General features: G+C 67.8%; 46 protein-coding genes, 1 tRNA gene, 1 rRNA gene and 1 riboswitch (1 of these 49 running past the window's edge). Of the genes, 30 read left to right on the forward strand and 18 right to left on the reverse strand.

Annotated elements, in window-relative coordinates:
• The 4 genes from rrf to ABIC21_RS03765 all read left to right on the forward strand — a co-directional run.
• A 5S ribosomal RNA gene (gene rrf, locus ABIC21_RS03750) occupies positions 1 to 87 on the forward strand; the annotation flags it as partial.
• Between the two features lie 463 nt (positions 88 to 550).
• Complete coding sequence (locus ABIC21_RS03755; RefSeq protein ID WP_024367639.1) at positions 551 to 838, forward strand: HU family DNA-binding protein; 288 nt, start codon at positions 551 to 553, stop codon at positions 836 to 838.
• A 144-nt stretch (positions 839 to 982) separates the two neighbouring features.
• On the forward strand, positions 983 to 3,145 hold the full coding sequence (locus ABIC21_RS03760) for a bifunctional copper resistance protein CopD/cytochrome c oxidase assembly protein (RefSeq protein ID WP_502935953.1): 2,163 nt from the start codon (positions 983 to 985) through the stop codon (positions 3,143 to 3,145).
• Positions 3,142 to 5,103: an NHL domain-containing thioredoxin family protein gene (locus ABIC21_RS03765; protein WP_354349076.1), complete on the forward strand. Its 1,962-nt coding sequence runs from the start codon at positions 3,142 to 3,144 to the stop codon at positions 5,101 to 5,103. Before ABIC21_RS03760 ends, ABIC21_RS03765 begins: the two co-directional genes overlap by 4 nt.
• Before the next feature lie 96 nt (positions 5,104 to 5,199).
• Here the strand turns inward: ABIC21_RS03765 and ABIC21_RS03770 are convergent, their stop codons facing one another.
• The 3 genes from ABIC21_RS03770 to ABIC21_RS03780 all read right to left on the reverse strand — a co-directional run bounded on the left by ABIC21_RS03770 (position 5,200) and on the right by ABIC21_RS03780 (position 8,710).
• Positions 5,200 to 6,192, reverse strand: a complete 993-nt coding sequence (locus ABIC21_RS03770) for a hypothetical protein (RefSeq protein WP_354349077.1) — start codon at positions 6,190 to 6,192, stop codon at positions 5,200 to 5,202.
• A 73-nt stretch (positions 6,193 to 6,265) separates the two neighbouring features.
• Positions 6,266 to 7,945 carry a helicase HerA-like domain-containing protein gene (locus tag ABIC21_RS03775; RefSeq protein ID WP_354349078.1) on the reverse strand — a complete coding sequence of 560 codons (1,680 nt, stop codon included), beginning with the start codon at positions 7,943 to 7,945 and terminating at the stop codon, positions 6,266 to 6,268.
• Between the two features lie 63 nt (positions 7,946 to 8,008).
• A complete protein-coding gene (locus ABIC21_RS03780; RefSeq protein WP_354349079.1) occupies positions 8,009 to 8,710 on the reverse strand; it encodes a type 1 glutamine amidotransferase domain-containing protein in 702 nt (233 codons plus the stop codon).
• Between the two features lie 354 nt (positions 8,711 to 9,064).
• On the opposite strand from ABIC21_RS03780, the gene ABIC21_RS03785 reads away from it, so the two are divergent.
• From ABIC21_RS03785 to ABIC21_RS03825, 9 genes are all read left to right on the forward strand, one after another.
• The gene (locus ABIC21_RS03785) at positions 9,065 to 10,054 is read left to right on the forward strand and encodes an LLM class flavin-dependent oxidoreductase (RefSeq protein ID WP_354349080.1); all 990 of its coding nucleotides are present in this window, start codon (positions 9,065 to 9,067) and stop codon (positions 10,052 to 10,054) included.
• A 193-nt stretch (positions 10,055 to 10,247) separates the two neighbouring features.
• Positions 10,248 to 11,570 (forward strand): right-handed parallel beta-helix repeat-containing protein, encoded by a 1,323-nt coding sequence (locus tag ABIC21_RS03790; protein ID WP_354349081.1) that lies wholly within the window; start codon positions 10,248 to 10,250, stop codon positions 11,568 to 11,570.
• A gap of 108 nt (positions 11,571 to 11,678) precedes the next feature.
• The gene (locus ABIC21_RS03795; protein ID WP_354349082.1) at positions 11,679 to 12,710 is read left to right on the forward strand and encodes a LacI family DNA-binding transcriptional regulator; all 1,032 of its coding nucleotides are present in this window, start codon (positions 11,679 to 11,681) and stop codon (positions 12,708 to 12,710) included.
• An 88-nt stretch (positions 12,711 to 12,798) separates the two neighbouring features.
• Positions 12,799 to 14,100 carry an ABC transporter substrate-binding protein gene (locus tag ABIC21_RS03800; RefSeq protein ID WP_354349083.1) on the forward strand — a complete coding sequence of 434 codons (1,302 nt, stop codon included), beginning with the start codon at positions 12,799 to 12,801 and terminating at the stop codon, positions 14,098 to 14,100.
• Between the two features lie 13 nt (positions 14,101 to 14,113).
• Positions 14,114 to 15,091 carry a carbohydrate ABC transporter permease gene (locus ABIC21_RS03805; protein ID WP_354349084.1) on the forward strand — a complete coding sequence of 326 codons (978 nt, stop codon included), beginning with the start codon at positions 14,114 to 14,116 and terminating at the stop codon, positions 15,089 to 15,091.
• 1 nt (position 15,092) lies between these two features.
• A complete protein-coding gene (locus ABIC21_RS03810; RefSeq protein WP_354349085.1) occupies positions 15,093 to 16,055 on the forward strand; it encodes a carbohydrate ABC transporter permease in 963 nt (320 codons plus the stop codon).
• Positions 16,056 to 16,058: 3 nt separating this feature from the next.
• Positions 16,059 to 17,153, forward strand: a complete 1,095-nt coding sequence (locus tag ABIC21_RS03815; RefSeq protein ID WP_354349086.1) for a glycoside hydrolase family 130 protein — start codon at positions 16,059 to 16,061, stop codon at positions 17,151 to 17,153.
• A gap of 46 nt (positions 17,154 to 17,199) precedes the next feature.
• The gene (locus tag ABIC21_RS03820) at positions 17,200 to 19,299 is read left to right on the forward strand and encodes a hypothetical protein (protein WP_354349087.1); all 2,100 of its coding nucleotides are present in this window, start codon (positions 17,200 to 17,202) and stop codon (positions 19,297 to 19,299) included.
• A 160-nt stretch (positions 19,300 to 19,459) separates the two neighbouring features.
• Positions 19,460 to 22,087: a trehalase-like domain-containing protein gene (locus ABIC21_RS03825; RefSeq protein WP_354349088.1), complete on the forward strand. Its 2,628-nt coding sequence runs from the start codon at positions 19,460 to 19,462 to the stop codon at positions 22,085 to 22,087.
• Between the two features lie 27 nt (positions 22,088 to 22,114).
• Here the strand turns inward: ABIC21_RS03825 and ABIC21_RS03830 are convergent, their stop codons facing one another.
• The 5 genes from ABIC21_RS03830 to ABIC21_RS03850 all read right to left on the reverse strand — a co-directional run bounded on the left by ABIC21_RS03830 (position 22,115) and on the right by ABIC21_RS03850 (position 26,888).
• The gene (locus ABIC21_RS03830) at positions 22,115 to 23,164 is read right to left on the reverse strand and encodes a GmrSD restriction endonuclease domain-containing protein (protein WP_354349089.1); all 1,050 of its coding nucleotides are present in this window, start codon (positions 23,162 to 23,164) and stop codon (positions 22,115 to 22,117) included.
• A gap of 87 nt (positions 23,165 to 23,251) precedes the next feature.
• Positions 23,252 to 24,385 (reverse strand): FAD-dependent oxidoreductase, encoded by a 1,134-nt coding sequence (locus tag ABIC21_RS03835; RefSeq protein WP_354349090.1) that lies wholly within the window; start codon positions 24,383 to 24,385, stop codon positions 23,252 to 23,254.
• A gap of 54 nt (positions 24,386 to 24,439) precedes the next feature.
• Positions 24,440 to 25,366, reverse strand: coding sequence for an AEC family transporter (locus ABIC21_RS03840; RefSeq protein WP_354349091.1), 927 nt, complete (start codon positions 25,364 to 25,366; stop codon positions 24,440 to 24,442).
• A gap of 117 nt (positions 25,367 to 25,483) precedes the next feature.
• Entirely contained in the window at positions 25,484 to 25,912 is a 429-nt protein-coding gene (gene panD, locus ABIC21_RS03845) for an aspartate 1-decarboxylase (RefSeq protein WP_197410622.1), read from the reverse strand.
• A gap of 64 nt (positions 25,913 to 25,976) precedes the next feature.
• Positions 25,977 to 26,888, reverse strand: a complete 912-nt coding sequence (locus tag ABIC21_RS03850) for a LysR substrate-binding domain-containing protein (protein WP_354349092.1) — start codon at positions 26,886 to 26,888, stop codon at positions 25,977 to 25,979.
• Between the two features lie 144 nt (positions 26,889 to 27,032).
• Between ABIC21_RS03850 and ABIC21_RS03855 the strand changes: the two genes are divergently transcribed.
• On the forward strand, positions 27,033 to 28,496 hold the full coding sequence (locus tag ABIC21_RS03855) for an amino acid permease (protein WP_354349093.1): 1,464 nt from the start codon (positions 27,033 to 27,035) through the stop codon (positions 28,494 to 28,496).
• A 344-nt stretch (positions 28,497 to 28,840) separates the two neighbouring features.
• Positions 28,841 to 32,374, forward strand: coding sequence for a bifunctional proline dehydrogenase/L-glutamate gamma-semialdehyde dehydrogenase (locus tag ABIC21_RS03860; RefSeq protein ID WP_354349094.1), 3,534 nt, complete (start codon positions 28,841 to 28,843; stop codon positions 32,372 to 32,374).
• Between the two features lie 112 nt (positions 32,375 to 32,486).
• Here the strand turns inward: ABIC21_RS03860 and ABIC21_RS03865 are convergent, their stop codons facing one another.
• On the reverse strand, positions 32,487 to 32,840 hold the full coding sequence (locus ABIC21_RS03865) for a hypothetical protein (RefSeq protein WP_354349095.1): 354 nt from the start codon (positions 32,838 to 32,840) through the stop codon (positions 32,487 to 32,489).
• A 206-nt stretch (positions 32,841 to 33,046) separates the two neighbouring features.
• On the reverse strand, positions 33,047 to 33,901 hold the full coding sequence (locus ABIC21_RS03870; protein WP_354349096.1) for a LysR substrate-binding domain-containing protein: 855 nt from the start codon (positions 33,899 to 33,901) through the stop codon (positions 33,047 to 33,049).
• Positions 33,902 to 34,040: 139 nt separating this feature from the next.
• Between ABIC21_RS03870 and ABIC21_RS03875 the strand changes: the two genes are divergently transcribed.
• The gene (locus tag ABIC21_RS03875) at positions 34,041 to 35,387 is read left to right on the forward strand and encodes an MFS transporter (protein WP_354349097.1); all 1,347 of its coding nucleotides are present in this window, start codon (positions 34,041 to 34,043) and stop codon (positions 35,385 to 35,387) included.
• A 75-nt stretch (positions 35,388 to 35,462) separates the two neighbouring features.
• On the opposite strand, the gene ABIC21_RS03880 is transcribed toward ABIC21_RS03875, so the two are convergent.
• The 3 genes from ABIC21_RS03880 to ABIC21_RS03890 all read right to left on the reverse strand — a co-directional run bounded on the left by ABIC21_RS03880 (position 35,463) and on the right by ABIC21_RS03890 (position 36,946).
• Positions 35,463 to 36,611 carry a N(5)-(carboxyethyl)ornithine synthase gene (locus tag ABIC21_RS03880; RefSeq protein ID WP_354349098.1) on the reverse strand — a complete coding sequence of 383 codons (1,149 nt, stop codon included), beginning with the start codon at positions 36,609 to 36,611 and terminating at the stop codon, positions 35,463 to 35,465.
• 8 nt (positions 36,612 to 36,619) lie between these two features.
• Positions 36,620 to 36,769: a hypothetical protein gene (locus ABIC21_RS03885; RefSeq protein ID WP_192815748.1), complete on the reverse strand. Its 150-nt coding sequence runs from the start codon at positions 36,767 to 36,769 to the stop codon at positions 36,620 to 36,622.
• Positions 36,770 to 36,872: 103 nt separating this feature from the next.
• Positions 36,873 to 36,946 (reverse strand) — tRNA-Gly (locus ABIC21_RS03890).
• 399 nt (positions 36,947 to 37,345) lie between these two features.
• Between ABIC21_RS03890 and ABIC21_RS03895 the strand changes: the two genes are divergently transcribed.
• From ABIC21_RS03895 to ABIC21_RS03905, 3 genes are all read left to right on the forward strand, one after another.
• Positions 37,346 to 37,789: an SRPBCC family protein gene (locus tag ABIC21_RS03895; RefSeq protein WP_354349099.1), complete on the forward strand. Its 444-nt coding sequence runs from the start codon at positions 37,346 to 37,348 to the stop codon at positions 37,787 to 37,789.
• Between the two features lie 64 nt (positions 37,790 to 37,853).
• Entirely contained in the window at positions 37,854 to 38,429 is a 576-nt protein-coding gene (dcd, locus tag ABIC21_RS03900) for a dCTP deaminase (protein WP_354349100.1), read from the forward strand.
• A 1,707-nt stretch (positions 38,430 to 40,136) separates the two neighbouring features.
• Complete coding sequence (locus ABIC21_RS03905) at positions 40,137 to 42,017, forward strand: PKD domain-containing protein (protein ID WP_354349101.1); 1,881 nt, start codon at positions 40,137 to 40,139, stop codon at positions 42,015 to 42,017.
• 170 nt (positions 42,018 to 42,187) lie between these two features.
• Here the strand turns inward: ABIC21_RS03905 and ABIC21_RS03910 are convergent, their stop codons facing one another.
• Genes ABIC21_RS03910 through ABIC21_RS03920 form a run of 3 tightly spaced genes read right to left on the reverse strand, consistent with a single transcriptional unit; the run spans position 42,188 to position 45,314 of the window.
• Positions 42,188 to 43,384 carry a cation:proton antiporter gene (locus tag ABIC21_RS03910; protein ID WP_354349102.1) on the reverse strand — a complete coding sequence of 399 codons (1,197 nt, stop codon included), beginning with the start codon at positions 43,382 to 43,384 and terminating at the stop codon, positions 42,188 to 42,190.
• A 4-nt stretch (positions 43,385 to 43,388) separates the two neighbouring features.
• The gene (locus ABIC21_RS03915; RefSeq protein ID WP_354349103.1) at positions 43,389 to 43,871 is read right to left on the reverse strand and encodes a cation:proton antiporter regulatory subunit; all 483 of its coding nucleotides are present in this window, start codon (positions 43,869 to 43,871) and stop codon (positions 43,389 to 43,391) included.
• A 39-nt stretch (positions 43,872 to 43,910) separates the two neighbouring features.
• Entirely contained in the window at positions 43,911 to 45,314 is a 1,404-nt protein-coding gene (locus ABIC21_RS03920) for an MFS transporter (protein ID WP_354349104.1), read from the reverse strand.
• 152 nt (positions 45,315 to 45,466) lie between these two features.
• On the opposite strand from ABIC21_RS03920, the gene ABIC21_RS03925 reads away from it, so the two are divergent.
• Genes ABIC21_RS03925 through mnhG form a run of 6 tightly spaced genes read left to right on the forward strand, consistent with a single transcriptional unit; the run spans position 45,467 to position 51,889 of the window.
• Entirely contained in the window at positions 45,467 to 48,484 is a 3,018-nt protein-coding gene (locus tag ABIC21_RS03925) for a Na+/H+ antiporter subunit A (RefSeq protein ID WP_354349105.1), read from the forward strand.
• Complete coding sequence (locus ABIC21_RS03930; RefSeq protein ID WP_354349106.1) at positions 48,481 to 49,056, forward strand: Na(+)/H(+) antiporter subunit C; 576 nt, start codon at positions 48,481 to 48,483, stop codon at positions 49,054 to 49,056. The genes ABIC21_RS03925 and ABIC21_RS03930 overlap by 4 nt, the downstream gene beginning before the upstream one ends.
• Positions 49,053 to 50,666, forward strand: coding sequence for a Na+/H+ antiporter subunit D (locus ABIC21_RS03935; RefSeq protein ID WP_354349107.1), 1,614 nt, complete (start codon positions 49,053 to 49,055; stop codon positions 50,664 to 50,666). The genes ABIC21_RS03930 and ABIC21_RS03935 overlap by 4 nt, the downstream gene beginning before the upstream one ends.
• Positions 50,663 to 51,208, forward strand: a complete 546-nt coding sequence (locus ABIC21_RS03940) for a Na+/H+ antiporter subunit E (protein WP_354349108.1) — start codon at positions 50,663 to 50,665, stop codon at positions 51,206 to 51,208. Before ABIC21_RS03935 ends, ABIC21_RS03940 begins: the two co-directional genes overlap by 4 nt.
• Positions 51,205 to 51,483 carry an MrpF/PhaF family protein gene (locus ABIC21_RS03945; RefSeq protein WP_354349109.1) on the forward strand — a complete coding sequence of 93 codons (279 nt, stop codon included), beginning with the start codon at positions 51,205 to 51,207 and terminating at the stop codon, positions 51,481 to 51,483. The genes ABIC21_RS03940 and ABIC21_RS03945 overlap by 4 nt, the downstream gene beginning before the upstream one ends.
• Positions 51,473 to 51,889 (forward strand): monovalent cation/H(+) antiporter subunit G, encoded by a 417-nt coding sequence (mnhG, locus tag ABIC21_RS03950; RefSeq protein WP_354349110.1) that lies wholly within the window; start codon positions 51,473 to 51,475, stop codon positions 51,887 to 51,889. Before ABIC21_RS03945 ends, mnhG begins: the two co-directional genes overlap by 11 nt.
• Before the next feature lie 3 nt (positions 51,890 to 51,892).
• Here the strand turns inward: mnhG and ABIC21_RS03955 are convergent, their stop codons facing one another.
• A complete protein-coding gene (locus ABIC21_RS03955; protein ID WP_354349111.1) occupies positions 51,893 to 52,156 on the reverse strand; it encodes a DUF4235 domain-containing protein in 264 nt (87 codons plus the stop codon).
• A 171-nt stretch (positions 52,157 to 52,327) separates the two neighbouring features.
• Between ABIC21_RS03955 and ABIC21_RS03960 the strand changes: the two genes are divergently transcribed.
• Positions 52,328 to 53,086, forward strand: coding sequence for a DUF4386 family protein (locus ABIC21_RS03960; protein WP_354349112.1), 759 nt, complete (start codon positions 52,328 to 52,330; stop codon positions 53,084 to 53,086).
• Here the strand turns inward: ABIC21_RS03960 and ABIC21_RS03965 are convergent.
• A complete protein-coding gene (locus ABIC21_RS03965) occupies positions 53,078 to 53,632 on the reverse strand; it encodes a heme-degrading domain-containing protein (protein WP_354349113.1) in 555 nt (184 codons plus the stop codon). The two genes, ABIC21_RS03960 and ABIC21_RS03965, sit on opposite strands and share 9 nt — an antisense overlap.
• Before the next feature lie 194 nt (positions 53,633 to 53,826).
• A riboswitch (TPP riboswitch) is annotated at positions 53,827 to 53,970 on the forward strand.
• 65 nt (positions 53,971 to 54,035) lie between these two features.
• Between ABIC21_RS03965 and ABIC21_RS03970 the strand changes: the two genes are divergently transcribed.
• From ABIC21_RS03970 to ABIC21_RS03985, 4 genes are all read left to right on the forward strand, one after another.
• Entirely contained in the window at positions 54,036 to 54,695 is a 660-nt protein-coding gene (locus ABIC21_RS03970) for an ECF transporter S component (protein ID WP_354349114.1), read from the forward strand.
• Between the two features lie 16 nt (positions 54,696 to 54,711).
• Entirely contained in the window at positions 54,712 to 56,385 is a 1,674-nt protein-coding gene (locus ABIC21_RS03975) for an ABC transporter ATP-binding protein (RefSeq protein WP_354349115.1), read from the forward strand.
• Positions 56,382 to 57,185 carry an energy-coupling factor transporter transmembrane component T family protein gene (locus ABIC21_RS03980; RefSeq protein ID WP_354349116.1) on the forward strand — a complete coding sequence of 268 codons (804 nt, stop codon included), beginning with the start codon at positions 56,382 to 56,384 and terminating at the stop codon, positions 57,183 to 57,185. Before ABIC21_RS03975 ends, ABIC21_RS03980 begins: the two co-directional genes overlap by 4 nt.
• A 96-nt stretch (positions 57,186 to 57,281) precedes the next feature.
• Positions 57,282 to 57,512, forward strand: the start of a protein-coding gene (locus ABIC21_RS03985) for a UDP-N-acetylglucosamine 1-carboxyvinyltransferase (RefSeq protein ID WP_354349117.1). It continues 1,293 nt past the right edge of the window; 231 of the gene's 1,524 nt are visible here — the first part of the coding sequence; it begins with the start codon at positions 57,282 to 57,284; its stop codon lies beyond the right edge, outside the window.

Here is a 57,512-nt window from a genome sequence, read left to right on the forward strand (position 1 = left end):
GGTCCCATTCCGAACCCGGAAGCTAAGACCCACAGCGCCGATGGTACTGCACCCGGGAGGGTGTGGGAGAGTAGGTCACCGCCGGAACATCATTACACGGTCGAGAGCCCCAACCACCAGGTTGGGGCTCTCCCGCATTTAACCCCAAAACCACAACCGGCACCCACCCTCAGCTCCTGGTTCAGGGTCCAGGTCCTCGACCTCCGGCTCCGGCGCCGCAGGAGCAAAGCGGCGTCAGCGGGGACGGGTGAGGTCACCCGCAGCGGCGGGAGGCCGCCGTCGTCGGGCGCCAAGGGGGCCGGGGGCGTCGCCCCGGAACGTGCAGGATCTGAGGGAGCATCGGGGCGGGTCCTGCGCCAGCTGAGGGAGCGTCCGCTGATGGCGAAATAATGCCTCGAAAGGCGCCGATTCCCGGGTTTTTCCTCAAAAAAGGCCGAAAACACGCGGAATTTGCCACCTCGGCGGCGGCAAGCTGGTAAGTTTTCGGACAGTGGCTTGTGCGCATGCCGTGTGCAGGCTCCAGAAATCATGACCGTCCAGGAGGACATAAATGGCTAAGAACCGTAGTGAACTTGTTGCAGAGGTAGCAGGCAAGGCCGGCACCAGCCAGGCAGCCGTCAACTCCGTGCTGGATGCACTGTTCGAGGTCTTCGAGACCTCTGTCGCCGCCGGCGAAAAGATCACCATCCCGGGCTGGCTCGCAGTTGAGCGCACCGACCGTGCAGCTCGCACCGGCCGCAACCCGCAGACGGGCGAGACCATCCAGATCGCCGCGGGCCACAGCGTCAAGCTGACCGCCGGCTCGAAGCTGAAGGCTGCGGTCTCCAAGAAGAAGTAGTCTTCTGTGAACGCTTGAAGGAGCGGCGACCCTCTGGGTCGCCGCTCCTTTTTGGTTAACCACCAGGCCCGGCGCCCGTGCCCGGGCAGGTGATGGGCAGCGCCCGATTCGGCGGGCAGGCGGGGCGTAGCGGACAATGGAACTGTGCCTTCCGCAGCAAATCTCCGTGCCACCACCGCCGCTCCCACCCCGACCGGGGGCGGGCGGGGCGCCGCTGCGGGTTCCGGCGCAGTCTCCCGGGCCTGGCTGTTCGCCGGCCTTGCCGCGCTGTTCCTCGGGCTTGTCGCCGCGCTGGTGTTCTCCGGCGCCGCGGCCGCCCGCGAGGTCTCCGACCCGGGCGCCCTGGTCCGCTGGGGCCTGCCGGTCAGCAAGGCTGTGCACAACATCGCGCTGGCCACAGTGATCGGCGGCTTGCTCTTCGCCGTCGGTATCCTGCCCCGCTCCCTCGCCGGCTCCCGGTCCAAGGACAGGGACGCCCCGGAACATCCCGCCTTCACCCGGACGCTGGCGGTCACCGCCGCCGCCGGGGCCGCCTGGACGCTGTCTGCGATTGCCGTGCTGGTGCTGAGCTACTCGGACATCGCCGGCCAGGCGATCTCCGGGGATCCGGAGTTCACCCGCTCCTTGGTCTATTTCATGACCGACATCGAGACCGGCCGCGCGTGGCTTGCCGTTGTTATCATCGCCGCCGTGGTCACCACCGCCCTCTTTGGCGTCCGCTCCCGGGGGGCCCTGGCGGCCACCCTGGTGCTCTCCCTCATCGGACTCGTCCCCTCAGCGCTGATCGGACACTCCGCCAGCTCCGCAGACCACGAAGGCGCCATCAACTCGCTCGGCCTGCACCTGGTCGGGGTGTCGGCCTGGGTGGGCGGCATCATCACGCTGGCCCTGCTCTCCGGCACGCTGGGAGGCGCCATGTCCGGTGCGAAGTCCGGCGGCCGCCCGGATATCACCGAGCCGACGTTCCGGCGCTTCTCCGCCTTGGCTGGCTTCGCCTTCGTCCTCGTCTTCGCCTCCGGCGTGATCAACTCCAGCATCCGCCTCACTTCCTGGAACGACCTCTTCGGCTCGGCCTACGGGCAGCTGATCCTGGCCAAAGCCGCAGCGACCCTCGTCCTCGGCGGCATCGGCCTGATGCATCGGAGCTGGGTCATCCCCCAGCTGGGCAGCCAGGGAGGGGGGCTGTCCGCCCGCCGCGTGCTGTGGCAGCTCGTCGTTGCGGAGCTGCTGATCATGGGGGCGACGTCGGGAATCGCCGTCGCGCTCGGCCGCTCGGCGCCGCCGCAGGGCGAGGCCCTGGCGCCGGACGCCTCGCCGGCTTTCATCGTCTCAGGCTACGAACTGCCGCCGGAGCTCACCCCGGAGCGCTGGCTGACCGAATGGCGCCCCGACTGGCTCTGGGTCGCCGTCGCGGCCTTTGGCTTGGTGGCTTACATCCTCGGAATGCGAAAGGTCCTCCGGCGCGGGGACTCCTGGTCCTGGTTCCGGGCCGTCAACTGGGTGATCGGGCTAGGGGTTCTCACATACGTGACCTCAGGTCCTCCGGCGGTCTACGGCCGGGTGCTGTTCTCGGCGCACATGGTGGACCACATGGCGCTGACCATGGTGGCCCCCATTTTCCTGGTCCTTGGCGCCCCGGTGACGCTGGCCCTGCGTGCGCTCACGGCGCGCCGCGACAGCTCCCGCGGCCCGCGGGAATGGCTGCTGATCCTGATCCACTCGAAGTTCTCCCAGCTGGTGACGCATCCGCTGTTCGCCGCCGCCAACTTCGCCGGCTCGATCGTGCTGTTCTACTACTCGGACGCGTTCGGGTACGCGATGCGGGACCACGTGGGCCACGAACTGATGAACCTGCACTTCGCCCTCACCGGCTACATCTTCGTGCTCACCATGATCGGCACCGACCCGCTGCCCCGGCGCGCGCCGTACCCCATGCGGCTGCTGCTCCTGCTGGCCACCATGGGTTTCCACGCCTTCTTCGGCGTCGCGATCATGGGCGGCACCGGACTGCTGGCCGCGGACTACTTCGGCAACCTCGGCCGGGCCTGGGGCCCGTCAGCCCTGCTGGACCAGCAAATGGGCGGCGCTGTGGCCTGGGGCATCGGGGAAGTGCCCACTCTGCTGGTGGCGATCGGCGTCGCCGTCCAGTGGTCCCGTTCCGATGCGCGGGAGTCCAGGCGCACCGACCGGGCGGCGGACAGGAATAACGACGCCGATCTCACTGCTTACAACGATATGTTTGCCAAGCTGGCCGAGCGCGATGCCCGGCTGGCCGAACGCAACTCAAAGCTGGAAGGACGCTCATGACCGAAACCGTACGCACCCACCTCCGGGTCCGGGCCTCCGAGCTGGTGGGCCGCAACTGGCTCAACACCGGCGGGAAATCACTGGACCTGGAATCCCTGCGCGGCAAGATCGTGCTGCTCGACTTCTGGACGTTCTGCTGCATCAACTGCCTGCACGTGCTGGACGAACTCCGTCCGCTCGAACAGCAGTACTCCGACGTCCTCGTCACGGTCGGCGTGCACTCCCCGAAGTTCGAGCATGAGGCGGATCCCGTGGCCCTGGCCGCCGCCGTCGAACGCTACGAGATCCGCCACCCGGTCCTGGACGACCCCGAGCTGGACACCTGGAAGGCCTACACGGCGCGGGCCTGGCCCACGCTGGTGGTCATCGACCCCGAGGGCTACATCGTGGCGCACCTCTCCGGTGAAGGCCACGCCGATGGCCTCGCCGTGCTCATCCCGGAGCTGATCGCCGAGCACGAGGCCAAGGGCACGCTGCACCGGGGCGACGGGCCGTATGTGGCGCCGGAGCCGACGTCGGGCACGCTGCGGTTCCCCGGCAAGGCCCTGTTCCTCCCCGACGGCCGCGGCGTCGGAAGCTCTTCGGGCGCGGGTTCCTGGCTGGTCACCGACACCGGACACCACCGCCTCGTGGAGCTCTCCACCGACTTCCAGACCGTGCTGGCCACCTACGGCTCCGGCGACAAGGGCCACGCCGACGGAAATGCCGCCACGGCCCGCTTCAACGAACCCCAGGGCCTGGTCCTGCTCCCGGAGGACGTCGCCGCCGAGACCGGCTACGACGTCGTGATTGCCGATTCCGTGAACCACCGCCTGCGCGGGCTGTCCCTCGCGGGCGGCACCGTCAGCACACTGGCTGGCAACGGCGTGCAGCGGCTCCTCGAGACGGGACCGGCCCGGGTGGACGAGGAAGGCGCCGCCTACGGTGCCCGGCTGGAAGCGGATCCGCTGCAGGTGTCCCTCAGCTCGCCCTGGGACGTTGTCTGGTCCACCAAACTCCATGCCGTCGTCGTCGCCATGGCCGGCGTGCACCAGATCTTCAGCTTCGACCCGCGCTCCGGCGCCGTGTCCATCATCGCCGGCAACGGCCTCGAGGGCCTGCTCGACGGCCCGGCCGAGGAAGCCTGGTTCGCCCAGTCCTCCGGCCTCGCCGAGGACGCCGACGGCAACATCTGGGTGGCGGACTCCGAAACCTCGGCGCTGCGCAAGCTCGTGATCGGCGACGGCGGGGCCGTCACCGTTGAGTCCGCAGTCGGCAAGGGCCTGTTCGACTTCGGCTTCCGCGACGGGAAGGCCTCCGAAGCCCGTCTGCAGCACCCGCTGGGCGTCACCGTGCTGCCGGACGGCTCGGTGGCGATCGCAGACACCTACAACGGTGCCGTCCGCCGCTATGATCCTGCCTCGGGCACGGTTTCCACCCTGGCGCGCGGGCTGTCCGAGCCCTCCGACGTGATTGTGGACCACACCCAGGTCGCCGGCGCCGAGCCGCTGCTGGTGGTGGTCGAGGCGAACAAGCACCAGCTGGTGTACGTTCCGATCCCCAAGGAAGCGCAGCAGGTGGATGAGGGCGCGGCCCAGACCCACCGGCCCAAGAGCCCCGTGGCTCCCGGGCTGCTGGAGCTGTCGGTCCGCTTCACCGCGCCGACGGGCCAGAAACTGGACGACCGCTGGGGCGACCCGACCCAGCTGAAGATCTCCTCGACCCCGCCGGAACTGCTGCTGGCCGGCGGCGGAACATCGGTGGGACTGCAACGCACCCTGGAACTCTCCGCCGACGTGCCGGAGGGCGTACTGCACATCACCGCCCGCGCCGCTGCCTGCGACGGCCCGGAGGACGCCGACGGCGAGATCCCGGACCACGCCGCCTGCCACCTGTACCAGCAGGACTGGGGCATCCCGGTGCTGGTGCAGGCCGACGGCGACACCGAGCTGGTGCTGGACCTGCGCGGAATGGACTGACATCCGCCGCAGCGGCCAGGTTTTGGCTGCTGTCCGTGACCGTCGCGGCACGGACAGCAGCCTTTCGGCTTTCACCCGGCACCCGGATCCGCGCGGCTAGTAGCTCAGGAGCGGGGTGACCTTGATGGTGTCGGCGTCGATGTCCAGGCGCGTGGTGAAGCTGAAATCGTGGACGGTGTCGAGGTCGGTCACGGCCCCGGTGAACAGATCCACCTGCTCGGCCTGGATCCGTGCTTTACCGTTCAAGGGCGCCACCACCCAGCGTCCGCCGAAGGGTTCGATGCTGACGGCGGGGTACTCGGTGATGCTCCAGTCGATGGTGCCGTCGATGACCCGGTTGTAGGTGGTGTGGTAGAACGGGCAGTCCGGCTGGAGCATCTGCTGCTTGTCGGCCGTGTCGGCGCAGATGTCCAGGAACTCGTTCACCTTGCTGCCCACCGCGTTTTTCAGCCCGTCGGTGGCTTCTGTCATCAGGTTCAGCGGTGGCACGGGGACGTCCCTGCCGGACACCGTGGCCTTGGTGGGTGCGGCGGAGAAGTACTCTCCGGCCAGGGAGGCCTCGTACTCGCCGGGGTAGAAGACGGCGAAGGAGTTACGGCCATTGGGCATGTTCACGGGAACGCCGTTGAGGGTGGCCTCGCTGGCATTGACCACCGTGACGTCCAGGACCGGAAGGGCACCTGGAACAAGCGCCCATTTGTGGAAAAACAGCCAATCCGTGCCGGATCTCTCCACCAGGAACTCGGTCCGCAGCTCGCTGCCGTCTAGCGTGTAGTCGATCGGCACCATGACCTGGTTGTTGCCGCGGTCCTCGGCATCGCCGTATTTGATGCTGTTGATCCGCGCGGTGGCGGTCTGCAGCGCCGTGCCGTCCAGCATGGCGGCGTTGCTCTGGGGAACGGAAGCGCGCAGTAGGCCTAGGGCTTTCCCGCCTTCGCCCTTCTGCAGGGCATCGAGATATTCGCGGACAGGCTGCTGCGGGCTCGCCAGGGAGTTGTTTACGACATTGATCGCGACGATGGCTCCGGCAACGGCAAGCATGAGGACCAGCAGCCACGCGGCTGCGATCCTGACCAACGCCTGACTCATTTGCACTTACCTTACGTTACCTGCACCCCACAGGATTTCCCTTGTCACAAGCGACCCTCGTGACTAGGTCCGCCTAGCGGCGGCGCCTGGGCGCGGTGCCGAAGACACCGCGCAGCAGTTCACGGCCGAGCTGGGTTCCGAGCGAGCGGGCCATGCTCTTGAGTCCGCCGCCGAGGGCGCCGCCCAGGGCCCCGGCGAGGTCTCCGGCCATGCCGCCGTCGTCCGCCGTCCGCCGTTGCGGCTGCCGGGGTTCCTCCCTGGGCTCCTGCCGGGAGGGTGCCGGAGCCGGCCGGCTGCTGGGGCGGCCCAGGATTTCCTCCTCGATCCGGCGTGCCTCGGCGTCGACGTCGGAAGTGCCGCCGGGGGCCGGGGCGGGGGCCGCCGCGCCGCCGTCCGCCGCGGCCTCCCCCGCGATCTTCTCGTAGGCGGAGACGTTGTCGACGGCGGTGCCGTACTTGGGCAGCAGCGCCGAGTCGGCCACCGTGCTGGAGATCAGGGTGTCGACGCTGGGCCCCATGACGGATTCCGGCGCGCGCAGGCGCGTGAGCGCCACCGGCGTCGGGGCGCCCTTCTCGTTCATGACGGTGATGACCGCCTCGCCGATCCCGGCGGAGGTGAGGGTTTCCTCAAGATCGTAGTCGCTCATCGGGAACGTGGAGACGGTGGCTTTGAGCGCCTTGGCGTCCTCCGGCGTGTAGGCGCGGAGGGCGTGCTGCACGCGGTTGGCGAGCTGCCCCAGGACTTCCGCGGGGACATCCTTGGGGGTCTGGGTGACGAAGAAGATGCCGACACCCTTGGACCGGATCAGCCGCACAGTGGTGGTGATGGCGTCGAGGAACGCCTTCGAGGCGCCGTTGAACAGCAGATGGGCCTCGTCCAGGAAGAACACCAGTTTGGGCTTGTCCAGGTCACCGGCCTCGGGCAGGTCGTCGAACAGGTCGGCCAGCAGCCACATCAGGAAGGTCGAGAACAGCATCGGTTTGGTCTGCAGGGTGGGCAGCTCCAGGCAGGTGATGACGCCGCGTCCGTCCGGGGCGGTGCGCATCAGTTCGGCAGTGTCGAACTCGGGTTCGCCGAAGAACTTCTCCATGCCCTGCGCCTCGAGCGTGATGAGTTCCCGGAGGATCACACCGGCCGTCGCCTTCGACAGTCCGCCCAGTTCCTCAAGCTCGTCCTTGCCTTCCGCGGAGGTGAGGAACTGGATGACGGCGCGCAGGTCTTTCAGATCGATGAGTTCGAGGTTGTTCTTGTCCGCGAAGTGGAAGACCAGCTGCAGGCTCGATTCCTGCGTGTCGTTGAGCTCCATGATCCGGGAGAGCAGGATGGGGCCGAAGGACGTGATGGTGGCGCGGACCGGGATGCCGTTGCCGTCGCCGCCCAGGGCCAGGAACTCCACAGGGAACGTCTTGCCGGACCAGGGCTGGCCAATCCCGGCCGTGCGTGCCATCAGCTTTTCGCTGCCCGTGGCGGCCGAGGCCAGCCCGGACAAGTCGCCCTTGATATCCGCCAGGAACACCGGAACCCCGGCGGCGGAGAGCTGCTCGGCCATCATGTGCAGGGTGACGGTCTTGCCCGTGCCGGTTGCCCCGGCCACCAGCCCGTGGCGGTTCATCATGGACAGCGGCAGCCGGACGGGGGCTTCCTTGTGGACTTCGCCGTCGATGATCGCTGCGCCCAGCTCAATGGTGGGGCCCTCGAGGGTGTACCCCTTTTGGATGGTGGCGACTTTATCTGCGGTGGATTTGATGGCCATGCGGACAGCTTAGCCGGGTCCGGCGACCCGGACCCGGCTTCGGCGGGAGTTGTTTTGGTGCTTCTATTCGGCGAGGGCCTTGAGGACTTCCTTCGCCACGTCCTCGCTGGACTGCGGGTTCTGGCCGCTGATCAGATTGCCGTCGCGCACCACGTGGGAGCTCCAGGCTGCGGCGTTCTCGACGACCGCGCCCTTGTCCTTCAGCGCGTCCTCCACGAACCACGGCGTGTTGGGGCCGGTGCCGCCGCTGAGTTCCTCCTCGTTGGTGAAAACGGTGAGGCGGCGTCCCGCGAAGGCGAACGTCCCGGCGTTGTCCGTTGCGCTCAGCAGGCCGGCTGGGCCGTGGCAGAAGGGTGCGATGATCCTGCCGGCGGAGTTCGCCGCAGTCAGGATCCTGCCGAGATCGGCGTCCTGGTAGAGATCGGTCATCGGGCCGTGGCCGCCGGGCAGGACGATCGCGTCGTAGCCGGAGGGGTCGACGTCGGCCAGCTCGCGCGGCGCGGACAGTTCGGCGTCGATCTCTGCGAGGTACCTGCGGAAGCTGTCGGCGCGGTCCTGGCCGCCGGCGGACTCGGCCGCCAGGCTCACCTCGTCCACCGTGGGCTTTGTGCCGCCGGGCGTGGCGATGTGGACAGTGTGTCCGGCGCTGCGGAGGGTCTGGTGCGAAACCACGAGTTCCTCGGCCCAGTATCCGGTGGGGTGTTCGCTGCCGTCACGCATGGTGAGGGAATCGGCGGCGGATACGACCATCAGAATGCTAGCCATGTCAGGCTCCTGTTCTGCCGGCCAGTCGGCCGGCGGTGATGTACGGGATTAAGCGGGCTGTTTCGAGTTCGGCGTCTGTCTCGTCTTCCAGCACGACGCTGGCAGCAGCCAGGCCAGGGCCACCTGTGAGTCTGTCGGGGCTCATAGGGGCGGCAACTCCATCAGCCGGCTGCGTATTCCAGCCAGCGACCCGCCCGGCGGGTTTCCCGGCCCGGAGCAGGGCAGCTGCTACATGGGCAGCGCCACAGCTGAGGCAGAAATAACCCGGAGCCCGGCGTCGTTGTCGACAGTGTGCCCGAGCCGGAATCCGGCGCGGCACCCGAGACTTCCACGCTACGAAAGGCCGGCTTTTCCGTGACTGTTCCGCTTTCCATCCTTGACCTGGCAACCATCGGCAAGGGCCAGACGGCGGCTGAGAGCCTCGCGGGGAGCGTCGCGATGGCGCAGCTTGCCGAGAAGCTGGGGTACCGGCGGGTCTGGTACGCCGAGCACCACAACATGTCGGCTATCGCCTCATCGGCCACGAGTGTGCTGATCGCCCATGTCGCAGCGCAGACCGGGACCATCCGCCTCGGCGCCGGCGGGGTGATGCTGCCCAACCACTCGCCGCTGACAATCGCCGAGCAGTTCGGCACCCTCGAAACCCTGCACCCGGGACGGATCGACCTTGGCCTGGGCCGCGCGCCCGGCAGCGACCAGAATACGCTGCGGGCCCTTCGCCGCGACCCAATGTCCTCGGACAGTTTCCCGCAGGATGTGCTGGAACTCCAGGGCTACCTGACCGGCCCCACCCGCATTCAAGGTGTGGAAGCCACCCCGGGCAAGGGCACCAATGTGCCGCTGTACATCCTGGGATCCTCGCTGTTCGGCGCCAGGCTCGCCGCGCAGCTGGGCCTGCCGTACGCCTTCGCCTCGCACTTCGCGCCGAACGCGCTGCAGGACGCCGTCGCCATCTACCGCCGCGACTTCCAGCCGTCCGCGCAGCTGGACGCCCCGCACGTGATCGCGGGCGTCAACGTGATCGCCGCGGATTCCGCGGCCGAGGCGCAGGAAATGTTCCAGGCCACCAAACGCGCCCGCGTCTCGCTGTTCTTCGGCAACGGCCGCGTGTTCAGCGACGACGAGGCGGACATGATCCTGGACTCGCCGCAGGGCCAGCACGTGGCCCAGATGATGAAGTACTCCGCCGTCGGCACCCCGGACGCGGTGCTGGAGTACCTGGACGAATTCGCAGCGCACGCCGACGCCGACGAGCTCATCGTCGCCCACCAGAGCACCGGCACCGAGGCCCGGCTGCGCTCCGTCGAACTGCTGGCAGAGGTCGCCGGGCTCGTCCGCGTCTAGCCGATCCAGCATCGCGCGGATCCGATTGGCCGGCAGCAGCCGAACCCGCCCCGGACCCGTCCCGTGCGGCGGTGGGTGTGCCGTTGACTTCACCGGGGCCCGCACCTAGCGTTAAGGCCCTCAGGGTGTCGGCCTGGTCCGCCAGCAGGTGTCAGCACCCGCAGTAGCACAGCCCAAAAATGCAGGTGTGTGTATGAAGATCAAAGCCACTGCCGCCGCGACGCTGATGACTCTCCTGGTGCTGGCCGGACTGCTCCAGGGCGCGTCATCGCCGGCATCAGCGGCCGGGACGGCCTACTACGTCAGTGATGCCGGGGACGACAGCAATGACGGGCTCTCGCCTGCGTCCGCGTGGAAGTCGCTGGAGAAGGTCAACGGCACCGTTCTGGAACCCGGTGACTCCGTCAGCTTTCGCAGGGGTGACACCTGGACCGGAGGTCTTATTGTCAACCAGAGCGGAACGGCGAGGTCGGCCATAACCATAAACGGCTACGGCAACGGAAGTCCTCCGACGATCGTGGTGGGGCAATTGGGAAGCTGCCTCAGGGTAAACGGCAGGTTCGTCGCCGTCGACGGCTTGCGCGCCGAGGGGTGCGGTTACGCGGGAATCAGCATCTACGGCGACCACGGAGTCGTCAGGAATTCGACTGCAGTCTACAACGCGGTGGGCATCCAGGTGGGGAACGGATCTGATTTCGGCAGCTATACAAACAACACCCTGGCCGACAACAACGTCATGAACGTCAATACCCCCGGGGTAGCGTGCGGAACCGCCGACGCCGTCAACTGCACCGACGATTCGGGTGCCTTCGGGATCCTCATCAACGGCAATGACAACGAGTTTTCGGGCAACACGCTCACCGGCTCCACGGCGACTTCCTACGACTTCGGCCACGACGGGAGCGCCATTGAGATCTACAACGGCAACCGGAACAGAATCCACCACAACGTGGCCATAGACAACAATGTGTTTTCCGAAATCGGGCGCTCGAACCGGACCGCCGATGGCAACAGCTTCAGCTACAACGTGATCCGGGCGGACTGCGGACCCACGTGCTCCCAGGCCACGGGCCTGATCGTCCGCGGCCCGGCTTCGTCCTTTGGGCCGACCAACGGCACCGTCTTTGAACACAACACCGTCTGGCTTGACGGGCCCGATTCCCAGGCCGTCGTGTGCCACGCGTCGTGCCCGCGGTCGACGATCATCAGGGGAAACATTCTGGTGGCTGTCCGCAATTCGGTCTGGATGGACGGTTCCGGCTGGACCGAGGAACAGAATGTCCTCAACGGCCCGACCAACATTGCCCCCAGCGGCAGCTCCACCACCGCGCCGGCACGGTTTGCGAACGCGCCCGCGGACCTGCATTTGGCGGCGTCGAGTCCCGCGATCGATCGGGCAGGTAACGGATTCTCCGGTTTGGACCTGGGCGGACAAACGGCGGCCCAGAATGGGGACTGCTCCGGCACCACCGCCGCCGATTCGGGTGCCTACGAGTACGACTCACCCGACTGCTAGCGGCCCACCGCCTTGACAAGAATAAACTGAACCGGTTTAGTAGTGCACATCACTTAACCGGTTCAGTGCTGGACGATGCAGCTGAACCCCTTCGAAGGGAACGGCCCCATGGCAGTCACCATCAGCGACGTCGCCCACGCGGCCGGCGTCAGCAAGGGTGCCGTCTCCTACGCCCTCAACGGCCAGCCCGGCGTCAGCCAGGACACCAGGGACCGCATCCTGAAGGTGGCCAAGGACCTGGGCTGGAAACCGAGCCTGCGGGCCAAGGGGCTTTCCTCCGCCAAGGCGTATGCGCTGGGCCTGGTCGTCGCCCGGGACCCCTCCCTGCTGGGAACGGACCCCTTCTTCCCCGCGTTCATCGCCGGAATCGAGACTGCGCTCACCGAGCACGACTACACCCTGGTCCTGAGTGTCGCCACCGCCCCGGGAGCCGAGGAACGCTGCTACCGGAAACTCGTCGAGAACGGCCGGGTCGACGGCGTGATCCTCACCGATGTCCGGCACAACGACTCCCGCATTGGCCTGCTGAACGAACTCAAGGTGCCGGCCGTGACACTGAACCGGCCCGACGCCAGCTCCCCGTTCCCGGCGGTCTCCGTGGACGAATCGGCCGGCATCGTCGCCGCCGTGGAACACCTGGTGGCCCTCGGACACACCCGGATCGCGCACGTCGGCGGCGGGCAGGAATACATCCACGGGCGCAGCCGGCGCAAGGCGTGGGCGGATGCGCTGGCCGCGGCCGGACTAGCGTCTGATCTCTTCGCCGCGGCAGACTTCACCGCCGCCGGCGGCGTGGCAGCCACCGCCGAACTGCTCCGGCGGAGGGACCGGCCGACAGCCATCGTGTACGCGAACGACCTCATGGCCACCGCCGGCCAGTCCTACGCCCAGTCCCTCGGGCTCAGCGTTCCCGGCGACCTGTCCATTACCGGCTACGACAACGCCGAGTTCACCCAGTACCTCAACCCGCCCCTCACCACCCTCGCCACGGACCCCATGCTGTGGGGGCGGGTGGCCGCCCAGGTGCTCCTGAACCAGCTCGCCGGAACGCACGGCGGCGGGGATACGGCCCTTCCGGCGCCCCGGCTCGTGGTCAGGGCCTCCACCGGCCCCGTCCCGGACCGCCCGCCGGCGGCCTGACGGCCCCGGCACCATCCCCAAGACACAAACCCAAGACACAAACCCAAGACACAAACCCCGTCCCACAAACCCCTCCCAAGGAGACGCAATGAAGCGCTTTTCAACTGCCACGCGAGTTCTGTCCGTGGCCGCCCTGACCATCATGGGAGCCGGCCTGGCCGGTTGCGGCGGCGGAGCCGGCGGCAGCACCGCGGAGTCCGCCACCGCGGCCAAGGGTCCCATCAAGATCTGGTACTCCAACAACGAGTTCGAGGTGAAGTGGGGCAAAGCCATGGTCGAATCGTGGAACGCCGCCCACCCGGACGAGAAGATCGATGCCCAGGAGATCCCCGCCGGCAAGAGCTCCGAGGAAGTCATCGGCGCGGCCATCACCGCCGGGAATGCCCCGTGCCTGGTGTTCAACACCGCGCCCGTCGCGGTTCCGCAGTTCCAGAAGCAGGGCGGACTCGTTCCCTTGGACTCCTTCCCGGACGGCGCCCAGTACATCAAGGAACGCACCGGCGATCTCGCGGACCAGTACAAGTCCACCGACGGCAAGATGTACCAGTTGCCGTGGAAGTCGAACCCGGTGGTGCTCTACTACAACAAGGACATCTTCACCCAGGCCGGACTCGACGCCGAGAACCCCAAGCTGGGAACCCAGGCGGAATTCGTCGAGACCGCCCGCGCCCTCGTGAAGTCCGGCGCCACGGCCAACGCCGTGTGGCCGTCCCCGGCCAGCGACTTCTTCCAGTCATGGTTCGATTTCTACCCGTTCTACGCCGCCAATTCCCAGGGCACCCCGCTGGTGAAGGATGGCAAGGCCACCTTCGACAGCGAGGAGGGCAAGCAGGTCGCCGCGATGTTCGAGACCCTCTACAAGGAGAACCTGGCCTCCAAGGAGGTCTTCCAGGGCGACGCCTTCGGCGAAGGAAAGTCCGCCATGTCGCTGGCCGGTCCGTGGGCCATCGCCGCCTACAAGGACAAGATCAACTGGGGCGCCGTGCCGGTCCCGGGCGCCGAGGCCCAGTCGGACGGTTCCACCTTCTCGGACGCGAAAAACGTCGCGATGTACTCCGCCTGCGAGAACCAGGGCACGGCCTGGGATGTCATGAAGTTCGCCACGAGCAAGGAACAGGACGGCAAGCTCCTCACCGACACCGGCCAGATGCCGATGCGCCAGGACCTCCCGGCCACCTACGCGGACTACTTCGCCACGAACCCGCTGTACACCCAGTTCGCGGAGCAGGCCGGCCGCACCGTTGAGGTGCCGAACGTCCCCAACTCCGTGGAAATCTGGCAGACCTTCCGGACCGCGTACGCCAAGTCCGTGATCTTCGGCAACGAATCCGTGGACGCCGCCTTCACGGGCGCCGCCGAGAAGGTCAACCAACTGGCAGCCCAGAAGTAGCGGGTGGATCTCCATGTCCCTTCGCTCAGCTGACGGCGGCGCGGCCAGCGGCCAAACTGCCGGCGAAACCGCCGGGCGGGCGCCGGACCGGCGGACGGAGGCCAGGAAGCGCAAAAACTTCCTGGGCCGCCAGCCGCTGGGACTGCTGTTCAGCGCCCCCTATGTCGTCTATGTCCTGGCCGTGCTGGCGTTTCCGCTCGGCTATGCCGTTTACATTTCTTTCCACGACTACTTCTTCGCGGCACCGCGGGTCAAAGTTGACCGGCCGTTTGTGGGCCTGGAGAACTACATCACCGTCCTGAGCGATCCGGCCGTGCAGCGGTCCTTCGCCAACATCGGCGTCTTCCTGGTCATCAACGTCCCGCTGACCGTGGGCCTGTCCCTCGTCCTGGCGAACGCACTGAACCGGGTGACGAAGCTGCGGACCTTCTTCCGGGTCAGCTACTACGTCCCGTACGTCACGGCGAGTGTCGCCGTCGTCGGCGTCTGGCTGTTCCTGTTCCAGCAGAACGGCCTGGTCAACGAGCTCCTGGGGCCGCTGGCCCCGAACCCCTCGTGGCTGGTGAACTCGTGGCTGGCGATGCCGACGGTGGCCCTCTACGTGACCTGGAAACAGCTGGGGTTCTTCATCCTGCTGTATCTGGCCGCGCTGCAGAACATCCCGGACGAGCTCTACGAGTCCGCCTCGGTGGACGGCGGCAGTAAATGGGTCCAGTTCTGGAACATCACCGTTCCCGGCGTCCGCTCGGCCAGTGTGCTGGTGACGCTGCTGGCCACCATTACGGGCGCCAACCTCTTTACCGAGCCGTACCTGCTCACCGGCGGCGGTGGCCCGGACGGCGCGTCAACATCACCGGTGTTCCTGATGTACCAGAAGGGCATCCTGCAGGGGAACCCCGATCTGGCCGCCGCGCTCGGGGTGGTGCTGGTGATCGGCGTGCTGCTGATCACCCTGATCCAGAAACGCCTCGTCGGCGGGAAGGAGGACTAACATGTCAATTCTCAACAAGGCAGCTGCGCCCAACGATGAGAACAACGACGACGACGGCGGCGCCCGCCGCTCCGGCGGTCTTCCCGGCGGCCCCGGCAGCAACCCGGCCCCACGGACCTCCGCCGTGGAAAAGCGCAAGAACCTGGGAGTGGGCAGCTTCGTGCTGCTGGCCGCCGGCGCGTTCGTGTTCCTCTTCCCCTTCTATTACATGTTCATCGGCTCGCTGCAGACGTCACCGGACACCTCGGTGGCGGGCGCGTTCCCGAACCCGTCGAACATCACCGGCGAGAACTACACCAACATCAACAACTCCATCAACCTACTGAAAGGCCTGGTCAACTCCGGCATCTTCACCGGCGGCGTCATCTTCTTCACCGTGGTCTTCGGGCTGCTGGTGGGGTACGCCCTGGCGCAGATGCACTTCCGCGGCAAGGGCTTCGTGTTCGGCATGATGCTGCTGGTGCAGATGATCCCGTTTCAGCTGCTGCTCATCCCGCTGTACATCATGATCGTCCGGGACTACGGCCTGGCCGACAGCTACCTCGGCATGATCCTGCCGTTCGCGATCAACTCCACGGCCGTGTTCGTGTTCCGCCAGTACTTCCTGCAGCTCCCCTCGACCCTGTTCGAGGCGGCCCGGATCGACGGCGCCTCGGAACTGCGGATCCTCTGGCAGATCGCCATCCCGCTGGTGAAGCCCGCGATTGTCACAGCGATCCTGCTGACCTTCATCGGGCCGTGGAACGAATTCCTGTGGCCGTTCCTGGTCACGAAGGACCAGGCCATCCAGCCGCTCGCCGTCTCCCTGGCGAACTACATCTCCAACGTCTCCGCGACGGCGTCCAACCCGTTCGGAGCCATCCTGGCGGGAGCGTGCGTCCTCGCGGCGCCCGCCGTCGCACTGTTCATTTTCTTCCAGCGTCAGTTCATTTCCACCAATATCGGATCCAGCGTAAAGGGCTAATCTATGACTTCCCCCCAGACTTCGAACCTCCCCACCGTCCCCTTCACCCTCACCCGCGCCGGCGTCATCATGTCGCCGGAACCGGGCAATGAGTTCGAGGCCGAGGGTGTGCTCAACCCGGCCAGCGGCCGCGGCCCCGACGGCGAGCTGTACCTGCTGCCGCGCCTGGTCGCCAAGGGCAACGTCTCCCGCGTGGGGCTGGCCAAGGTGGTCATCGAAGACGGTGTCCCCACCGGCGTCGAGCGCCTGGGCATTGTCCTGGCCCCCGACGAGGGTTGGGAGCGCGGCCTCAACAACGCCGGCACCGAGGACCCCCGCACCACCTGGGTCCCCACGCTCGGCAAGCACCTCATGACCTACGTGGCCTACGGCCCGCTGGGCCCGCGCCTGGCCTTCGCCCACTCCGAGGACCTGCGCAGCTGGGAACGCCTGGGCCCGTGCCTCTTCGGCTACCAGGCCGACCTCTCCCTGGACCTGAACCTCTTCCCTAACAAGGACGCCGTGTTCTTCCCGGAGCCGGTCAACGACCCCGACGGCGTGCCCTCCTACGCGATGCTGCACCGGCCCATGTGGGACCTGGGCTGGATCCGCGAGGGCGAAGGCGAGCACCTGCCGGCCGGCGTCACGGACAACCGGCCCGGCATCTGGATCTCCTATGTGCCGGTCGCGGACGTGGAAAAGGACATCCGCAACCTCGTGCACATGGCCAAGCACCGGCTCGTGGCGCTCAGCGAGTTCCCGTTCGAGGAACTGAAAATCGGCGGCGGACCGGCCCCGATCCGCGTCGACGAGGGCTGGCTGCTGATCCACCACGGCGTCGCCGGCGCCCTGGAGAAGTCCGCGTTCGACCACCAGCAGAAGGTCAACTACACCGCGGCCGCGATGATTCTCGACGCCGATGACCCGTCCAAGGTGATCGCCCGCAGCGACAAGCCGCTGCTGGCGCCCGAGACCGAGGACGAAATCTCCGGCATCGTGCCCAACGTCGTCTTCCCGACCGCGATCGAGAAGATCGGCGAGCAGCTGTTCGTGTTCTACGGCATGGCTGATTCGAAGATCGGCGTCGCCAAGCTGGACCGGATTCCCGCCGCCAGCTAGCACCGCCCCGCCGTCCCGACCGCCGACCGCCCCAGCAGGAGTACCGATGACGAACAACGATGTCCGCTCGAAACTGAGACCACAACCCACGGCCATCGCCGTGGCCGTATCGATGCTCCTGCTGGGGACGGGTGCCGGTGCCTCGACGGCGGCACCGGCACGTCCGGCCGCGGCCGTCGGGCAGGAGCCCGCACAGCCGGGGCCCGCCGCCCCGGCGCCGCCCCTGACGAACCTTGGCCATCTCGACTTCCTCATGGACACCGTGCCTCTCGCCGCGGTGGAGGGCCACACCACCTACCAGCTGGAGCAGACCCCCTCCGCGCAGGCCCCCTGGACCTACGCGGACAAGAAAGCGGACGGCAGCTACGCCCGGATCGGCGGCGGGGACCTCGACCCCGCCACCGGCCACTGGACGCAGGGTGCCTACAACGCCGACGACATCGCCCGCACCGCCGTCGTCTACCTGCGCCACTGGCAGCAGACGGGCGACGCCGCCAGCAAGGAACGCGCCTTCCAGACCCTGCGCTCGCTGACCTACCTGCAGACCGTCAGCGGCCCCAACGCCGGCAACGTCGTCCTCTGGCTGCAGGCGGACGGCACCCTGACGCCCAGCGCCAAGCCCGTGGAACTGCCGGACCCCTCCGATTCGGCCGAGTCCTACTGGCTGGCCCGCACCGTCTGGGCGCTCGGGGAAGGCTATGCGGCCTTCGCCACCGCCGATCCGGCGTTCGCGTCCTTCCTGCAGGAGCGCCTCCACCTCGCGCTCGGTTCCCTGAACAAGCAGTCCCTAGGCAGGTACGGCTCGTATGACACGGCCGACGGCGTGCAGGTCCCGGCCTGGCTCATCGCCGGCGGGGCCGACGCGTCCGCCGAGGCCGTACTCGGGCTTGCCGCCTACGCCCAGGCCGCCCCCGACGACGGCCCGGCCACCACGGCGCTCACCCGGCTGAGCGAGGGCGTCGCCGCGATGTCCTCCGGTTCGGGCACCGAATGGCCCTTCGGTGCGATCCTGCCGTGGAACAAATCCCAGAGCCTCTGGCACGCGTGGGGCGGCCTCGCCCCCGCTGCCGCAGCCACCGCCGCCGACGTCCTGGACCATCCCCGGCTGCTGGCGGCCGCGGTCAAGGATTCCGCCCAGTTCACCCCGCAGCTGCTCGCCGCGGGCGGGCCGGACAACGCCTGGAGCCCCACCCCCGGCGAGGCGCAGATCGCCTACGGCGTGGACTCCCGCGTCCAAAGCCTCGTCGCCACAGCGGACGCCGCCAACGCCCCCGGGCTGCTGGACCTCGCGGCCATCTCGGCCGGCTGGTTCTTCGGCGCCAACCCCAGCGGCGCACCCGCCTACAACCCGGCCACCGGGACCGCGATCGACGGGATCGAACCCGACGGCCGGGTCAACCCGAACTCCGGCGCCGAATCCACCATCCACGCCCTGCTGACCATGCTGGCCCTGGACGCCCGCCCTGAACTCAAGGCCCGGGCCCTCGGCATCAACCGCACCGTCTCCACCCACGGCCTGAGCGTTGTCGAGGCCGAATCCGGCACCATCACCGGTGGCGGCAGTGTGGTGAAACCCGCCTCGGCGTGGACCGGGGAGGCCAACATTTCCGGCGGCGCCTATGTCGCCCTGGCGGCAGGCGCGTCGCTCAGCGTTCCGCTGCCCGCAGCCGACGAGCCGCGGAACATCTACCCCATCGTCAACCAGGGCCTCGCCCCCTCCGGCAGCACCAGCTGGACCACGGCCAAAGGCCCGCTCGGCACCACCCGCAACGGCGGTGCCGGGGCGCAGGGCATTACGGACGCACCCGGCATCCTCTTCCCGTTCACGCTGCAGCGGGCGCTTCCCGCCGGGGCGGCCGCCGTCGTCGGCACCACCGATGGTGACGTCGCCCTGGACGCCCTGCTGGTGCAGCCGCAGCTGTCCACCGTGTCGGTCGACGGCTCCGGCGGCCAGGCCACCCTGTATGTCAGTGCGGCGAAGTCCACCACCGTGAAAGCCGTGCAGCTCCCTGCCGGATTCGTGATGGAACAGCAGCAGTACGACAGCGCCGGGAAACCGGTGCAGGGGAACGGCAGCGGCGCCCGGTCCGGGAATGTCACCGTCGCCCCCGGAGGCTTCACCCTGGTGAGCTTCGTGGCCCGCTAGCGGAGAGAGCCACCTTCGCAGGGGTTCCCGGCCGTTGCGGATGTTACACAGCTGCAACCGCCGGGACACCCAAGGGAAATCGGGCCGGGAGGATACTGGGAGTACGTCCCTCACGGACGGTCTCACGCAGGCATTGGGGACTACTCGAAGGACTCCGCGCATGCCCACTCCGCTCAACCAGTCCCTGGCCGACTCTGCCCTCCTGACGAAATCCCTGCCGCTGGGCCTGCTCCGCGCCTTTGTGCAGACCAACGCCGCCGACGACGGGCTGACGCCGCAACTGCTGGCCGAACTCAAGATCCTGGCCCGCACCCCCGGGCTGCTCGTGGCCTGCAACTACGGCGGGACGCTGTGCGCCGCGGAAGGCATTTCCACCGAGACCCTGCCGCTGGGCAGCGCCGCGATTGCCCTCCGGGCGCTGGCTGCCCTCCCGAACACCCACGCGGCCGTCATCTCCGGGCGTTCCCTGCGCGACCTGGCCGCCGTCTCGCGGCTCCCGGCCGAGGTGCACCTGGTCGGCTCGCACGGCGCCGAGTTCGACATGGGCTACGCCCACGGGCTGTCGCTGGCCACCGAATCCGTGCTCCAGCAGGCCAGCCAGGCACTCGCCGAAACGGTGGGCGCCTACCGCGGCATCACCATCGAGCGGAAGCCCGTGGCCGTGTCCGTGCACACCCGCCCGGCGGCCCCCGACGTCGTCGCGCGGGCCACCGAACAGGCGGAGGTGATCGCCCGGGCGCACGGGCTGTCGTTCATCGTGGACGGCTCGGTCCTGGACCTGTCCGTGGTGGAGCCGGCCAAGGCAACCGCCCTGGAACACCTGCGCTCCATGCTCGGCGTCAGCGCCGCCCTCTATGCCGGGGACGCGGCCAGCGATGAGCTGGCGATGGCGACCCTGCGCGGGCCGGACATGGCCCTGCGGGTGGGGGATGGCCCCACGCTCGCCGCGCACCGGCTGCGGGACCCCGAGTCCTTCGCCCGGGTGCTGGCCATCCTCTTTGAACTGCGGCGGGCCTGGCTGTTCGGGGAGGACGCCGTCGGCCTGGAGCGGCATTCGATGATCGGCAACGGCTCCTCCACGGCGCTCATCACCCCGGACGCCAGGATCTGCTGGATGAGCCACCCGCTGCCGGACTCGGGGTCCCTTTTTGCGCATCTCCTCGGCGGTGACGCGGCCGGCCATTTTTCGGTGGAACCGGTGAAGGCCTCGCAGGTCCTGGGCCAGCGGTATGTGGACAGCACCATGATCGTGGAAACCCGCTGGGCCGACGTCACCGTCACGGACTATCTGGAACCGGCGCCGGAGGGCGTGACCAGCCTGGTGCGGGTGCTCTCGGGCACGGGGACGGCGCGGATTGTCTTTGCGCCCCGCCCGGACTACGCGAACGCGCCCTTCAGCATGGAGGCCCGCGGCGAGGAGCTGCACGTTGTGGGGACCGCGGACCCGATCATCCTGCTCGCCCCCGGCGTCACCTTCACCATCACCTCGGACGGCCGCCACGCCACCGCGACGGCCGACGTCGAGCTGCGGCACGGCCCCGTGGTGCTGAACCTGCGCTGCGGAGACACGGAACCGCACCGCGGGGAACAGCCGGAGGAAAACTCGCGCCGCGCCGCCGTCGCGCACCATTCCCGGCGCTGGGTGCAGGCGCTGCAGCTGCCGGCCGTGAAACCTTCCCTGGTCCGACGGTCCGCCCTGGTGCTCCGCGCCCTGGTCCACGAGCCCACCGGCGCCGTGCTGGCGGCGCCGACCACGTCGCTGCCGGAGGGGATCGGCGGGACCCGGAACTGGGACTACCGGTACTGCTGGCTGCGGGACGGCTCCATGACGGTCAACGCGCTGGTGGACCTCGGCTCAACGTCGGAGGCGGAGGGGTTCCTGAGGTGGCTGGGGCGGATCCTGGCCCACGCGCCCGGACCGGAGTGGCTGCACCCGCTGTATTCCGTCACCGGGGCGCCGCTGTCCACCGAAGCCATCATCGAGAGCCTCCCCGGGTACGCGGGCTCCCGGCCGGTCCGGATCGGCAACGCCGCGGACCACCAGGTGCAGCTGGACGTGTTCGGGCCGGTTGCCGAGCTGATCGACGCCCTGAGCGCGCGGCAGGGGGCGCTGGACGATGCGCACTGGGAGCTGATGGTCCAGATGGCCTCGGCCGTCCTGGCCCGCTGGCACGAGGCGGACCACGGGATCTGGGAGGCACGGCGGGCTCCCCGGCACCATATCTACACCAAGGTGATGTGCTGGGTGGCGCTGGACCGGGCGCTCCGCACCGCCGCCCGGCACGGCCGGACGCCGGTTCCGGAGTGGGAGCCGACTGCGGCGGTCATCCGCGAGGAGGTCCTGCGGGAGGGCTGGGATGAGAGCGCCGCGTCCTACACCGTGGCTTATGACAGCCCGGACCTGGACGCTGCGGTGCTGCACATCGGGCTCTCCGGACTCCTGGACGTCTCCGACCAGCGCTTCCTGGACACCGTCACGGCGGTGGAACGGGAACTGCGCGTGGGGCCCACCGTGTTCCGTTACCGGTACGACGACGGCCTGCCGGGACTGGAGGGCGGCTTCCACATCTGTACCACGTGGCTGATCGAGGCCTACGTTGCGGTGGGGCGGATCGAGGAGGCATGGGACCTGTTCGACCAGCTGGTCAACCTGTTCGGGCCCACCGGACTGCTGCCGGAGGAATACGACCCGGGCACCGAGACGCACCTGGGAAACCACCCGCAGGCGTACTCGCACCTGGGTTTCATCCGCTGCGCCCGGCTGCTGGACGCGCTGCCGAGGAACTAGCCCGTCCGGAGCCGGCCCGCGATGCCGCTATTCGCAGGCGACGCCGTCGCGGTCGCCGTCCATCTGCTCGCGGTAGCCCGGCTGGCCGGCCCGCAGCGGGGCCGCCCCGGCGGCGCGGGCGGCGGCGCAGTTCGCGTAGTACACGGCCGTGGAGGCCGATGGGGGCGCGACGCCGGGTGCCGGTGCGGGGGCGACGGCGGGCGGAGGCGCCGGCTGGGGTTCGGACGGCGCCGGTGCTGCCTGGCCGGCGGGAGTGGTGGTGTCCCGGCACTCGGCCAGGACCCGTGCCATCGCGTCATGTTCCGCCTTGGTGACCCACAGCCCGTAGGCGGCCTTGACCGAGATCTGCCGGGCCACGTAGTCGCAGCGGAAGGACTTGTTCGGCGGCAGCCAGGTGGCGGCGTCGCCGTCGCTCTTTTGCTGGTTGATGGGACCGTCCACCGCCAGCAGGTTCAGCGGGTCGTTGGCGAAGGCGAGCCGCTGGGCCTCGGTGAGCTGCTGGGCGCCCTTCTGCCAGGCATCGCTGAGGGCCACGACATGGTCAATCTGCACGGCGGGGCTGGTGTTGGTGCCGCGGAGGAAGTTGATCAGGGTTGCCGTGTAGGGGTCGTTCAGGATGCCGGAGAGGACCACGCAGTCCCGGGTGTCAGGCTTGAGGGCAAGGGCGGTCAGGTCCCGGCGCAGCATGTCATTGCGGGTGTCGCAGCCGTTGCGGTCGACGTCGGCCCAGGCCTGGCCGAACTGATCGCGCGAGTAGCCCGTCTTCGGGGCCCGGCCCTTGACGGGGATCGTCGCCAGCACGTCCAGGGCCCTGCTGGCGGCGGCCGGCTGCTGGGACGGGGCGCCGTCGCTCGTGCCGGGGTCCGGTGTGCCGCCTTCTGCGGCGGGCGTGGGGCTTTCGGCCGGGGCGGCGGCGCTCGCGACCGGCGCTGGCGCAGCAGCCGGGGCCGTCCCGGGGCCGGCGCAGGCTGTGGCGGAGACCAGCAGCAGCCCGGCCAGCCCGGCCGCGATCCAGTCGACGGCGCCAGACTTGGCGGTGCTGTTTCCCGCGGCCCCGCGTGTTGTGACCCTGCGCAATTATTCCCCACTTCGTGCTGTTGCCCCCGGTCTCGGCGAGCAGCTCAAGACCGGTCCCAGCCTACCGCCGCACACCGCAACGCGGGGTCATATCGCGCCCCTGCGCCGGGACGCCGAGAAGATCGCCGGCGCGGGCCCTGCGCCCGTGGCGAGGTCGGCGAGGATCCGCCCGACCACGGGGGTGAATTTGAATCCGTGGCCGGAGAAGCCGGCACCGATCACGAGCGGTCCGATGCGGTCGAGGATGAAGTTCTCGTCCACGGTGGTGGTGTAGGTGCAGCTGATGTCGGTGAGGGAGTCCGCGTCCACCCCGGGCAGCCAGGTCCGCGCGTAGCGCTGCAGGGCCGCCATTTGCGCGGGCTCCGGCGTGAACGACCGCCGGTCCGGGTCGACGACGGGTCCCACGCCGTGCCAGCCGGCCTTGACCCCCTCGCCGGGTGTCTGCATGCCGTAGACCGGCGAGTACCAGTCGGCGAACTCCGCGCCCTCGCCCGGGACATGGTTGAACCCGGGCCAGAGCGCACCCTCGTCCGCGATGGCGAAGTGCGCCGGCTGTTCCTGCGTCACGGTGAGGCGGGGGAGGGCCACCGCCGTGCCGAGCAGTTTCGCGGTCCAGGCGCCGGCGGTGACCACGGCCTGCCGGGCGGTCACTACCTCGGTGCGGCCGCCGTCGTCGACGGTGAGCCGGACGCCGTCGTCCTCGACGGCGAGGTCCAGCACCTTCACCCCGTGCCGGATGTCGGCCCCGCGGCCGGTCGCGAGACGCTGCAGGACCGGCAGGGCAGCATCGGGATTCAGCTGCCCGCCGTCGGGCATATGCAGCACCCGCTGGTCGAACCGGATGCCGCGCCAGCGTTCGGCGGCTTCCGCGGCACCCAGGAATTCGGCCCGCAGCCCGGCCCCGCGCAGGGCGGTCCGCACCTCGCCGAGCGTCGGATCGGTGCCGTGGTTCACGACGCCGGTGCGCGCCAGGAGGCGCTCGCCGCCGTCGGCCTCGAGCTCGTCCCACAGCCGGACGGCCTCGGCGAGCATCGCCACGTAGTCCGGATCCGCATAGCCGGGGTTGAGGTTGCGGGTGGCCCCGTGCGATGCGCCGTTGCGGTGGCCGAGGCTGAACTGTTCCAGCAGGGTGACGGCCCGGCCGCGGCTGGCCAGGGCCCAGGCGGCCGCCGAGCCCATGGCCCCGCCTCCGATGACGACGGTGTCGAGATGAGTTGTCATGGGTCCTCCGGAAGGTGTTGGTTCGGGCTTGGGGCAGCGTCGGCGGGGTGGGCGTCAGGTAAGCAGGAGCGCGACGCCGATCATGGCCGGCACGGCGACGATGGTCGTGATCAGCACGGTGTCCTTGGCGACCGTGAGGCCGGTCTGGTACCGGCTGGCGGCGACGAAGACGTTCTGCGCCGTGGGCAGGGCCGACGTGACGACGACCGCGAAGAGCGCCTGGTCCTCCATGCCGAGGGCAAAGCGGGCGAACACATAGGCCAGCGCCGGGTGGACGATGAGCTTGAAACCGCTGGCCAGCAGGGTGTCGAGGCGCCTGCCGGCCGAGGCCTGCAGCGGCCGGGAACCGTTGAGGCTCATGCCGAAGGCCAGCAGCATGGCCGGAATCGCGGCGCCGCCGATCAGGTGGATGGGCTGCATCACGAGCTCGGGGACCTGCCAGCCCGTCCCCGCGACGAGGAGGCCGAGGCCGGAGCCCACGATCATCGGATTCCGCAGGATCATAAGCCCGAACCCGAGCGGCGTGGTCCGGTGGGTGCCGGTGGTGGCGTCGAGGGCCATGAGGAACAGCGGCGTGAAGAAGGCCAGCTGGAAGATCAGCAGCGGGGCCACGTAACTGGCGTCCCCGAGGACAAACACGGCGATGGGGATGCCCAGGTTGGCGGAGTTGGCCAGCGAGGCGCCCATGGAGGACACCAGGGATTCCGGCACCGGGCGTTTGAGCAGTAAGCGGACAATGATGAAAAAGAGCGCCGCCGTCGCGATGGCCCCGAGTGCTGTGACCAGCAGCGGCGCGGCGAAGATGTCGTGCAGTTTGGCCTTGCTGAGCGTTTCGAACAGCAGTGCCGGGCTGGCGACAAAGAACGTCAGGGCGCTCAGCACGGAGCGGGCGTTCTCGCCCAGGATGCCGCGCCGGCCGACGAACATGCCCACCAGGATGATGCACCAGACCACAAAGAAGCCGGCCAAAACCCCTAGCACGCGGCAATCCGCGGCGTGGAAGGCGGGGGATGGGTGGCAGTCACCCTCCCAGACTAATCAGCTTTATTAGTGCCTGGACGCCTGTTACGGCGGAAACGCGCCAGCGGTTCTAAGGCGTCAGTTGAGTGTGGCGTTGTTCAGAGCGTACGGCGGTCGCATGATCCCGGGGGTGTGGCCCTCCGCCGGGTCGTTGCCGATCTGGACAATTTTGTTGTCCTTGTCCACATGGACCACCTTGGGGCTGTAGGCCTTGGCCTCATCCGTGGTCATCTGGGCGTACGTGATCAAGATGATGATGTCGTTCTCGTGCATGAGGTGCGCGGCGGCACCGTTGATCCCGATGACGCCGGAACCGCGCTCGCCGGCGATCGTATAGGTCTCCAGCCGGGCGCCGTTGGTGACGTCCACAATGGACACGAGTTCGCCGGGAAGGATGTCGGCCGCTTCCAGCAGATCCAGGTCCACGGTGACCGAACCGACGTAGTGGAGGTCCGCGTGCGTGACCGTGGCGCGGTGGATTTTGGACTTGAATATTGTGCGATTCATAACGGCACCAGTCTAGCGCCGGCCTGCCGGAAGCGCTGTGAGCCAACCGACACCGCCGGCCACGTTACGGGCCCGCGGGCGGGATGGACGCGGCAGTCTCGGCCAGAATTTCCCGGGCGGCGAGGATGGCCGGGCGCTTGGCGCTGGAGCGCCGCACCGAGGTGAAGATAGTCCGGTGTGGGTCACCGGGCAGGGTGATCAGGTGCGACGTCGTCCCCCGCCCGGTCCAGACCAGGTCCGGCATAAGGGCCACGGCGTTGCCGGATTCGATCAGCCGGATCTGCGCCTGCAGGTCAGCGGTCTCGTAGCGGACGTCGGGTTCGAACCCGGCGCTGCGGCAGGCCTGCTCGGCCCAGTGCCGTGACGCCGCCCCGCGCGGTTCCATCACCCAGGCCAGCCCGGCGGTGTCCGCGAGGGTCGCTACCGTCGGGCGGCCGGGGGAGCCTGGCGGCACGGCGAGACGGATCGCATCGCTCGTGAGCCGGAGCCGGTCCAGTTCTGCATACCGGGGCGCCGCGTGTCCGGGGTACTGCTCGGCAATGACCAGGTCAAAGTCCCGGGCCCAGGTTTCATGAAGTGCCGTCTCGGGTTCCCGCTGGATCATCTCAATCCGCACTTCGGGATAGCGTGACGACATCCGGGTGAGGGCGTCCGGCATCAGGGCAAGTGCGGCGGACTGGAAGACGGCGATGCGGACCGTGCCCGTCACGGTGGTCAGTGAGGCGGCCAGGTCAGCCTCGGCCTGTTCCAGCGTTTCCAGGAGTTGGGCCGTGTGCGCCACCAGGACTTCGGCCTGCGGGGTGAGCTGGACCCGGCGCCCGGTCTTGCGAAGCAGTTCGACGCCGGCTTCCTTTTCCAGGAGGGCCAGCTGCTGGGAGACCGAGGAGGGGCTGTACTGGAGCGCCTCCGCGACTTCGGCCAGGGTGCCCCGGATCTTCAGTTCGCGCAGCAGGCGCAACCGCCGGACATCCAGCATCGCTATTCCTTTGTGAATTCTAATGCTTATTGATTAGGAGAATTCACTTTATCTAATGCAATCCGGGTTGCATACTGTTGTCGTTAAGTTACCCCCATCACAGGGTGGATTGATGGGTGCCACACCTATACGCGGGAGACCCTGATGGCTACAAAAGACATAGACAGGTCGATCATGCGGCGCAAGCCCATCGACGACATCGAGGAAGAGAGCCTGCACAGCGGCCTGATGAAGAGCCTCGGGTTCTGGCAACTAACGGCCATCGGCGTCGGCGGCATCATCGGCGTCGGCATTTTCTCCCTGGCGGGCCTCGTGGCCCACGGCAGCGAGTCCGAACCCGGAGTCGGCCCGGCAGTGCTGTTTTCCTTCCTGATCGCGGGCCTCGCCTCCGCGGCGGCCGCCCTGTCCTACGCGGAATTCGCCGGCATGATCCCGCGGGCGGGTTCCGCCTACACCTACGGTTACGTGGCGCTCGGCGAAATCATCGGCTGGTTCATCGGCTGGGACCTTTTGCTGGAATACATCGCGATCGTGGCCGTTGTGGCGATCGGCATTTCCGGCTACTTCGACGCTTTCCTCTCCGGCATCGGCATCAACATGCCCGTCTGGATGACGTCGACGCCGGATGAAGGGCTCGGCGGCATCGTCAACATCCCGGCGATCGCCGTCTGCCTGCTCGTGACCTGGATACTTTCCCGCGGCACCAAGACCTTCGGACGGTTCGAGCTCATCGCCGTCGCGATCAAGGTCATTCTGATCCTGTTCATCATTGGTCTTGGCATCTTCTACATCGATACCGGAAACTACAACCCGTTTATGCCCAGCGGCTTCGGTCCGGTGGTGGCGGGAGCCGCCACGGTGTTCTTCGCCGTATTCGGGTATGACGCGATGAGCACCGCCGCGGAAGAGGCGACGGACGGCAAGAAGCACATGCCGAAGGCCATCATCATGTCCCTCATCATCGCGATGCTCCTGTACGTCGCCGCAACCCTGGTGCTCACCGGCATGCAGAACTACCAGGAGATCGACCCCAAGGCCGGCTTCGCCTCCGCATTCAACAGTGTTGGTTTGCCGGTCATCGCCACCATCATTTCGGTCTTCGCCGTGCTGTCCATCCTGACCGTGATGCTCACCTTCCTGCTCGGCGTCACCCGCGTCTGGTTCTCGATGAGCCGCGACGGGCTGCTCCCTGGCTGGTTCGCCAAGACCGACCGCCACGGTACGCCGCAACGCGTCACCTGGATCGCCGGGATCGGCTCCGCCCTGCTGGCCGGCGTGTTCCCGATCAAGGCCGTCGCCGACCTCACCAACATCGGCATCCTGGCCGCGTTCGTCGTCGTCTGCACCGCGGTCATCGTGTTCCGCTACAGGAAGCCCGAAGCCCCGCGCACTTTCCGGCTTCCCCTGATGCCGCTGGTTCCGGCCTTCGGTGTGCTGGCCTCGGCGTTCCTGATGCTCCAGCTGCACTGGGAGACCTGGGCCCGCTTCGGCGTCTGGCTGATCATCGGCCTGGTCATCTACTTCGGCTACGGCCGCAAGCACTCGCTGATGAACCCGGACAGCCCGCGGCACGAAGAACTCGTGGAGATGCACCGCCCCCTCGCCTAACCACCAAACGCCCCCTCACTTCTGGCGGCAAATATCCGGACGCTCCCGCAGGTTCGGCGTGTTAGCGACGAACCCTCTCTCACTTCGTGGGAGAGGGTTCGTCGTTTGGGTGCCGGATGTGAGGGAGGATCGCCCGAAAAGGGGCTCGACGTGAGGGAGGGTCGCCCGAAAAGGGGCTCGACGTGAGGGAGGGCCCGGGGGGATTGCCGGGTGTTCAGGCAGGCCGTCTAACCTTCGATTTTTCTAACCAGTATTGCTCGGAAAACATCGCTTTATCTTATGAAAATCCGGTCGCATACTGAATCTAGAACGGTCCATACCTTGAGAAAGAACGAGTACCAGCCATGACCAACATTTCAACGGAGTCCGGCGTGACCACCGGCAGCGCGGCCGGGAACGCACCCGTCTCCGAAGGCTCCCCGGTCCTCGAGGCCGCAGCCCTCGCCGAGGAGACCATCGGGCTGGTACGCCACTGGCTCACCGAGGCAGCGAAGGTCCCCGTGGACGCCTCCGCCGAGCAGCTCGCCGGCGTCCTGAAGGACCCCAACGGCCTGGACTTCACCGTCGGGTTCGTCGACGGCGTCGTCCGCCCCGAGGACCTGGAGGTCGCCGCCCGCAACCTCGCCGCGCTTGCCCCCAAGGTCCCCGCCTTCCTGCCCTGGTACATGCGCAGCGCCGTCCGCCTCGGCGGCACCATGGCCCCGGTGCTGCCGCAGGTGGTCATCCCGGTCGCCCGCCGCGTGCTCCGTGAAATGGTCGGCCACCTCATCGTCGATGCCACCGACGCCAAGCTGGGCCCGGCCATCGCCAAGATCCGCAAGGACGGCATCAAGCTCAACGTCAACCTCCTGGGCGAGGCCGTGCTCGGCGAGCACGAGGCCTCACGCCGCCTCGAGGGCACGCACAAGCTGCTCTCCCGCCCCGACGTCGACTACGTCTCCATCAAGGTCTCCTCCACGGTGGCCCCGCACTCGGCCTGGGCCTTCGACGAGGCCGTGGAGCACGTGGTCGAGAAGCTCACCCCGCTCTTCACCCGCGCCGCCTCCTTTGCCGCCGGCGGAGGAAAGGCCAAGTTCATCAACCTGGACATGGAGGAGTACAAGGACCTGGACATGACCATCGTGGTCTTCACCCGGATCCTGGACAAGCCGGAATTCAAGAACCTCGAGGCCGGCATTGTGCTGCAGGCCTACCTCCCGGACGCGCTCGCCGCCATGATCCGCCTGCAGGACTGGGCCTCCGCCCGCCGCGCCGACGGCGGCGCGGCGATCAAGGTCCGCGTGGTGAAGGGCGCCAACCTGCCGATGGAGCAGGTCGAGGCGTCGCTGCACGACTGGCCGCTCGCCACCTGGGGTACCAAGCAGGACTCGGACACCAACTACAAGCGCGTCATCAACTACGCGCTGCACCCGGACCGGATCCGCAACATCCGGATCGGCGTCGCCGGCCACAACCTCTTCGACATCGCCTTCGCCTGGCTGCTCGCGAAACAGCGCGGCATCGCGGATACCGCACAGCAGAGTATCGAATTCGAGATGCTGCTCGGCATGGCCCAGGGCCAGGCCGAAGCCGTCAAGAAGGACGTCGGCTCGCTGCTGCTCTACACCCCCGTGGTCCACCCGGCCGAGTTCGACGTCGCAATCGCGTACCTGATCCGCCGGCTCGAGGAGGGCGCCAGCCAGGACAACTTCATGTCCGCGGTCTTTGAACTCAGCGAGAACGAATCACTCTTCGAGCGCGAGCAGCAGCGCTTCCTCGCCTCCCTCGCCAGGCTCGACGACGAGGTCCCGCCGCCCAACCGCCGGCAGAACCGCAGCCTTCCGGCCGAGCCGATGCCGCACGACTCCTTTGCGAACACCGCGGACACCGACCCCTCCCTGCCGGCCAACCGCGACTGGGGCCGCGCCATCCTGGAGCGGGTCCCGTTCTCGACCCTCGGCAACGCCGCAGTGGACGCAGCCACGATCAACGACGAGCAGACCCTCAACGCGGTCATCGACACGGCCCTCGAGAAGGGCAGGGCCTGGGGCGCACTCTCCGGGGACGAGCGTGCGGCGATCCTGCACCGCGCCGGCGATGTCCTGGAGGCCCGTCGCGCCGAACTGCTCGAGGTCATGGCCAGCGAAACCGGCAAGACCATCGACCAGGGCGACCCGGAAGTCAGCGAGGCTGTTGACTTCGCGCACTACTACGCCGAAGCGGCCCGGAAGCTCGACGACGTCGACGGCGCCACTTTCGTCCCGGCCAAGCTCACCGTGGTAACCCCGCCGTGGAACTTCCCGGTGGCCATCCCGGCCGGCTCCACCCTCGCCGCCCTCGCCGCCGGCTCCGCCGTCGTGATCAAGCCCGCCAAGCAGGCCCGCCGCAGCGGCGCCGTGATGATCGAGGCACTCTGGGAAGCCGGCGTCCCGCGGGACGTGCTGACCATGGTCCAGCTGGGCGAGCGTGAACTCGGACGGCAGCTGATCGCCCACCCCGCCGTGGACCGCGTCATCCTCACCGGCGGCTACGAAACCGCGGAACTGTTCCGCTCCTTCCGCCAGGACCTGCCGCTGCTTGCCGAGACCAGCGGAAAGAACGCCATCATCGTCACCCCCAGCGCCGACCTGGACCTCGCCGCCAAAGACGTCGCCTACTCCGCCTTCGGCCACGCCGGCCAGAAGTGCTCCGCGGCCTCGCTGGTGATCCTCGTGGGCTCCGTGGCCAAATCCAAGCGCTTCCACAACCAGCTGATCGACGCCGTCACCTCGCTCAAGGTCGGCTACCCCGAGGACCCCGCCAGCCAGATGGGTCCGATCATCGAACCCGCCAACGGCAAGCTTCTCAACGCCCTCACCACCCTCGGCGAAGGCGAAAGCTGGGCCGTCGAGCCGAAGAAGCTGGACGGGACGGGCAAGCTCTGGAGCCCGGGCGTCCGCTACGGCGTGCGCCGCGGTTCCTACTTCCACCTCACCGAGTTCTTCGGCCCCGTCCTGGGTGTGATGACCGCAGAAACCCTCGAGGACGCCATCGCCATCCAGAACCAGATCGAGTACGGCCTTACGTCCGGACTGCACTCGCTGAACCCGGCGGAAGTGGGCCTCTGGCTCGATACCGTCCAGGCCGGCAACCTTTACGTCAACCGCGGCATCACCGGCGCCATCGTGCAGCGCCAGCCGTTCGGCGGCTGGAAGAAGTCCGCCGTGGGCGCCGGGACCAAGGCCGGTGGGCCCAACTACCTCGTCGGGCTCGGCGACTGGGTCAGCAAGCGCAGCGCCGCGGCTGGCAAGGGGGCCGCGCATGCCGGCGTCCGCCGGATCGAGCAGGCGGCCCAGGGCTTCCTTGCCGACGGCGAGCTGGAGGCACTGCAGCGTGCCCTGGCTTCCGACGCCCTCGCCTGGACCGAGGAATTCGGCACCGCCAAGGACGTCTCCGGGCTCAGCGCCGAACGGAACATCTTCCGCTATCGTGCCCTGCCGGTCACGGTGCGGCTTTCCGACGGCGAACCGCTCGCCGACCTGGTCCGGACCGTGGCGGCCGGCGTTCTGGCAGGCTCCGCGCTGACGGTGTCCACCGCCGTCGAGGTCCCCGCCCAGCTGCGCACGGTGCTGTCCGGCCTCGGCATCGACGTGACCGTCGAGGACGACGCCGACTGGCTGGCCTCCGCGGGCAGGCTCGCCAGCGCGTCCCGGCTCTCAACCTCGCGGATCCGGCTCATCGGCGGGGACGCCAAGGCCCTGGCCGAGGCGACCGGGGGACGCCCCGACCTGGCGGTCTACTTCCACCCGGTTACCGAAGCCGGACGCGTTGAGCTGCTGCCGTTCCTGCACGAGCAGGCAGTCAGCATCACGGCGCACCGCTTCGGCACCCCGAACCACATCTCGGACGGGTTGATCTAGGGGCCGCCTCCCCCGGAGGCAACACCCCTGGGCACCAAAAACGAGCCGGGCGGCCACCCTCCAATAGTGGCCGCTCGGCTCGTGGTCTTTGTGTGGCTCGGAGCCTTCCGACTCAGCCGAAGTACCAGCCCGGGGGAACCCACGAGGCGGGGACGGCGTGGGCGGAGAAGTCGTCGCAACCGGAGCAGAAGTACGTGACTTCGCCCAGCTTGTTGATGGAACCGTCCCGGTGGTGAGTGGCCGGGACAAAGGTCTCCAGGTAGATGAACTCGTCGGTGCCGCAGCGTTCGCAGTAAGGGCTGCCGACGTACTCGGCCTCCATCAGGGTCGTCGGGTGCGGGTCCAGGCGTCCGCGGCTGGGGTGGTGCGCGGCGGAGCCGCGGTGCACTACCTGGGAAAGCGGGCCCGCCTGCTTGAGGCCTCTGGCTGATGCGGGACTGTGGGGGCGGTTAAGGGCTGGCGTCATTGTCGGCCTATCCCGAACGCTTCCGGATGGTCGCCGCACGGCAGACACAACAGGACAGCGTTCGTATTTCGAATCGTTGTCATTGGCCTCTGCTTGACCTTCAACACACTCAGGATAAGCCACGAACTCGAGTGGATCAATGGTATGCGTAAGTACGCAATCCGAGTAGGTACATCAGCGAGTACGCAGGTGCCCCCTCCGGGCGCTCAGGCGGAGCGCTTCAGGGTCCGGCCCGCGATGGTCTGGGTGAGGGCCTCGATGACCTCGGTGTTGGCCAGCGGGTTGCGGATCAGGGTGAAATCGACGTCGCCCACGGGCGGCAGGTCGAAGCGCCGGGTGATGATCTTCAGGTCATCCGGCACCAGCGAGGACGGCATGACCGCCACCCCGATCCCGGCGCGGACCGCGGCCAGCACCCCGCTGATCTGCCGCGTGGTGCACGTGATCCGCCAGGTCCGGCCGGCGGATTCCAGCGCGTCGATGGCCAGCTTCCGGCTCAGGCTGGGGGCTGGATAGGCAATGAGCGGCACGGGCTCGGCCGGGTCCAGCGAGGTCTGTTCCAGGCCAACCCAAGCGAAGGAGTCCTGCTGCACCACAGTGCCGTCCTTGGCCCCGGCGACCCATTTGACGAAGACAAGGTCCAGCTGGCCGGCGTTGAGCCGCTTGTAGAGCTGGTCGCTTTGGCCCACCGTCAGTTCCAGATTGATCTGCGGGTAGACCTGCCGGAACTCCCGCAGGATCCTCGGCAGGCCGGTGATCGCGAGGTCGTCCGCCGTGCCGAAACGCAGCCGGCCGCGCATGGCCGAGCCCGAAAAATAGCGGGAAGCGGCGTCGTGTGCGGACAGGATGCTGCGGGCGAACCCGGCCATTGCGTCCCCGTTGTCGGTCAGGCGCACGTCCCGGGTGTCCCGGGCCACCAGGACCCGCTTCGCGGCGGCCTCGAGCTTGCGGACGTGCTGGCTGACCGTCGGCTGGGCCAGGCCCAGCCTTTCCGCGGCCTTGGTGAAGCTCAGCGTCTCAGCTACGGCCAGGAAGGATCGCAGCTGGGCGGGTTCGAACATGCGGTCTCCTGAGCTGCGGCGTTCTCGCGCCACATTGCGTTTTGTAATGCGAGTTATGCGGTGAATAAGCTTCCACAATCTGTTGCGGCCAGCTTAGCGTTAAGGCATCCCCGCTCACCCGCTCCTTTGAGGACTTTCCGTGGCACCCCCTCCGCCGTTAGAGGCCAACGTAACTGCACTGCCGGACACGATCACCCAGCCCCTCGCCGTCGTCAGCCAGCGGCTTCCCTGGCGCCACACCTTCATCTCGCTGAAAGTCCGCAATTTCCGGATCTTCGCGATCGGCCACTTCTTCGCCGTGATCGCCATCTGGATGCAGCGGATTGCCCAGGACTGGCTGGTACTCCAGCTCTCCGGTTCCGTCACCGCCGTCGGGATCACGGTGGCGCTGCAGTTCCTGCCCTCGCTGTTCCTGGGCCCGTGGGCGGGCATGATGGCGGACCGCTTCGCGAAGCGGAAGATCCTGATGCTGTGCCAGTCGGTCGCGGCCGTACTGGCGGCCATCCTCGCCGTGCTGGCGCTGAGCCAGCGGATCGAGGTCTGGCACGTGTACGTGATCGCCCTGGCCCTGGGTCTGGTCACCGTGCTGGACCAGCCGGCGCGGCAGGTGTTCGTCAATGAACTCGTGGGCCCGGCCTACCTCCGGAACGCCATCAGCGTGAATTCCACGACGTTCCAGCTCGGCGGCCTGATCGGACCGGCGCTCGCCGGGCTGCTGCTCACCGCGGTGGGGGCCGGCTGGGCATTCGCCGCGAACGCCGTCGCCTGCTGCTTTACCGTGGCGATGCTGCTCACGCTGCGCAAGGACCAGCTGCACATCAGCGCGCCGGTGCCCAAGCGCAAGGGCATGCTCAAGGAGGGGCTGAACTATGCGCTGAGCAAACCCACCATTTACTGGCCGTGGCTCATGGCCGGCTTCATCGCCGTGTTCGCGATGAGCCTGCCGGTGCTGCTGGCGGCCTTCGCGGACAACGTCTACGACGTCGGCGCCGGCGGCTACGGCCTGCTGAACGCGCTGGTGGCCCTCGGGGCGCTGGCCGGGGCCATCACCTCCGCCCGCAGGCGGGAACTGAGGCTGCGCTCGGTGATGCTGGGGGCAGGAATGTACGGGCTGATGCTCTGCCTCGCCTCGCTGGCGCCCTCCATGGTGTGGTTCGGGGCGGCGATGGTGCTGGCCGGGTTCTGGTGCCTGATGTTCCTGACCGCCGCCAACCAGCTGGTCCAGATCAGCTCCAACATGGCCATCCGCGGGCGCGTCATGAGCCTGTACATCATGGTGCTGATCGGCGGGCAGGCCATCGGCGGGCCGATGATCGGGTGGCTGGCCGAGCACGTCGATCCGCACACGGCCATTCTGGTCTCCGGCGGGGTGCCGGCACTGGCCGCGGCGACGGTCGCCGTCGTGCTGGCGCGCCGCGACCAGCTGATGCTCAAGGTGGACCTGAAGGACCGGCGGCGGCTCGTGAAGATAGTCCGCAAAGCCTAGGTTTCGGCGCCGATTTCGGACAACCGCTGCGTGGATCCACGCAGCGGTTGTCCGTTTTAGCAGCGAAAACCGGGCCTAGCCGGCCAGCGGGGCGTGCGGGTACTCAGGATTCCGCTGCTGGAACTGCAGGACGTCCGGGTTGAGGACCACGCCGTCACGGATTTCGATCGCGCGGCGGATGGTCTCGTTGGCGTTCCAGGCCTCGGGGCCGGTGATCACGGTCTCCAGGAACGGCAGCAGCGCCTCGCTGATTTCCCAGCTGGACGAGTTCCACAGGTAGGACGGGCTGTGGTCCACCGCGTAGTAGTCGATGTGGTCCCCGACCTTGAACATCGGCTCGGCGAACGTGGTGGTTTTCGCCCAGCTGAAGCCCATGCCCTCGTCGCAGGACACGTCCACGATCAGGCTTCCGGGCCGGAAGGCGTCCAGGTCCTCCGTGCGCAGGTACGTCAGCGGCGCGTTCGGGTCCTGCAGGGTGCAGTTGACGACGATGTCGCTCTCGGCGAGGAACGGCGCGAGCGGCACGCGGCCCCGCTCGGTGATGACCTCGCTGAGGAACGGCGCCTTGTCGTCGTGGTCGAACTGCGCGATCCGCACCGAATGGATGGGGGAGCCCACCGCGGCAACCCCGCGGTTGGTCAGCACCTGGACATCGTGGACGCCGTGGGCGTTGAGGGCCGTGACCGCGCCGCGGGCCGTGGCGCCGAAGCCGATGACGACGGCGCTCAGGCGCCGGCCGTAGTCACCGGTGGAACCGGTCAGAGCCAGGGCGTGCAGCACGGAGCAGTAGCCGGCCAGTTCGTTGTTCTTGTGGAACACGTGCAGGCCGAAGCCGCCGTCGCTGGCCCAGTGGTTCATCGCCTCGAAGGCGATCAGGGTGAGCTTCTTGTCGATCGCCAGCTGGGTGATGGCCCGGTCCTGGACGCAGTGCGGCCAGCCCCAAAGGACCTGCCCGTCCCGCAGCTCGGCGAGGTCCTCGGGCTGCGGCTTGGGCAGGAGGACGACGTCGGCCTCCGCCAGCAGCTGCGCGCGCGGGACGATGCGACCCACGAGCGGTGCCAGGTGGGCGTCCGAAACGCCGAAACGCTCGCCGTAACCCTCTTCCAGGATCAGCTGCCGCCGGAGTTCCGTGGCGATGCGGTCCAGGTGGTGGGGGTGGATCGGGAGGCGCTGTTCGTCAGGCTTCCGCGTGCTGGCAAGGACTCCGAGGGTGAGGTGGCTCATGGTGCCGCTCACTTCTTTTTGGGACTCGCCGGCTTGGAGCTGGTGGCCTTGTCCAGGGAGCTGGGCGGCGCTGCAGCGGTCCTCTTGTCGGCCCGCTTTTCCTTGATGGATTTGCCGGATTTTTTGGATGCTGCTTGACGGGGGGATTTGTCAGCCATGATCGCTCCTGTAGCGGAACCGGGAAGGTTCCTGACTTCGAAGGATACAGGTAGCGACCTAACGCCCCCGGGGAGGTCTGCTGGGCGGAGCCCGCGGGGAATTTGGAGCGGCTGACGGGAATCGAACCCGCGTATCAAGCTTGGGAAGCTAGCGCTCTACCATTGAGCTACAGCCGCAAGGGACTAGCCAGGAATCTGGTCAATAGTCCCGGTGAAAACAACGAGATTTACATTACCCCAGTCGGGAGCCTTCCCAGAACAGACACACGGGTTCCTTGTCACGTCGAGTCGCCTTGAGTACGGCCCGGAGGCGCCTCGGCGGCGATTCATTCGTCAAAACCCACCGCGTCTTCCGCCGTTGCGGACAGGGAGGCTCGCAGGGCGTGGTTCTCTGCCCTGCAGGGTTCGAGGCAGTGGGCACAGGGCACTACACATTCCCGTGCATCCATAACTCTTCGATAAAGGCCCGTCCCCGCAGCCGCGGGGGACGGGCCCTGCTGTCTATCCTGAAGGAGTTAGCTGCAGTTCCGGGGAAGCGGGCTACGCCCATCAGCCGTCCGCCGAGCAAGGATTTCCGTGGCAATCGCAGAATACGACGTCGTCATCAAGCGGGATGCCATGAGCGTGTATGACTTCCTTCTTGACGCCCGCAACCTGCCGAGCTGGCGGGCCGGAATCCGCAGCATTGAACTGGCATCGGGCGCTGCGGGCACCAAGGGCGCCGTCTACCGGCAGACCGTTGACGGCACCGGCGGACGCGCCGTCTGCGGAAACATCGAGATCACGGAGGCGCGCCCCGGCGCGGAAATCCAATACAGGATCCTTGACGGGCCGGAGCGCACGCGCGGCGGCTTCTACCTGAGCACGGAAGGCAGGAGCACCCGAGTCCGCCTTGCCGTGGAACGCGAGCCCCGGGGTTTCCTGGCCCGGCTGAAGTCCCCGTTCCGCCGTCGGATGAAGGCGGAGGCCTGCCCGTTGGAGCGTCTCAAGTCCGTACTGGAAGAGCAGGCGGGTCTGTAACAGCAGGGCCGTAACACTGCTGCCGCACACATCTCTTCACGGCGAGTACGGTAATTTTGAGACTGTGCTGATCTCCGACCGCGACATTCGTGCCGAAATTGACTCCCAACGGATCGTTCTGGAGCCGTTTGACCCCGCCATGGTTCAGCCATCGTCGGTTGACGTCCGGATCGACAAGTTCTTCCGGCTCTTCGACAACCACAAGTACGCCCACATCGACCCGGCGGAGGACCAGCCCGAGCTGACCCGCCTGGTGGAGGTTGAGACCGGCGAACCCTTTATCCTGCATCCCGGGGAATTCGTCCTGGGCTCCACGTACGAAACGGTGACGCTTCCCGACGACGTCGCCGCCCGGCTTGAGGGTAAGTCCTCGCTGGGCCGACTGGGCCTGCTCACGCACTCGACCGCAGGATTCATCGATCCGGGCTTCTCCGGGCATGTGACGCTCGAACTTTCCAATATGGCGACGCTGCCGATCAAGCTCTGGCCGGGCATGAAAATTGGCCAGTTGTGTTTCTTCCGACTCACCTCCGCCGCCGAGTACCCCTACGGGTCCGGCGAGTACGGCAACCGCTACCAGGGCCAGCGCGGCCCGACGGCGAGCCGCAGCCACATGAACTTCCACCGCACGGACTTGTAGCCTCTGGGCTCCTGACACGGCGATCCAGTGGGTGAGGACGGTTTCTTGGTCTCAAGCTCGTAGCGCAGGATTGTGGCCGTGCCGGGGTGGTGGGGTTTGCGTGGCGGTCAACTGTTCGCAGAGTTCTTCGGTCGCGCAGTGGTCCGTGTGGTTGGCAGCGGGTTCATCCGGATCGGTATGTAGCCGTCGGTGGTGGGGTCGATGTCGCCGCTATTGCTCAGCGCCTGCCTGACCAGGGCGTGGGGCTTCCTGATCCGCGCGGGCAAAGCCAGTGTTGGTCCGGACCTCCCCTGCCAGAGTGGTCGCGGTGTTGGACATGGCCATCCTGATCGCGGTGCGTGAGCAGCTTCGTTCGGTAGGCTTCGTTTTCGCCCTGTCCAGCCTCAGCAGGACCCGGCCGCGGGGTCGAACACGGGTTCCGCGCGGCCAAGCGGCACGGGCCGCGGGCCGGTCAGTGGAATGATCCCCGGGAGCTGGCAGGACCGGCAAAACCGCTCCCGGCCCGGCCGCCACGGGCACCGGTCCCGCTGCATGGACCCCGGCGCCGGCACCAGTGTTGACGGTTCCCCCGGATCACCACGCTCCAGGCCAGGGCCCGGCGGACGCTGAATTCGGAGGCACCGACGGCCGCCCCAACGGCCCGCAGGGACTGGCATGCACGCCCTGACCCTGGCTATGACCGTTTTCGTGAGCCGGGTTGGCCCCTTCGGACCGGCTTTCCCGGCGCAAGCCCCAGCACTCTGTGCGTTGACCGGGGCCGCCGCCACCGCCACAGTGTGGCCGGTTTCACCTGGAACGCGGCGCCAAGGTCGGCCACCGGTGCCGCGTTGATACCGGCCAGCTGCGCGGCCGCGAACCGGATTGGTTGCCGGCGGACTTGGGTTACGCAGCACCTCATCGCCCAGGGCCCTCCCTGCCTTGACCGGCAGCTGTTCTGTGCGTGAGCCATTTGACAACAACCCGGCCCAACCCAGTGTTCACATCACCGTCAGCTTGGTATGCCACGATGCCACCCGGGCGGGCAAGTGCGGTGTGTTGCGGCTGACAGAACATACCCACGTAGCAATGCGAGCAGGGCAGGAAAGACTGCAATAACAAGGGAGTACCGCATACTCGGGCATCCGAAGGTGCCTCGGCCTAACGTTCAACCAGCATACAAGTCGTGTGTAGAGCGTTGAGCAGAACATATCGCTGACGTGCCCCGCTCAGGACGCAACTAGCGATGGTGTTCAAAGCAATTCCTTAGGGGGCAACATGAGCGCTGAAACCATCGATCCATGTACGGAGTCTGCACCGTCACGGCCCAAACCGTCCGATGCCAACCATGGTCCTCACAGCGGGCCTCCACAGCCGATGACGGGCACAAAACTGCTTTTCACCAAAGTGCACGGACTAATGGCACTTCTGCTCCTAGGCGGAGTCGCCGGAGCCGCCATCGGCAAAGGCAGGCATGTCGCTTTTACGCCCCGTACGGTCTCACACCGTGCCTGTCCATTACGTGTGGACTCCTCGGCGGCCCTGCCCGGCCCGGGCTCTGGCGCCGGATCCGTGCAGAACCAATGTTCGGAATGGCGGATGCAGAAGCATGCCGTGGGCGTAACGAAGAGACCGGCATCACCCCATGTCGCCACGTTTTGGCATCTCGTCACAGTGTCTATTACGAGTGCCGCCCTTGTCTTGGGGGGCTCAGTGGCGTTAACTCCCGTGATGGCCCAACTGCTGCCCGGTGGAATCGAGGCTGCCGAAGCCGCCGTCATCCCGGCGGTTCCGGGGGAACTCCGCGTCACCGCAGCGGGCGACTACTCCGGCTCAGCCGCAGCCGCCGGTGTCCTGTCACGAATCGGACAACTCAAACCGGACCTGCATCTGGCTCTGGGCGATCTTTCCTACAGTCCCAACCAAACAGAGCAGTCCTGGTGCGATTTCGTGACAGCCCGCACTGGCGCGGGCTTCCCGTTCCAGCTGGTATCGGGCAACCACGAAAGCAACGGACTTAACGGAAACATCAATGATTTTGCCGCATGCTTGCCGAACCAGCTTCCCGGGGCGGTGGGAACTTACGGCCGGCAATACTATGTCGATGTCCCGCAACAGAATCCAATGACACGTTTTGTATTTGTCTCTCCGGGACTTCCTTTTTCCGATGGAACCTGGGACTACTCGGTCGGCAGCCCTCGCTATGACTGGACAGCAGCAGCAATCGACGGAGCCCGGTCCGCGTCCATTCCCTGGGTAGTGGTGGCCATGCACGCGCCGTGTATCTCGATCGGCGCATACGGCTGCATCTCAGGCGCCGACATTACAAACCTGCTTCTCAGCAAGAAAGTGGACCTCGTCCTGAACGGCCATGAACATCATTATCAGCGCAGCAAGCAGCTTTCAGTGGCAACGGGATGCACGGGGCTTCAGGCCGGCGTCTACAACTCATCGTGCGTGCGTGATGGGGACAATTCCCTGGCCAAGGGAGCGGGCTCCGTCTTTACAACCGTCGGGACGGGTGGCGTGCCCCTGCGCGACGTCAATACCGCGGATCCGGAAACACCTTACTTCGCCGCCTATTCCGGCCTCAACCTAAACCCAAGTCACGGCCTGCTGGATATGAGGTTCACCTCCACCACTTTGAATGCAGGATTTGTCGCCACAGACGGCGCGTTCACGGATGCCTTCAGCGTCGCTTCGTCGGGGAGCAATGCGGCCCCAACCGCGTCCTTTACCTCGTCCTGCTCCAATCTCACTTGTGCATTCGACGCTTCGGCGTCCACAGATCCCGACGGCACCATAGCAAGCTATGCCTGGGACTTCGGCGACGGCACCAGCGGCACCGGCCCTTCGCCATCGCACCCCTACGCCACCCCGGGCAGCTACAACGTCAGCCTGACTGTCACTGACAACGGCGGTGCCACGGACGTGGCTACCCACCCAGTCACAACAACAACTGGCGCCGCGCCGCTTGCCCAAGACTCGTTCAACAGGACGGTCAGTAATGGTCTCGGCACCGCGGACACGGGCGGCCCATGGTCCGTGACCGGTAGCACGAGCAATTATTCCGTGTCCAGCGGTGAAGGACGCCTGCGTATCGCCACTGCAGGATCCTCCAATTACGCGTATCTGAGTTCTGTCAGCTCCTCGGCCACCGACTGCTACCTTGAGCTTGCGACCGACAAACCCGCTTCAGGTTCCGGCCTCTATTTCTCGGCTGTCGGGCGAAGGATTGCGGGATCCGGAGAATACCGCGCCAAAGCCCATGTGACATCCACGGGTGCTGTGAATCTGTCGTTGATCAGGACAACGGCCACGGGCGCCGAAACCACCATCCAGAGTGGCCTCACGATCGGTGGCCTGAACTATGCCGTTGGCGATCGCTTGGCAATGCGCCTGCAGGTCACTGGCGCAGGGACCACCACCATCCGCGCCAAAGTCTGGGAAGTGGGGACGGCAGAACCGGCGACCTGGCAACGCTCCGCGACTGACACGACGGCGGCTCTTCAGGCGGCGGGCGGCGTCGGGTTGATGACGTATCTGTCCAGCAGTGGTAACAATGCCCCGATCACCGTGCTGCTGGACAACGTGAGGGCGGCGGCACCGTAGGCGGTTGGGCCCTGGGGAATCGTGGCAAGACGCCCGCCTGGGGCGGATCGATGCCGTGCGCGCGGAAGCGGCGCCGGTATCGGTCGGTTCCACCCAGTTCTTCGTGGTGGCCGTGCGCTCGTTCCTTCGCTTTTGTTTCGTCGAAGGACTGATGCCCACCGCACCAACGTCTAGAGGCCGTCCGCAGTCCGCACCGCGGGCGGTTTCGCCGGCCGGCGCAGCATCGCCACCACCGGCTCAACAAACTTGGCTGCCAGCGGGCCCGTCACGGCCATGATCAGCACATAGGCGGTGGCCAGGGCCGCGAGTTCGGGGGACACCACGCCGGAGGCCACGGCGAGCCCGGCAATGACGATCGAGAACTCCCCGCGCGCGATCAGCGCGGCGCCGGCGCGGAAACGCCCCGGCCGCCCGATCCCGGCGCGCTTGGCCGCCCAGATGCCCGTCATCATCTTGGTGGCGGCGGTGACGATGGCCAGCAGCAGGGCCCAGCCGAGCACGGGCGGGATGGTGGAAGGGTCGGTATTGAGGCCGAAGACCACGAAGAAGATGGCTGCGAAAAGGTCCCGCAACGGCTCCAGGATCCTGGTGGCGCTGTGCGCGGTGGCCCCCGAAATGGCGATGCCGAGCATAAAGGCCCCCACCGCTGCCGACACCTGCATGGCCGAGGCCAGCCCGGCCACCAGTAGCGCCGCCCCGAGCAGGTTGAGCAGGAACACCTCCGAGTTCTCGCTGTGCACGGCCTTGGACACGTGATGCCCGTGGCGCAGTGCCACCAGCAGCACGACGGTGACAACGGCGAGCGAGATCCCGACAGTCTGCAGTCCCACGACGAAGCTGACCCCGGCCAGGGTCGCGGTCAGGACCGGCAGGTAGATGGCCATGGCCAGATCCTCGAACACGAGGATGGAGAGAATCACCGGGGTTTCGCGGTTGCCGATCCGGCCCAGGTCCGTGATCACCTTGGCGGCGATGCCCGACGACGAAATATAGGTGACCCCGCCCATCACCATCGCCCCCACCGCTCCCCACCCCAGCACGAGCGCGAGCAGGGCGCCCGGCAGGAAGTTCAGGACCAGGTCCAGGACGCCAGCCTGCCAGGATCGGCGCAGCCCCGTGACCAGCTCGGCCGCCGTATATTCCAAGCCGAGCATAAGCAGGAGAAGGATGACGCCGATCTCGCTTGAGAGGTGTGCGAACTCGTGCATACCTTCGAGTTTCACAATCCCGCCGGCACCAAAAAACAGTCCGCCGAGGAGATACAGCGGGATAGGGGACATGCCGATCCGCCCCGCCAGCCTCGCCAGCATGCCGAGGCAAAAGACGACGGCCCCGAGTTCAATCAGGGTCAGTGCGAGCGGATCCATGCCGTCAGCCGTTGCGTAGGATGCCGGCCGCCAGGTCGAGGCCTTCTTGCGTTCCTACTGCAACGAGGAGATCGCCCGGGTGCAGGACGAGGTCGGGTCCCGGTGAGGGGACCACCTCACCCTCGCGCATGATGGCGACGATCGAGACGCCACTCCGGGTCCGGATGGCTGCCTTGCCCATCGGCTGGTTGTGGAACGGAGAGCCGGCCGCGATGGAGAACTGCCGGGTGACAATCCCCGGAATCTCGCGGTGGGCTTCCGAAAGCTGCATGGCCAGCCGCTGGCCGCCCAGCAGGTTTCCCAACGCGGCGGCCTCATCGGCGGTCAGCGGGATGGACGCCTGGCAGGTGTCCGGATCGTCCCATGTGGAGACGATCAGTTCGGTTTGGCCTTCGCGGTACTCCACGACGCCGATCCGCCGCCCGGAGGCGGTCATGAAATCCTTGCGCCGGCCCAGTCCCGGCAGGTCCGTTTCATCCACGTTCATTCCTCCAGCCTAGTGGGCAGGAGGGTTTTCCGGGCAGCTTCAGGCCGCGGGGACCACCGCGATGTCGGTCTTGTCCGGGGCCTTGACCGGGAGCAGGAGCAGCAGCCCGGCCAGGAGCACCACCATGATGCCGAGGATGCCCCAGCGCTGGGCCTCGCCGGGCTCCACCAGCGGCGCGGCGACGGCGATGCAGAGCGTGAACAGTGCGGGGGCGAGGAAGCTGACGGCTCGGCCGGTGGTGGCGTACAGGCCAAACAGCTCGCCGGACTCGCCGTGCGGGGCGAGCCGGGCCAAGTAGGCCCGGGAGGAAGACTGCGCCGGCCCCACGAAGAGGCACAGGAACAGGCCGAAGACCCAGAACGTCGTCGTGCCCGCCCAATCCATGCCGAAGAAGGAATGGTTCCCGTTGCCGAGGACAAGGATCATCGAGCCGGCGGTCAGCAGTCCCACGAGTGATCCGGTGATGACCGCCTTCGGCCCGATCCGGTCGTCGAGGAAGCCGCCCAGGACGGCGCCCACGGCGGCGACGACGTTCCCGAAGATCGCGAAGAAGATGACGTCCTTAAGTTCGAAGCCGAACGTTCCGGCGGCGATGATGCCCCCGAACGTGAACACCGCAGCCAGCCCGTCCCGGAACACGGCACTGGCGAGCAGGAAGTAGATGGTGTGCGGGCTGGTCCGGTAGATCGCTTTGACCCGCCGCACCAGCAGGCCGTAGGAGGCGAGGAACCCCAGGCCGGCGCCCCGTCCGGTCGGGGGAAGCTCCGGCACGGCAAACAGTACGGGCAACGCAAAGATGAAGAACCACAAGGCCGAGAACACCGCCACCAGGCGGATGTTCAGGCCGTCCGCCGTCGAGGCGCCGAACCACTCGAAGCTCGGCTGGACGAAGAGCTGGAGCACTATCAGCAGCGCCGCGATCCCACCGAGGTACCCCATGCCCCAGCCGAAGCCGCTCACCTTGCCGATGTTCTTCGGGGTGGAGATCTGGGCGAGCATGGCGTTGTAGTTCACGCCGGCAAACTCGAAGAACACATTCGCCAGCGCAATCAGCGTCACGCCGAGCAGCAGGAACTCCGGACGCGGGAACACGAAAAAGCACAGGGCAGTCAGGAGTGCGACGGCGGCGGTGTTGACCCCCAGCCACAGCTTCCGCCGCCCGCCGGTGTCCGAGCGCTGCCCGGTCACCGGTGCCAGCAGCGCGATGGCGGCGCCGGCGGCGGCCAGTGCGCCGCCCAGGACCGCGGAGGCCTGGTCCTCGCCGCCAAAGGCATTGGAGGTCAGGTACACGGTAAAGACGAACGTGGTCATAACCGCGTTGAAGGCGGCCGAGCCCCAGTCCCACGCTGCCCACGCCAGAATGCGGCCCTTGTGGGTGGCCCGGCTTCCGGATTCCAGTTCCGAGGGGGGACGCGTGGCCTCTGGCGCAGCGGCGGAGTTCATAGCGTGAATATTATCCGGAGTGCGCGCAGGGGCCGACGCGCCAGGCGAAAAGAATTTGTCCACGCTTGGTAAACTGTCCGGACTGAACCTAACGAATGCGCCGCCTGCTCCAACTTTTTGACAATCGAATTCCTGACGTTGCGGAGATACCAGTGATCACAGTCCTTGCCGTGCACTTTGCGGTGGCTGCTGTGGCGCCATTTCTTTTCCGGAAGTTCGGCCGGAATTCGTTCTACGCCCTCGCGGCGGTGCCCGCGGGCTCGTTCGTCTGGCTGCTCCTTCAGCACGGTGCGGTCTATTCCGTCGGGACCGGCACCGCCCCGGCCGAGGTTTTGCCCTGGATCCCCGAGCTGAACATTGAGTTGGCCTTCCGGATGGACGCCCTGGCCTGGGTCATGTCCCTGCTCGTCCTCGGCGTGGGCGCGCTGGTCCTGGTCTACTGCGCCCGCTACTTCAAGGACAAGGACGACTACCTCGGCGGATTCGGCGCCCAGCTGCTGGCCTTCGCCGGGGTGATGTTCGGCCTCGTGACGGCAGATGACCTGCTCCTGATGTTCATCTTCTGGGAACTGACCACTGTCCTGTCCTACCTGCTGATCGGCTTCGCCCGGACCAGGCTCTCGGCGCGGCGGTCCGCCCTGCAGGCCCTCATCGTGACCACCGCCGGCGGCCTGGCCATGCTGGTGGGCCTGATCATCCTCGGTTTCAACGCCGGGACTTACCGGATCTCGACCATCCTCGAGCTGGCGCCCGCCCTCGTCACCGGGCCCGCCGCGGGAGCCGTGGGCGCCGCCGTCGTGCTCATCCTGGTCGGGGCGATCACCAAATCGGCGCTCGTCCCGTTCCACTTCTGGCTCCCCGGCGCCATGGCGGCCCCCACCCCGGTGAGCGCCTACCTGCACGCCGCGGCCATGGTGAAGGCCGGCATCTACCTCGTGGCACGGCTGGCGCCGGGATTCGCGGAGACGGCGTTCTGGCTGCCGGTGGTACTCGGCCTCGGCCTGGCCACGATGCTGGTCGGCGGCTACCGGGCGCTGCGGCAGACGGACATCAAACTCATCCTGGCCTACGGCACGGTCAGCCAGCTCGGCTTCCTGACCATGGTCGTGGGGCTCGGCAAACCCGATGCGGCGCTGGCCGGTCTTGCCCTGCTCCTCGCCCACGGACTGTTCAAGGCCACCCTCTTTCTCGTGGTGGGCATCATCGACCACCAGGCCGGAACGCGTGACATCCGCAAGCTCTCGGGCGTCTACCGTTCCTCCCGCGCCCTCGCCATCGTGGCCGCCATCGGCGCCGCGTCGATGGCCGGCATCCCGCCGCTGGCCGGCTTCGTCGCGAAGGAATCGGTTTTCGAAGCCTTCGTCCACTACAGCACCGACCCCGCCGCCGGCCCGTGGGGGCCGGTGATCCTGACCGGCGTGGTCCTGGGCTCCATCCTGACCTTCGCCTACAGTGCGCGGTTCATGTGGGGCGCCTTCGCTGTCAAACCCGGCGTCGAGACCACCCCGTTCAAACCAATCAAAACGTCCTTCCTGGCCGCCCCCGCCATCCTGAGCCTGCTGACCATCGTCTACGGGCTGTGGCCGGCCCCGGTGGACGGCTGGATCCAGCCCTACGCGGCGCTGTTCGTGCCCGACGGCGAGGACCCGGCGGCCGCCGCCGGGCACCTTGCGCTCTGGCACGGGCTGACCCCGGCCCTGGGACTGACCGCCCTCACCTTCGCCCTCGGCCTGGCCATGTTCTACGGCCGCGACGCGGTCTCCCGGCTCCAGGGGCTGGTCCCCGCCTGGATTGACGGCGACCGCAGCTACCAGCTGACCATCGGTGCGCTGGATGACGCCGCGGTCTGGATCACCGGCCGCACCCAGCGCGGTTCGCTGTACTTCTACCTGTCCGTCATCCTCACCGTGGCGTTCGTTCTGCCGCTGACCGCGCTGGTGCTGGCCAACAAGCCGCTTCCGCAGGACCTCTACTTCATTGACCCGAACTCGCCGCTGCAGATCGTGGTGGGTGCCGGGATTGTGATCGGGGCGCTGGCCGCGGTGAAGGCCAACAAGCGCTTCCTGGCTGTGCTGATGGTGTCCGTCACCGGCTACGGCATTGCGCTGATGTTCGCGCTGCAGGGCGCCCCGGACCTCGCGCTGACCCAGATGCTGGTGGAATCCATCATCCTGGTGGCCTTCGTCCTGGCCATGCGCAGCCTCCCGGCAGAACTGCGCGACCGCACCGGCGGCAAATACCGGGTGGTGCGTGTGATCATCGGTGCCGCCTTCGGCATCACCATGGTGTTTGTCGCCATCTTCGCCCTGGGCGCCCGGGTGGCTGCGCCCGTGTCGCTCGAGTTCCCGAAGCTGGCGTACGAGGGCGGCGGCGGGCTGAATATTGTGAACGTGACCCTGGTCGACATCCGGGCCTGGGATACGTTCGGGGAGATCTCGGTGCTGGCGCTGGCGGCGACCGGCGTTGCCAGCCTGATCTTCGTCCGGGGCCGCGGCGAGGGGATCCGGGCTTCCTCCACCGTGGCCGAGGGGACTGTCGGGCGCCGCAGCCCCGGCGCCGGCCGCGGAAACACCCGCGACGATGCCACATTGGCCATGAGCCGCCGGTTCGCCGCCTCCAGCCGGGACGCGTGGCTCGTCGCCGGCCGGACCATGGCGCCGGAACGCCGTTCCATCATCTTCGAAGTCGTCACGAGGCTGGTCTTCCACTCGATCATCGTTTTCTCCCTCTACCTGCTGCTGGCGGGCCACAACTTTCCGGGCGGCGGCTTCGCCGGCGGCCTCACCGCCGGGCTGGCGCTCACGGTCCGCTACCTGGCCGGCGGCCGCTTTGAGCTGCGCGAAGCCACCCCCATCAGCGCCGGAACCCTGCTGGGCATCGGCCTCGCCACCGCGGCGGCATCGGGTCTGGCGCCGCTGCTGCTGGGCGGCCAGGTGTTCCAGACCGCCATCATCGAGTTCTGGCTGCCGGTCTTCGGCGACGTCAAGTTCGTCACCTCCACGATCTTCGACATCGGCGTGTACACGGTGGTCGTCGGACTGGCGCTGGACGTGCTGCGCAGCCTCGGCGCCGAAATCGACGAACACTTCGAGGAACACCCGGCGGAACCGTCCGAGGACCAGGAAGCCGGCGGGATTCCGGCCGAAACCACAGCCAAGGGGAAAGCATGAGCGTCAACCTGACCCTGCTGACGGTCATGGGAGCCCTCTACGCGTGCGGCATCTACCTGATCCTGGAACGCAGCCTGACCCGGGTCCTGCTGGGCCTGATGCTGCTTGCGAACGCCACCAACCTGCTGATCCTCGCCACCGGCGGCTACGCCGGCCTGGCACCGTTGTACGGCAAGGACACCGGCGCCGGGGAATACAACGATCCGTTGCCGCAGGCGCTGATCCTCACCTCGATCGTGATCTCCTTCGCCGTCACGGCGTTTATGCTCGGCATCATCTACCGGACCTGGGTGCTGGCCCGCGAGGATGAGATCCAGGACGACGCCGAGGACCGCCGTGTCGCGAAGACGCCCAGCTTCGACGTCGAGGACGACTCCGTGATCCCGGTGGAGACCTCCGAATTCCCGCTGACCATGATCGGCTCGGACGGCCAAGCGGTTTCCGATGTTCCCGACGGGGCCGAGGCCACGGTCAAGGTCGCCGACCGCAAGCTGGACGCCGCGGAAGCTGCCTCGGAGGAACAGCCCGGATCCCTGAATGTGACCCCACCCAAGGAAGGAGGCGGACAGTGAACATTGCCAGTTTCGCCCCGCTCGCCGTCCTCCTCCCCATCCTCGGCGCGGCCCTGACCTTCCTGCTGATCCGGCATTCGCGGGCCCAGCGGACCGTGAGCATTGCGCTGCTGTCCCTGACGCTGCTGCTGGAGTGCTGGCTGCTGGCCTCCGTCTGGGACGGCGGAACGGCGGCCGTCAACATCGGCGGCTGGCTCCCGCCGTGGGGCATCGTGATGGTGGTGGACCAGTTCTCCTCGCTGATGCTGGTGGTCTCCTCCTCCGTGAGCCTCGCCGTGCTGATCTACGCGACCGGGCAGGGCATGGCCGACGGCGACCGGGACGCGCCGGTGTCGATTTTCCACCCCACCTACCTGATCCTGGTCGCCGGGGTGTCCAACGCCTTCCTCTCCGGGGACCTGTTCAACCTCTACGTGGGATTCGAAATCCTCCTGACCGCCAGCTACGTGCTGATGACCCTCGGCGGGACGGGGCCGCGGATCCGGGCCGGCGTGACCTACGTGGTGGTCTCCGTGGTGTCCTCGGTGCTGTTCCTGATCGCGATCGCGATGATCTACGGCGCCACCGGCACCATCAACATGGCCGACCTCGCCATCAAGCTCGCGGACCTGGACCAGGGCACGCAGAACCTGCTGCACGTGATGCTGCTCGTGGCATTCGGCATCAAGGCGGCCATTTTCCCGCTATCCTTCTGGCTCCCGGACTCCTACCCGACGGCGCCGGCCCCGGTCACGGCGGTGTTCGCCGGCCTGCTCACCAAGGTGGGCGTCTACGCGATCGTCCGCACCGAAACCCTGCTGTTCCCGGGCGACACCTTCAATACCCCGCTGATGGTCGCCGCCCTGCTGACCATGATCGTGGGAATCCTGGGCGCCCTGGCCCAGAGCGACATCAAACGACTCCTGTCCTTCACCCTGGTCAGCCACATCGGATACATGGTGTTCGGGCTCGCGATGTCCTCGGTGGCCGGGCTGGGCGCCGCCGTTTTCTACGTGGCGCACCACATCACCATCCAGACCAGCCTGTTCCTGGTCACCGGCCTGATTGAACGCCGCGGCGGCAGTTCCTCGATGGACCGCGTCGCCGGGCTCGCGAAGCTGTCCCCGATGCTGGCGGTGCTGTTCTTCGTTCCGGCGATGAACCTGGCCGGCATCCCGCCGTTCTCCGGCTTCCTGGGCAAGCTCGGGCTGCTGCAGGCCGGGGTGCAGCTGGGAACCCCGCTGGCCTACGCCCTGGTGATCGGCGGGGTGCTCACCAGCCTGCTGACCCTGCTGGCCATCGCCCGCGTCTGGAACCGCGCCTTCTGGCGCAAGCCCGAGGACGCCGAACACCCCGATCCGGTCCTTCTGGCCGCCCCCGAGGATTCGGCCACGGGGGACCGGGCCGGCAAGACCAACGTCACCCTGCTGCCGCGGACCATGGTGGGCTCCACCCTCGGCCTGGTCATCTTCGGCGTCGGGCTGACCATTTTTGCCGGTCCGCTGTTCAAGGTGGCGGACCAGTCCGCCGTCGACATGCTGGACCGGAGCTCGTACATCCAGGCGGTCCTCGGTGAGGACGCCCCGGTCCCCGCGATCGCCCAGCCCGAGCCGCGGGTGGTGTCCAAATGAGCCGGAAACGGATCTCGCTGCGGCAGGAACTCCCGCTGCTGGTGTGGCTTGTGATTGTCTGGGGTGCCCTTTGGCGGGACTTCAGCCCCGGGAACCTGCTCTTCGGCGCACTCATCGCCGTCCTCGTGGCCCGGATGTTTTACCTGCCGCCGGTGGAGCTCGGCGGCCGCTTCAACGTGCTCCGGGCGGTTCCGTTCGCCCTGATGTTCCTGGCCAAAGTGGTGGCAGCGAGCTTCCAGGTCCTGTACCTGGCCGTGGCGAGGGGCCCCAGGGTGATCAGCGCCGTCGTCGCCGTCCCGCTCCGGAGCCACTCCGACCTGCTGGTCACCGCGACCGGCCACGTCACCGCGCTGATCCCCGGCTCCCTGGTCGTGGAGGTGGACCGCTCCACGTCCACGCTCTACATCCACGGCATCAACGTCCGCAACGCCGACGACGCCGCGCAGCTGCGCAAGGACGTCCGTGACACGGAAGCCGGGCTGATCAGGATCATGGGCACCAAAGCCGAACTGTCCGCCCTCAACCAGGAGGTGGCGGCATGATGCAGCTGGTCCTGACCGTGACCGCGGTGGTGCTCTCCCTGGCCGCCGGAGGAGCAATCATCCGGATCGCGCGGGGCCCCTCGCTGCTGGACCGGGTGCTGGCCGCGGACGTGCTGCTGGCCATCGTGGGCGCGGCCCTGTGCATCGACATGGCCGCGAACCGGCACCTCAACAACCTCATGCTGCTGGTGGCGGTGTCCCTCATCGGGTTCGTCGGCTCCGTCACGGTCGCCCGCTTCGTTGCCGACCGTCGGGAGAAGCCCCGTGAATCCTGAGACATTTTCCGCCGATGCCGTGATCGACGCAGTTTCGGCGGTGTTTATGGTGGTCGGCGCCCTGATGTCCCTCGCCGCGGCGGTGGGCCTGCTCCGCTTCCCGGACCTCATGACCCGGATGCACGCAGCCACCAAGCCGCAGGTACTGGGACTGTTCCTGCTGCTTTTCGCGCTGGGCCTGCAGATGCGCACGTGGTGGGTCTGGCCGGTACTCGTGGTGGCATGGATCTTCCAGCTGCTCACCGTGCCGGTGTCCGCGCATATGGTCGGCCGGGCAGGTTACCGGACGAAGCACCTGCACCCGGAGCTGCTCAGCACGGACGAACTGGAGGCCGTGGTGCAGCAGGCTGCCGGCAAACGCGGGTTCACCGACGACGACGGCGGCGAGGCCGCCGCCGGTCGGTGAGGGCTAGACGATGTCCTGGGACTTGGCGAAGCGGGTAATCGCACGCTGGGTGCCGCGGTTGGCGAGGACCTGGATGATGGCGCTGACGCCCGCTGAGATCAGCGCGAAGGTCAGGGCCGAGTGAAGCGTGGTGGGCACATCGTCGTCGTGGCCCTTGGGCGGCTGGTTGCCGGTGGCTTTCTCCCAGACGCTGTCGACGAGCTTGGTGCCGACATAGCCGGCGAGCAGGCTGACGCCGGTGCCGAGCAGTTTGATGAAGAGGTTCATTCGTCGTGACTCCTTGCGGGAGGAAACAGGGCTTCCCCTAGCCTAGCGTTTATGGCCCGGCGGAACGGCCAAAGGACGCGGGACCGCGGCGAGGCCGGGTGATGCCTTTGTCCGGACGGCCCGGGACCAATGCCCCTGTCCGGCGGGTCCGGCCCGGTCCTACCTTCGAGCATGGACCAGCCCAAAACCCGACAGCAGGGCCACGCCTCGCCGCTGGCCACCCCGCCGGCTGACGGCCAGACCTGGCGGCGGCTCTATTTCTGGGCCGGCATCTCCTCGGTGCTCTTCGTGGCCCTGCTGATGCTCGCCCTGGTCCTGGACTTCGCCGCCCCGCCCCCGGTCCACGGAGGCGCCGAAACGCTGGAATACATCGCGCGGAACAAGGGAATCTACCTTGCCGAACAGCTGCTGTGGATCGTGCCGAACATCCTGCCGGTGCTGGTGTTCGTTGCCCTCTTCGTGGCGCTCGCCCCGCTCGACAAGAGCCTGGCCCTGCTGGCCACGGTGGTCGGCGGACTGTCGTGGGCGCTGATCCTAGCCGTCCCGGTCACCAGCCGGGGCTCCCTGGTGCTGGTCTACCTCAGTGACCGTTACTCCGCGGCGGACGACGACGCAGCCCGTCTCCGGTACGCGACCGCCGCAGAGGCCATCGTGGCGGAGAACAACACCCCCGCCGTCGTCGGCGTCCTGTCCGCGCTCGGCATCCTGCTGATCTCCTTGGTCATGCTGAAGGGCGTGCTGCCGGGGGCTCTCGCTTGGCTGGGGATCGCCACCGGCGGCCTGGGCGTCGTCGCGGAGGCGTTGCGGCACGCGGTCCCGGAGTTCTACTGGGCCTACGGGGTGCTGTTGTGGGTCTGGTTCGTGGCCGTGGGGCTCGCGCTGATCCGGCTGGCCGCGCGGACGCCCCGGAGCAGCGGCAGGCTAGCCTGACGTTTGTGGCCCGGCGGAGCGGCCGAGGATCTCCGTCAAGGCCTCGACCACCAGCTCATGATCGGCCTTCTGCGGCAGCCCCGAAACCGTGACCGTGGCGACCATCCCGGTGCCGCGCAGGTAGATGGGGAAGGCGCCGCCGTGCGCGGCGAACTCCTGCTGGTCGAACCAGGCGTTGTCCTCGATCCGTCCCCCGGCGGCGCGGGCCCGGAGGCCGACCAGCAGCGACGGGACCTCGTACCGCACGGCTGTGCGCTGCTTGGCCCTGATCCAGCGTTCGTTGTCCGGGGTGGCGCCCGCCAGGGCCGCGTGGAACAGGACCTGCTCACCTTTGGTGATGTCGATGGCGATCGGGTGGGAGCGCCGCCGGCCGAGTTCCACCAGGAGAAGTCCAAGGTCCAGGGCGTCGTCCTTGCTGAACGACCGGAACTGCAGCTCCTCCATTTCGGCGAGGATGCGGCCGATGAGCGCACCCAGGGACCCGTGCGGCTGCGGTTCCGCGGAGTCCGGGTCGTAGTCGGGGGAAGACACTGGTGAGTTGGTCAAATGAATCAGCTTCCGTTAGGTGGCCGCCGTTGGTTGGCCGGCAGGCCGCGGCGCCCGGCGTTCCATGCTTTGTGCGACTCTACCAACCCGGCTGTTGCGGGTCACCGGCGCCGAAGCCGGCGGATTGTGACGGCCGGCGCCGGAAAACAAGCCGTTACGGGTGTAAACTGGGCCACGCCCACAAGGGCGATATTTAGATACGACAGGGGAGCGCCGCCGTCGGGCATCGCCGGAGAATTCCGGGGAAACCACAGGTGGGCGCTGAGAGTGCGGACAGCCGCAGACCCTCGAACCTGATCCGGTTAGTACCGGCGCAAGGGAGTCGAGTTCTCAGAGTGCGCGGGGCTGTGGCGGAAGCCGCGGACCCGGGGCACTCTCCCCTCCTGTTCCTCAGGAGGACGATATGACTGACACATCAGCGAAGCACACACCTGCCAAGAACGAACCCGCCAAGACACCCGCCAAACCCAACCGCAGCTGGCGTGTGGTGGACATTGTGGTGGCCGCGTTGATCGCGGTGGCCGGCGGCGTGATCTTCTGGGCCTGGTCCCAGGGCGCCAACCTCATTTCCGCGCCCGTCAACGCTTTCTATCCGCCGCTCACCGGGCTCTACGCCGGCGGCTGGATGATCCCCGCGGTCCTGGGCATGCTCATCATCCGCAAACCGGGTGCCGCGCTGTTCTGCGAAGGTGTTGCCGCCACCGGCGAGCTGATCATGGGCTCGCAGTACGGCACCACGGTGCTCATCTCCGGCCTGCTGCAGGGCCTGGGCGCCGAACTGGTCTTCGCCGCCTTCATGTACAAGAAGTTCAACCTGCCGGTGTCCCTGCTGGCCGGAGCCGGGGCGGGCCTGTTCTGCGGCCTGAATGATTCGTTCATGCCTTGGGGCTGGAACATCGCCTACGCCGGCGGCGACAAGCTCGCGTACATCATCTTCACTGCCATCTCCGGCGCCGTCATCGCCGGCGGGCTCTCCTGGCTCGCCACCCGCGGCCTGGCCAGGACCGGGGTGCTGAGTTCCTTTGCCTCCCGCAAGGCCGCCACGGAGCCTGTCTTCTCCTGACGACCGCACACTGACCATGACATCCTCCGATACAGTCCGCCCGGCCAGCGTCACCGCCCGCGGCTGGGGCTGGCGGCACGCCGGCCGGTCCCGGCCCGCCGTCAGCGGCCTGGACCTGGACATCCGGCCCGGGGAGCGCGTGCTGCTGCTGGGACCCTCGGGTGCCGGCAAGTCCACGCTGCTCCACGCCCTGGCCGGGGTGCTCGGCGACAGCTCCACGGGCGGCGCTGACCCTGCAGCCGGCGCCGCGTCGGACGCCGAGGACGCGGACGAGTCCGGCAGCCTGCTGATCGACGGTGCCCCGCCGCGGTCCCGGCGCGGCCGGGCCGGGCTGATGCAGCAGGACCCGGAGACCCAGGTGGTGCTCTCGCGCCTCGGCGACGACGTCGCCTTCGGCGCGGAGAACCTCTCCGTGCCACCGGCGGATATCTGGTCACGGGTAGCGGAAGCGCTCGACGACGTCGGGCTCGGCCGGCTGCCGCTGGACCACCCGACGTCGTCGCTCTCCGGCGGGCAGAAGCAGCGACTGGCGCTCGCCGGCATCCTGGCGATGCGCCCCGGGCTGATCCTGCTCGACGAACCCACCGCCAACCTCGATCCCGCCGGCGTCCTGGAAGTCCGCGACGCCGTCGGACGTTGCCTGGATAAGACCGGAGCCACCCTGGTGGTGGTGGAGCACCGGGTCTCGGTCTGGAAGGACCTCGTGGACCGGATCGTGGTGCTGCAGCCCGGCTCGGCCACGGACTCCGCGGTGCTGATCGACGGGCCGCCGGACCAGGTCCTGGCGCAGGCACGGGACATGCTCACCGCGGCGGGCGTCTGGGTGCCAGGCTATGTGCCGCAGACCCGGGCGCGCGGCGGCACCCCGGACGCCGGGGCATCCGGTGTATCCGGTGCATCCGGGGGGACCGCCGCCGGAGCCAGCACCGCGGGACGGCTGCTGCTGGCCGCGGAGGACCTGGCCGTCTCGCGCGGACGCCCGCGGCGGGCCGGTCTCCGCGGCGGCTTCCGGCCCATTCCGCCGCAGCCCGTGCAGTCCGGCATCACGGCCCAGGTCCGGGCCGGGGAGGCCCTGACCATCACCGGGCCCAACGGCTCGGGGAAGTCCACCTTCGCCCTGACGCTCGCCGGGCTGCTCGCGCCCGTGTCCGGCAGGGTCTCTGCCACCATGGAACTCAGCGCCGGCGCCGGGATCGACCCCTACCGGTGGAAAGCGCAGCAGCTGATCGCCAGGATCGGCACCGTGTTCCAGGAACCCGAGCACCAGTTCGTCACCGGCCGGGTGCTCGATGAGCTGATGTTCGGGCCCCGGCACCTGGGCCGCGGCGAGGAGCGTGTGGACGAACTGCTGGAGCGGCTGCGGCTGACGGAACTCGTGGACGCCAATCCCTACACGCTCTCGGGAGGCGAGAAGCGGCGCCTGTCGGTGGCCACCGTCCTCGCCGCCCATCCCCGGGTGCTCGTCCTGGACGAACCCACCTTCGGCCAGGACGCCAACACCTGGGCCGAGCTGGCCTCCTTCCTCTCCGAACTGCTCGACGACGGCACCGCCGTCGTCTCCGTGACACATGATGCCGAGTTCAGCGCGGTCCTGGGCGGCACCGAGCTGGGTCTCCGCGCCCCGGACCACCGCGCACCGGACCGCCAGGCACCGGACCGCCGGGCACCGGGGAAGGTCGCCGCGCCATGAGGCAGGAACTGACGCTGCGCGGCAACCATGCCCTGCTGACCCGCGCCAACCCGCTGGCGAAGTTCGCCGCCGTTATGCTCATCACGATGGTGCTGGCGCTGTCCATCGACTGGGTGTCCGCCTCCGTGGCCCTGGCGTTCGAGCTGGCGCTTCTTCCGCTGGCCGGGCTGACCCTCGCCCTGCTCTGGCAGCGCGGCTGGCCGCTGATCCTGGCCGCCGCGCTGGGCGGCTGGAGCACCACGATCCTCGCGCCGGACAGCGGGGGCATCCTGCTCGACGCCAGGATCTGGTCCATCAGCGAAGGATCCCTCGAACTCGGGGTGGGTTTTATGATCCGCGGCCTGGCCATCGCGCTGCCGGCGGTGCTGCTGATGAGCTGCACGGACCCCACGGACCTGGCGGACGCCCTCGCGCAGAAGGCGAAGCTGCCGCACCGTTTCGTCCTCGGGACCCTGGCCGCGATGCGGCTCGTGGGGCTCATGGCCGAAGAGTGGCAGACCATCGGCATGGCACGCCGCGCCCGCGGCGTGGGCTCCCACGGGAATCCGCTGCAGCGGCTCCGCGCCACCCTGGGGCAGAGCTTCGGGCTGCTGGTGCAGGCCGTCCGGCGCGCCTCCCGGCTCGCGGTCACCATGGAAGCCCGCGGCTTCGGCGGGGCACACCGCACGTGGGCCCGGAAATCGACCTTCAGCGGCGTGGACGCCTGGGTCCTGCTGGGCGGGGTGCTGATCGCCGGCGCCGCGGTCGCCGCCTCGCTGGCGGCGGGAACCTGGAACATGGTCTTCCTGACACGGCAGTAACGCCGGATATCGCACGGTGCGGGTATTTCTGTGAAATTGACCGCGTTCTGGCTGGAATGCAGGGCGCCAATAGATCACCCGTGATATTTTTTGGGTATGACTCAAGAGACTGCTGAAGAAGTCGGTGCCCTGCTCCGCGACGCCCGTGGCCAGAAAGGCTGGACCCAGGGGCAGCTCGCCGCCGAGCTGGGAACCAGCCAGAGCGCGATTGCCCGCATGGAACAGGGCAAGCAGAACCTGAGCCTGAAAATGATCCAGCGGCTCGAGTCCATCTTCGGCCGGAGCATCGTCAAAGTGGGCCGGCAAGCCATGACGCACCTCCGGGTC

Source organism: Pseudarthrobacter sp. PvP090 (genome assembly GCF_040547365.1).
In the GTDB taxonomy this organism is placed as follows: domain Bacteria; phylum Actinomycetota; class Actinomycetes; order Actinomycetales; family Micrococcaceae; genus Arthrobacter.

What these genes read in the sequence shown, in the direction of transcription:
- ABIC21_RS03755 (WP_024367639.1), top strand. Translation starts at nt 551, where the DNA reads ATGGCTAAGAACCGTAGTGAACTTGTTGCAGAGGTAGCAGGCAAGGCC.
- ABIC21_RS03765 (WP_354349076.1), top strand. Translation starts at nt 3,142, where the DNA reads ATGACCGAAACCGTACGCACCCACCTCCGGGTCCGGGCCTCCGAGCTG.
- ABIC21_RS03770 (WP_354349077.1), bottom strand. Translation starts at nt 6,192, where the DNA reads ATGAGTCAGGCGTTGGTCAGGATCGCAGCCGCGTGGCTGCTGGTCCTC.
- ABIC21_RS03775 (WP_354349078.1), bottom strand. Translation starts at nt 7,945, where the DNA reads ATGGCCATCAAATCCACCGCAGATAAAGTCGCCACCATCCAAAAGGGG.
- ABIC21_RS03780 (WP_354349079.1), bottom strand. Translation starts at nt 8,710, where the DNA reads ATGGCTAGCATTCTGATGGTCGTATCCGCCGCCGATTCCCTCACCATG.
- ABIC21_RS03790 (WP_354349081.1), top strand. Translation starts at nt 10,248, where the DNA reads ATGAAGATCAAAGCCACTGCCGCCGCGACGCTGATGACTCTCCTGGTG.
- ABIC21_RS03795 (WP_354349082.1), top strand. Translation starts at nt 11,679, where the DNA reads ATGGCAGTCACCATCAGCGACGTCGCCCACGCGGCCGGCGTCAGCAAG.
- ABIC21_RS03800 (WP_354349083.1), top strand. Translation starts at nt 12,799, where the DNA reads ATGAAGCGCTTTTCAACTGCCACGCGAGTTCTGTCCGTGGCCGCCCTG.
- ABIC21_RS03805 (WP_354349084.1), top strand. Translation starts at nt 14,114, where the DNA reads ATGTCCCTTCGCTCAGCTGACGGCGGCGCGGCCAGCGGCCAAACTGCC.
- ABIC21_RS03810 (WP_354349085.1), top strand. Translation starts at nt 15,093, where the DNA reads ATGTCAATTCTCAACAAGGCAGCTGCGCCCAACGATGAGAACAACGAC.
- ABIC21_RS03815 (WP_354349086.1), top strand. Translation starts at nt 16,059, where the DNA reads ATGACTTCCCCCCAGACTTCGAACCTCCCCACCGTCCCCTTCACCCTC.
- ABIC21_RS03820 (WP_354349087.1), top strand. Translation starts at nt 17,200, where the DNA reads ATGACGAACAACGATGTCCGCTCGAAACTGAGACCACAACCCACGGCC.
- ABIC21_RS03825 (WP_354349088.1), top strand. Translation starts at nt 19,460, where the DNA reads ATGCCCACTCCGCTCAACCAGTCCCTGGCCGACTCTGCCCTCCTGACG.
- ABIC21_RS03835 (WP_354349090.1), bottom strand. Translation starts at nt 24,385, where the DNA reads ATGACAACTCATCTCGACACCGTCGTCATCGGAGGCGGGGCCATGGGC.
- panD (WP_197410622.1), bottom strand. Translation starts at nt 25,912, where the DNA reads ATGAATCGCACAATATTCAAGTCCAAAATCCACCGCGCCACGGTCACG.
- ABIC21_RS03850 (WP_354349092.1), bottom strand. Translation starts at nt 26,888, where the DNA reads ATGCTGGATGTCCGGCGGTTGCGCCTGCTGCGCGAACTGAAGATCCGG.
- ABIC21_RS03855 (WP_354349093.1), top strand. Translation starts at nt 27,033, where the DNA reads ATGGCTACAAAAGACATAGACAGGTCGATCATGCGGCGCAAGCCCATC.
- ABIC21_RS03860 (WP_354349094.1), top strand. Translation starts at nt 28,841, where the DNA reads ATGACCAACATTTCAACGGAGTCCGGCGTGACCACCGGCAGCGCGGCC.
- ABIC21_RS03865 (WP_354349095.1), bottom strand. Translation starts at nt 32,840, where the DNA reads ATGACGCCAGCCCTTAACCGCCCCCACAGTCCCGCATCAGCCAGAGGC.
- ABIC21_RS03870 (WP_354349096.1), bottom strand. Translation starts at nt 33,901, where the DNA reads ATGTTCGAACCCGCCCAGCTGCGATCCTTCCTGGCCGTAGCTGAGACG.
- ABIC21_RS03880 (WP_354349098.1), bottom strand. Translation starts at nt 36,611, where the DNA reads ATGAGCCACCTCACCCTCGGAGTCCTTGCCAGCACGCGGAAGCCTGAC.
- ABIC21_RS03885 (WP_192815748.1), bottom strand. Translation starts at nt 36,769, where the DNA reads ATGGCTGACAAATCCCCCCGTCAAGCAGCATCCAAAAAATCCGGCAAA.
- ABIC21_RS03905 (WP_354349101.1), top strand. Translation starts at nt 40,137, where the DNA reads ATGGCCCAACTGCTGCCCGGTGGAATCGAGGCTGCCGAAGCCGCCGTC.
- ABIC21_RS03910 (WP_354349102.1), bottom strand. Translation starts at nt 43,384, where the DNA reads ATGGATCCGCTCGCACTGACCCTGATTGAACTCGGGGCCGTCGTCTTT.
- ABIC21_RS03915 (WP_354349103.1), bottom strand. Translation starts at nt 43,871, where the DNA reads ATGAACGTGGATGAAACGGACCTGCCGGGACTGGGCCGGCGCAAGGAT.
- ABIC21_RS03920 (WP_354349104.1), bottom strand. Translation starts at nt 45,314, where the DNA reads ATGAACTCCGCCGCTGCGCCAGAGGCCACGCGTCCCCCCTCGGAACTG.
- ABIC21_RS03930 (WP_354349106.1), top strand. Translation starts at nt 48,481, where the DNA reads ATGAGCGTCAACCTGACCCTGCTGACGGTCATGGGAGCCCTCTACGCG.
- ABIC21_RS03940 (WP_354349108.1), top strand. Translation starts at nt 50,663, where the DNA reads ATGAGCCGGAAACGGATCTCGCTGCGGCAGGAACTCCCGCTGCTGGTG.
- ABIC21_RS03945 (WP_354349109.1), top strand. Translation starts at nt 51,205, where the DNA reads ATGATGCAGCTGGTCCTGACCGTGACCGCGGTGGTGCTCTCCCTGGCC.
- ABIC21_RS03955 (WP_354349111.1), bottom strand. Translation starts at nt 52,156, where the DNA reads ATGAACCTCTTCATCAAACTGCTCGGCACCGGCGTCAGCCTGCTCGCC.
- ABIC21_RS03960 (WP_354349112.1), top strand. Translation starts at nt 52,328, where the DNA reads ATGGACCAGCCCAAAACCCGACAGCAGGGCCACGCCTCGCCGCTGGCC.
- ABIC21_RS03970 (WP_354349114.1), top strand. Translation starts at nt 54,036, where the DNA reads ATGACTGACACATCAGCGAAGCACACACCTGCCAAGAACGAACCCGCC.
- ABIC21_RS03975 (WP_354349115.1), top strand. Translation starts at nt 54,712, where the DNA reads ATGACATCCTCCGATACAGTCCGCCCGGCCAGCGTCACCGCCCGCGGC.
- ABIC21_RS03980 (WP_354349116.1), top strand. Translation starts at nt 56,382, where the DNA reads ATGAGGCAGGAACTGACGCTGCGCGGCAACCATGCCCTGCTGACCCGC.